Genomic DNA, 57,105 nt, shown 5'->3' with positions numbered 1-57,105 from the left:
GCTGCGCTCGACGCATTCCACGAGTGGTTAGCCGAGCACGGCCACATGGAACGCGGGCAACTCATTTCGGAAGCGCTCGATGTCCTCACCGGGGATGCCCGCGAGGATGTCGTCGATTTCGAGGCGGTACTCGCAGTCGAGTTTGAGGAGTTCTTCCCGCTCGACCGCGCGTATCTCGACGCGCTCGCAGGAGACTGTGACCTCGTCTGTATCGCCGAAGAGAACGCGAGTGTACGCCGCACATGGGTCGAGACAGGTCCCGTTACGGACTACGTCTCCTTCAGCGAGTCCCGACACGGAGCGTCAGAGACGCCGTCGACGCGACCGGCTGCCACAGCATCGTACTTCGCCGACGAAACTGACCCGGCAGACCCGGAAACAGGGTCGGTGTCCGTCCTCGCTACGGACTCCAGTGACGAGCAACTCGCCGAGGTTGCCAACGAGATCGAAGCCCTCGTCGGGCAGTCGGGTTGGAACTACGACGATATCGCGGTCGCCACGAAGCAAAGCGGGAGTGCGGTTACGGACACTATCGAAGCGTTCGAACAAACCGGGATCCCGGCGGAATCGACGACTGTCACTGGATTCGGGGACGACCCTGCGATTCGGGAACTTCTCGCTGCCGTCCGGTATCTTGCTGCCGACGACGAAGGTGAAGTGCCCGACCACGGCCCGGAGATCGATACGGAGCGCTTGGATCGCGTCCGCGAGATGGACAGCCTCGAAGATGGGCTTCGCTGGTGGGCGACTGACTCGGGATTGAAAGAGCGGATTGCGGAACGCGCGACCCCGCTGAACGCGCGGGCGCAGTTCGGGAACATCAAGCGGGCGTTTCGGATGGCCGAGTTCCTCGAAGACACGGCGTTCGTGGATGCGACGTGGGAGTCCGTCGAGGAGATGCTCGAACGCGCCCACGAGTACGCACCGCAACAAAACCAGACAAGCGCGACTGACCTCGACGGCGGCGTCCGCGTCGATCACTTGCAGGCGATCAAGAACGAGTCGTTCCGCGCGGTGTTTCTCGTGAATCTCGTCGACAGTGAGTACCCGGGTGACCCGTTCCTGACGCGGTTGTTCCCGACCGAGCGGGTCGCGGCGATGCCGGACTACCCTAGTGTCACGGAGATCGACGAACCGGACGTGGATGCGACGTTCCCGACGACATCGACGGCGTCAAGCCGGCCGTTCGCGCGGTACCACACGGAACACGCGCGGCGACGCTTAGCGATTGGGGCTGGCGCTGCGGACGAGCACCTGTACTGTTGTCTGTACGAGTTCGAAGACACTGCGTTGGAAGAGCGTGCGCAGGCGTCGCGGTTCCTCACAGAGGCGTATGACCGCCTGCCGTGGGTCACCGACGCTGACGACCCACACATCACGAGCGAGCAAGCGGCGGAGGACTTCCTGTTGTCGCGGGTTGACGACGCGCTCGCCCAGGTGCGGCGCGCAAACAGTCAGGACGTGACGGTGTCGCTCGACGAGGTAGAAGCGGAGCTCGGCGAGATCCAGGACCTGCTCGAAAAGAGCGGAGCGCGTGGCGAGGACCTCCGGAAAGCGTTGCGTGCGCGCGTCGAGTTCGCTAACGGGGAGGTGCGGCGATGAGCCAGGAGTCGCTCTCACCGTCGGCGTTAGCCACGTACGCGACGTGTCCACGACTGTACGACTACAGAGAAGTTCAAGACGTGAACGCACCGGACCGAACCGAACTCTACCTCAACCAGGGGACGATTTACCACGAGACAATCGAGGACGTGTGTGAGGCGACCGACCGCGACGACGACCCGGCAGATATTCACGACCGGGCGATGCGGATTTTCGATGCGAAGTGGGAGGAGCACAGCACCGCGGATGATTACGAATCTGCTGCGCACCAGGAGTACCAGCGTGCTGAGAACCGGGCTGCTATCGAGTCGTTCTTCGCGCCCGATGGCGGTGTCGGCATCGACCACGCCCGTCGCTCAATCGCCACCGAGTGCTGGGTAGAGTGCGAAGTAGATGGGCGAGGACTCCACGGGAAAGCAGACAACGTCATCCGGACGGACGACGGCCTGCACATCTTCGACTACAAGCGGAAAACACGCGGGATGCTCTCCGACGGGACAGCTGAGTATCTCGGCGAGCATCTCGACGGGGAGGCCCACGAGCCGAAGCGTGTGCGGAATGCGTTCCAGACGGCAGCGTACATCGAGGGCGTGAAGAACGAACCGTTCTACGAGGACGGGATGGAGGTCCGGTTCAGTTTCTACGGTCTCCTCAACAGCACGTCGTTCGAGAGTACCCCTACCGGGTACGATGTGTCTGCCCGCGGGTGGGGTCGGGAAACGACTGAGATTTACGACGACCACTATGACACGATCTGGGCGCTCATACGGGATGCACACGACGGCATCACGGGCGAGACCTTCGAGCCGGAGCCGTTCGAGCTCATCAACGAGGAGGCGTGCCCGGACTGTGACTATCGAGAGATGTGTGCGGACCGCTTGTCGACGGAGGTGCGCCGATGAGCGACGACGGTGACGAGCATCCGTCGTGGTTCCCAGTTCCGGAAGAGGACGTGTCACCGGAGCCCCAGCAACGGGAGATCATCAACTCCGATGCGTACCCGATGCGTGTGCTCGCCGGGGCGGGGACGGGGAAGACGTTCACGATGGTTCGGAAGATCGAGCACCTCATCGACGAGGAGGACGTGTCCCCCGACCGGATTCTCGCGTTGACGTTCACAAACAACGCTGCGGACTCGATGCGTGAGAAACTCAACGCGAAACTCGGCGCGGCCGGATACGACATCGACGCGTACACGTACCACTCCATCTGTAACGAGATCCTCACCGACTACGCGTACGAAGCTGGGATCGATCCGGATTTCGAGGTCGCCACGGACGCCGAGAAGTACGCCATCGTGCTGGACGTCCTGGAGGACATCGAATACCGGTCTGTGAAACCCAACGTGTACGGGAGCGACGGGTACGCGTCAGGGGCTGCGTCGAAGCTGCTCAATTTCATCGGGTCGATGAAACGTAGCGGCATCACGCCCGACGACATCGACGCGTTCCTCGGCCCTGCTGACCGCGTCTACGAACTCGCCGACCTTTCGGAGCGCGTCGAAGCTATTGCCAGCGACCACCTCGGCGGCCGGTCCGTGTCAAGCGTGCTGGACTCACTTCCAGACGCGCGTGCTGACCTTGTCGCTGAACGCGACGCGCTTGGAACAGACGGCATCGAAGCCAGCGCACGCGACTTCCTCGACCGCATCATCGAGCTTTGCGACGAACTGGAAGCAGCGTTCGAAGCCCACGAGGCGGGCGATCAAGCGTTGCCGGACAACGCGTACAAGCTCCCGAAGTACCTACTAGGGGGGTACGCGAACGGTGCGCCGAAGGGGATTCCGGACGATCTCGACCTCGAACTCACGGACCATCTCGACTCGTTCCTCTCGGACTGTCTCACGGCCCGTGACCTGACGGCGGGCTATTCGGCGTACGAGCGTGAACTCGACGAGCGGAACCTCATCGACTTCGACGGCCTCGTCGTGGAGACGGCCGCACTGATGGACTCGCCGGTTGGCGAGGAAATCGCTGACCGGTGGGACTACGTGTTCTGTGACGAGTTCCAGGACACCGACCGGCTGCAGTTCGACCTCGTCACGTCGCTGGTCACCGACGACAACCTGTTCGTCGTTGGTGACGACGATCAGGCGATCTACGAGTGGCGTGGCGCGAACGTCGCCAACATCACTGATGAACTCGACCGCGCGTTCGCCGCGCTCGAAGATGAACCGTTAGAAGAGAACTTCCGGTCCCGACAGCCGATCCTCAACCTGGCGAACGAAGCAATTCAGAAGCTCGACCACCGCGAACGACACAAGACACTGCAACGCGTCGACGAACCCGAGTACGATGGCGACACCGTCGCCACCGTCGAGCTCCCGGACGATGACGATGCGGACGGCGCGATCCAGCTTCGCACCGTCGTCCAGAATCTTCTGAGCGGCGCAGCAGACACCCTCGACGAGGCGTACGACCCCGGCGACATTGCCCTGCTTGTCCGGAAGAACGACCACGCGACGCCGGTCATCGAGGAGTTCGAGGATGCCGGCATCCCGTACCAGGTTGCTGGTGATCTGGCTACGGAATCAGTCGGCGTCGGCACCGTGACTGCCTACCTGAAGGCGCTCGCGCGGCCCGAAGACGAGGTGAGCTGGAATCGCGTCCTCCTGATGCGGTACCGGCTCTGCGATGCGGATCTCCGTACGCTCAACGCGGGCGACGACTCGCTCGTGGACACGCTCCGCGAGACGCCGCTCGACGAGTTCGAGGAACCCGACCGCGTCGCAGAAGCCCGCGAACACGTCACAGAGCTCCTCGCCATCCGTGACTCGGCGTCGCTCAGTCACCTGTACCGCGAACTCACGGACATCACGAACATCGAGTGGTACCTCAGCGAACAGGAGCGCCGGGATCTCGCCCAGCTGGAGGACGTCATCGAACAGTACGGGGACAGTGCTGTTCAACCACCGCTCACGCCGGAGTTCATCGACTCGCTCGAACACTACGACTCCCTGTTCGACGAGAGCGGCTCGACACCGACGAGTCAGCCGGACATCGCCGACGACGCGGTCAACGTGATGACCATCCACAAGAGCAAAGGCCTGGACTTCCCGGTCGTCCTCATCCCGCAAGTCACGGCCGACGAGTGGGCCCCGAGCTCACGGACCTACGACGCACTCGAAACGGGGCTCTCGGATGGCGCGGAGGCGGCGTTCGCCGAGGACTTCGTCGAGCGTGACGGGCGTGAAACCCGGCGCGTGTTCCACGTCGGAATCACGCGCGCCGAAGACGTCCTTGTCCTCCAGGGCGGTACCGAGGATGACGACGATGCTGCGGACGTGCACCCGGTTTCGGAGGCCGTCGAGGAGATTCTCCCCGCCCGAATCCCGTGGCAGCCAGCGCGCGGGCAGCTCCCGCTCTGGACCGACGTTCAGGAGTGCCTCCCGGATGATGCGGCAGATTGGACAGACACGCTGGCAAGCGAGACTGTCGGGCGCATTGGAGGGACCGTCACTCACGGCGGCGACGAGCTCGCAGTCGAAGCTGCGCGCGACCGCGTGCTAGACCTCGCAACAGCCACCCTCAACGGAGATCTTTCACCGAGAGCCGAGCGAGAGACCCTCCAAGTGACGTCGCTGAACGGCCCGTCGACACCGTCGCCGTCGCTCTCGCACAGCTACACGTCGCTGGCAGCCTACGAGGAATGCCCGCGGAGCCACTACCTGGACTACGTGGTCAACGCATTCCCCGACTATCAGGACGCGACGAATGAAGCCCGGGATGGTGTTTCGCAACGTGAGATCGGGTTGCTGTTCCACGACACGGCAGAGCAAGCCGCGAACCAAACTGTGGACCGGCGTGCGGAGTGGTACGAAATCTGTGAGCGCCTCGCCAGTCAACGCCGAGCCGAGGACGCACTCCCGGCGGCGAAACAGTGTATCGACCGGTACTTCGAGTTAGACCTCGCCAGCTACGAGCTCATCGATGCGGAGCGAGAGTTCGAACTCGACATCGATGGGCACGAACTCGTCGGATACATCGACGCCGTCTACCGGACGCCAGACGATGAGTTGCTCGTCATCGACTACAAGGCCACCGAACGTCACCGCGACCTAGCGGACGACAAGCAACTCCCGATCTACCTGTTGGCATGTCGTGACCTGTACGATGAACCTGTCGCACGTGCAGGATACGCCTATGTCGGTGAGATCGGGCCGACGGTCGAATCCCGAACATTCAGCGACGCTGACCTGGCGGCGGTCAGGGACGACGTGACGGCGTCGATAACCCGTATTGTCGAGTTCGCCTTCGGTCGGTACACTGCTGGTGACCACTGTCAGTGGTGTCAACACAACCAACTGGCCTGCGCGCCGGATTCGTTCACGGTCGGTCCCGGATTCGAAGAGTGACAGTCAAAACCGCGCGATTGGACTGACGGACGGTCTTCCGGTCTCTCCAGCCCTGATTCGCTTGCATATGTCGCCAGGCTTGGTTCGGGACGCTGTTCGCAGTCCGAGCAACTGTCGGGTGGACCTGGGTGACCGAGTGTTTAGGTCATTATCGCAGTAATCATTACTCAAAGTATGATCGTCTACGACCGGGAGGCGGAACTCGATACCTTCACCGACGCAGTGGAGTTCCCAGGCTCGGACTTCATCTTCGTGTATGGGCGACGTTGAGTCGGGAAGACCTCGTCGAGAGCCTACGAACGAAGGCCGAGCACGTCCCCTGGGGGACCGGCTGACCGGGACGAACGGTTCGCCCGTTCTCGAAAAATAGATACGCCAACGGACTCGAAGACCACCTCGACGACTCCTGGTCCCTGTTCAGCGTACCGGACATCGACGATCCCCTCACGGCGGATTGAGTACTCCGGCCTCCGGTCCAGAGAGCGTCTGGTTGAGTCGTTTTGATGCGTGTCGCCTTCCAGATTCCGCACCTCCTCGGTGCTGTACTGGCATTCCAAAGGTTTCATCGAGGAAGGTAGGGATTCCCGGTGATGCGCGCGGTGTGTTGAGCGCTCCACCGTCTTTTCGCGGGTAAAGTAGTTCCCATATTGTCACTATCGGCGATATGGTCGTGCTGTCAGTCGGACAGCCATGCCGTGAATCCGGATTCGTGCTTCTAACGCCCTGTGGCGTTAGAAATATCGAGTTCTCAGGGCGAGGGTTTTTATTTAACCATGTAATTTCCAGGTCTACGATGCAACGCGTCATCGACCGGAAACTGTACGACACGGACCGAGCCGAACAGATCGCCCAGTATGCTCCAAACGCGGATCGAGGTGACCTCTACTACCTCATCGAAACGCTATACCGGACCGCAGGCGGGGAGTACTTCCTCCACTGTGAGGGCGGTGCGGCAACCAAATACGCCAAGTCGTGTAGCGGGGGCGGTACGACAGGCGGTGCGGAAATCGACTCTCTCGATGAGGAAGCGGCGCTGGACTGGTGCGAAGAACGCGGCATTGACGGCGAGATCGTCGTCGAGGAATTCGGACACCTGATCGAAACGTAGCGTCGGTCAGCGGCTGCCTCGGAAACCACTCCTCTCTGAGTGGCTGGCGTACTGCGGATCGTGCCCGCAGCGAGGTATGTGAGAGACCCAGAAGAAACTAACCGGCTTCACCGCCGGGGAACCAGTAGCGACGCTCGTCCGTATCCGCCAACCCCTGTCCCGTCCCCGATAACGAGCGGCGGGACAGCCCACTCACCGGTCGCTCCAGTAGGGTTGGACGCACGGCGGCGTGAACAGGTAGACACCGTCATCCAGCGGTTGACGAGCGACGGACACGAGATTCCAGCACCGTTTTCGAAGCGAGAGCTGTACCAGACTGCTGCAGACGTTGGAATCGAGGTGTGGAAACCCGCAGTAAAGAACCGAGTCACCGAGCGTGTACTCGACCGACTCAGCTACGAGTGGGACTCAGCCTCTCGAACCTTCGCACCGGTCGTCACGGATGAACTCATCGAGGACGTTCAACGGGCAGCAGTCACCATCAGTCCAGCATTCGACACGAAACTGTCCGAGTCGCTCCACAAACAACTCCAGGGGTGGTGCGAACTGCACGGGATCGGGTCGATAGAAACAGGGGCAGTACAGAGAACTGTTGCGCGACACGCCGTCCTGAGTGTTCTTCTAAAAGCGACGGTGTACGAGTGGTACCGGTGTCGCGGCGTTGTTCCACCACTCTCCGATTCGGTACAACAGGCGTTTCACAACGCACGGAAGCAGACAATGGACAGAGCGTTCGATCAGTTCGTTCTTGACCACGTCGCGGAACTGGCTGATGAGGACCTCCTGGAAGCTACGTTGGCTCACCGGGATCGATTGCTCTTCACACCCCAGCCAACGGAAGAGATTGGGAAGCTCTACGCGGAGCTGACACCGAGTGAGTATCGACAGTCACTCGGGCAGTTTCGGACACCGCCGGAAATTGCAGTGACGATGAAGTCCTGGGCAAACCGCGATGTCGACCACCTTCTCGACCCTGGAATGGGAGCCGGCGTACTATCCAGCACGTTTCACCCGCGCTGGAGTCTGAACACTGACCCCACGCACGTCGACGGGATCGAACGTAGCCCCCTCGCACGGCTCATGGGCGCGACAGCACTCACGTTGGGTGGACAGCTGAATACGCCGCGAACACACGACTTCCTCACTCTTGATCCAGACGAACTGCAACACGACATCGGCGGGATCGTGTGTAACCCCCCATACACGAGCGGGGACGCGCTCCCGAAAGAGTACAAAGAACAGATCAACGCCGACATAGAGCAATCGACAGGAATCGACGTCAGTGCGCGGTCACCACTCTACACGTACTTCATGTACCACAGTCGGTCGTTCCTATCTTCGGGCGACCGTGCAGCGTTCCTCACGCCGGATAGTTCCCTCACGACGGCCTACGGCGACTCACTCAAACAGTTCCTACTTGACGAGTTTTCCATCACCGCGCTCGTTCAGTTCGACCCAAAAGGCGAGTCGGTCTTCGAGGACGCCCAAGTCACCGCACTCGTTTCCTTCTTAGAAGCAAGTTCTGGTGGTAACGAGGGGGTGACGCGCTTTATTCGCGTGGACGAGTCCATCGATTCGAGTACGCTTCGTAACGCAGTGCAGAATGGGGAGCAGGGTGAGACTGAGTGGGGATTCATCAATCACGTGCCGCAAGCGGATCTCGTACCCGGGCAAAACTGGGCAGCACTATTCGATCCCTGCGACGTAGATACAAGCGAGCTGACTGAGCTCGGCGAGTTCGTCACGATCCACCGCGGGAAGTCCACCGGCGATGTGACCTTTTTCTGCCTGACCCAGGACGAAGTCGACGAGTCCGGAATCTCTGAGAAACACTTGTCTCAACTCATTCGCCAACCAAAGCTCGTCCAGGGGTACGATTTCCGTGGAGAGGATTGGGAGAAATTACAGGCTGCTGGTGAGGAGGTGTGGCTACTAGACCCAGACAAACTACCAGGAGTCCAGAAGTCACGGGAGGACTTCGAGAAGCAAGTGCTATTCAACGCTGACTCGCTCCCAAGGAACAGCAACGGCGAGGTGCCGAACGTCGTTTCGTATCTACAGGATAGCGTCTACCGGACCAATCCGCTCGGAGCGAACGTAATCGAGAACCGCCCGTACTGGTATCGCCCCCGTCGACAAGCCTCGCCTCGGTTCTTGGTGCAAGACGCCGGTCGAGACGGCTTCACGTTCATCCTCAACGAGACAACGGCGAGAAACATCAACAACTTCCGTGGATTCTACGACGTGTCCCTTGATGAAACTGAGCTGAAAGCGTTGCTCGCATACCTGAATAGCAACATCGGACAGCAGGTGATCCAAGCACAGACACAACCGCAGCAAGGCGGCTACGAGAAACTCAGTATTAACGCGCTCAACGAACTCCCCGTTATCGATCCGACATCGCTCAAAGAACCTATCGTGGCGACTCTAGCCGACCTATTCGACGAGTTGTGCGAAACTGCCAGAGAAAATGGCGATTGTGAATCGGTGTTAGAGCGTCTCAACAGTCTGCTCCAGCAAGTGATCTGATGCCTAGTCTGTTTTTCAGCCGAAGATTCGCTCTTTGAGCTACGTGACTCCGTACTGTGACTTCAACGACTCATACTCGGTAGGATTCGGAAGCACTGTGTCGCCACCACTCCGCTTCTCGACTCCGTCCTTGAGAAACGCATAGAGGTCCGAGACTGTGGATTCCAAACCGTACCATGTTGCGGTATTGCGTAGCTCTTCCTCGTCGATTTGTACGTGCTCGATGAGGAGGAGCGCGTAGCTCACTCGCCTCGACCCAGTGTCGTTCACGAGACTGTGACAGACAACTTGGGCAGGAGTGAGGGGCTCGTCCGGTGCGTACCAAAACGCCGGTTCACCTGCCAAGAAGAACTGCAGGTCGAATGCGGCGAACCGCGCAAGTCCAGTCATCTCCCACTCGTCAGCGGCTTCGAGAGCCGCGGTATCGTCTTTGGTGTGGACGTGGACGAGTGCCCGCTCGGGATCGAACCACTCGACTGTGGCACTTGGCGCGAGACGCCGGACACGGGTGCGGTGCTCGTGCAGGATAACAGCTTCTGCGAAGTCGTGTAACGGTTGTAGGCCGGGGACGAACGCATATTCCGGCCCGGATGGGGCGAGCATCGCGCGATGTTTCAACGGGTCCAACGCGTGGTGGACCGCCTGTCGAGTGATGTCAAGTCGATCTGCGATTGTCGTTGCGCGTCGAGGTCCATCCAGAAACCAGCAAATGCGTACTGTTGCCGGTGAGAGCAAATCGGCCCACTCGACGTGCCCCAGTTTAGAGACCAGGCCTCGGTACGCTTCGATCACGGGGTGGCCAGTAACGCGTAGAAGCCGCTGATTGTGGTGCTCCCTGGACTCGCCAATGAGCCCTTTGGTGCGTAACTCGTTGGCCGTTCGGTAGATCTGCGAAGTGCTGAGTCCAGTTTCGTCTGCGAGCTCGTGCACGGTCGCTTCACGCCCATCGTGAAGGGCGTCGATGAGTTCGAGTCCCGCGTTTGTAAGCACTGCTGTAAAATAGAATAGTGAATCAGTAATAAGTGTTATCGGAAATGAGTTTACGATATCCTGTTCCAATCAGTCACTGGTCGAACAGGCGGTGATGGTTTTCGAGCCACTCGATCTCGTGGTACGTCACGTCATCCTGGATGTCGTATTCTAACGGGAGCGGGTTCGAGGGGCGATTCGTGTAGGTGAGGTTAATTTCGATACAGGGTCCATGATCTGAGACGCAATCAAATCCTTCGTCACTGGGAGTTACGACGCTGAACCACCGGATTTGGAACCCGAAGTGGTCGCAAACATCTCTGACGACTGCCGCATCACAATATGGCGTATGAACCCACAACTCGCCGCCAGCGTACGCCTGATCCTTGACGCACCAAACTTCATCGAGTGACCGAAGGAATTCCGCTGCGCGGTTGTAGTGCGCCTCAGTCAGGCGTTCCCACCAGTAGTATCGCTCGACCTGATCGACGAGCAACTGGAGGCAGTCGCTACACACATCGTACTCAGAGTCACCAAGCGAGACATCGTGGAGTTCGGCATAGTGCGTGGTGTTGCACGCATCGCACGCCAGGATGGAGCTTGTCTCCCGACACGAAGAACAGTCGGTAGGGTCAATCGGTTGAGGAGGCGCGTCGCTACACTCTGTCTGTTCAGACTTGCCTGCGTCAGTATTCTCGGTCATTGGTCTCTAACCGAGAACCATCAGTCACGTCTGTGACTGGGTTCCCGGCTAGAGCCGGACCGACGGTAGACCAACCATCTGCAGTATTAGACAGCAGTTTGCTGTAAATAGTTTCTGTGCGCTCCAGCAGTGACCTCTAACAATATACTTGGCGCAGGACTTCATGACCTCCTTGTCTGTGGTTACCACACCCTGACTAACTTTAATACAGTTGCCACGATATCCCGTAATTGACGTCCGAAACAAATCTCGAAAACGGAGAATTTCGCTACATGGTCGATACTCGCTTCAAACCGCGGCGTGCTCGTTCTCGCTTAGCCGCGGGTCGCGTGTTCGGCGAGTATCTACAAGACCAGGGTGCGAAGAGTTCGGCCGAGAATCGCTGGGTTTGCGTCGCTATCGAACGCGAAAGTGCGACGCAGTCCGGCGATCTCCGGACACTCTCACCCGCATAACCCGGCTCCCACGCGGACTACCCGTCAGGGGCTGGGGAACACGGGATTGCCGCCTGCTTTCGCCTAGGACTCGCTCCGCTCACCGCGGCACGCGAGTACGGCGACTGAAGCTCGCGGCAGTTTGGTCTGCGTTCGTTCCTGACAGTGGAACGAACGAGCGATTCAGTACGCGCTGAGCGTACGAGGAGTCGCTAGCACACATCTCCGCAGCGTTAGCTGCGGCTACGTCGAGCCCCGGAGTCTCCGTTGGCGAGGGACGCCGGACTTTGAATCCGGAGGTCGCCGGTTCGATTCCGGCCGGGGCGACATGCCGACGTGGTGTAATCCGGCGAGCATACGGTCCTGTCACGGCCGTGATCCGGGTTCAAATCCCGGCGTCGGCGTGGATGCGTGGCGTGGCCACGTGGGGATACCCATCGAGGTAGGCAGCCCGTTGGTGCGATCAGCTGGATCGTTCCCACGATGCTGGGCCCAGCAGGGTCTGCAACCTACATGAGCCGGTGTGGTATTCCCGGGAGCACCCGAAGTACGCCCCCGCGATGAGACGCACAATCACGACTACCCGTTCGTGGTTGCGCAGTTGGAAAGTCGTACAGATAGATAATCAACTGCCGAACGCTCGGCAGTATCCGTGAGCCGATGGTCCAGCGGGCGACGATCTGTGCCTTGGGCGCACAGGACCGAGGTTCGAATCCTCGTCGGCTCAGTGTGCCGTGTCTGGGGAATGGTGACCCCACTGGCCTGCTACGCCAGCCCCGGCGACGGGTTCCCGGTTCAACTCCGGGACACGGCGTGATGTCAAAGAATATTTGCCCTGACTGCAACGAGGAAGCGTTCCGCCACGTCCCGCTCGGTGAAACAACGTCCATCGACACGATTGGAAGTGTGAGAATCTGCGTCACCGGCGACGGCGCTTACTTCCACGGAACGAGGTGACCGCCTTTCGCCCCTACCGTGACTGGGTGTTGGTGACCTCGCTTACTCCAAAAGCGAGGGTCAGAAGCTGAGCAATACGCATCTTCCGACATCCCGTGAGTAGCGCGAAGGGGGCTCGTTGGGGCTTGCTCCGACGGCGTGTGGTGAGACAAGCAGATTGGTGACTGCGCTCGGTTTGAAACCGAGAGCTGCGAGGCTTCGGAGTTCGACTCTCCGTCTCACCGTTGGCGGGATTTCCCTAGCCCGGCCAAGGGACCGCGTTGGAAGCGCGGCGTCCGCGAGGGCACGAGTGTTCAAATCACTCTCCCGCCGCTGCGTGCCGAAGTGATTCGCAGAGTCATTAGCGATTCTCGAATTGTGCCGCCATGCCAGAGTGGTCAAACGGACACGGTCGAGGACCGTGTGGTTAGTCCTTCCCAGGTTCGAATCCTGGTGGCGGCATGCCGGTCACTGTACCGGTACACGATTCCCTGTATTCCCTGTCGCCGTACCCAAGTGGTCAACGGGAAGCGGCTCAGAACCGCTGGCGTAGGTCCTTCCGAGGTTCGAATCCTCGCGGCGACATTTCTCCCTGTGGTCTAGCGGCTACGATGCCTCCCTGTAGAGGAGGAGACGCACGTTCGAGTCGTGCCGGGGAGACTGCGGGACGGTGGAAGAGCCTGGCATTCACGCTCTCGCCGAGTTTTTACCGGAGATCCGGTGCGACGGTGAGGGCTCCTTCATCTCACTTGTAACGAGAACACGCAGGTTCGAATCCTGCCCGTCCCACTGGCCGATGACCCTTTCCAGGAGAGGCCAACCCGCTCCAGTGGAGTAGCGGCCAAACTCACGGCCCTCTCACGGCCGAGCCCCCGGTTCGAATCCGGGCTGGAGCATGTGGGCCCGGAGCCTATGAGGACAGGCGAGCGGCTTTTAACCGCAGGATAGCGGGTTCGAATCCCGTCGGGCCCTCTCGATGCCTGGGATACCCCCCTGGTGGGGGTGCCGGGCTGTTACCCCGGTCGCGGGAGGTTCGAGTCCTTCCTCAGGCGCTCGGAACCAATTGCAGTGAGGCTCCCGGAGTCTCCGTTGGCGAGGGACGCCAGTCTTTCAAACTGGAGGTCGGGGGTTCGATTCCCCTCGGGAGCACTCGGGAACTGGCAGTGGACAGTGACGCTCTGTGTCGTACCAGCGAGGTAGCGACGCAGACCGGTGACGCGTCCTCTGTCGGTTCCCATAGCGTGCGGTCGACGAGACGGTGCGTTCCTTCAGCCCGCAAGGCCCACACCGGGAGTCATAGCCCGTCGCGCCGTCAGTTTCCCGACCGCACGTGGCGACCGTCGAGTCGGGGCGTTGCTTCGCCAGGAACTCGCAGGTTCAAATCCTGTCGGTGGCCTCGTCCATCGAGAACATCCCGGACAAAGAGAGCACGTGGGTGCTCTCGACACCGGATCCGCCTCGACAGTTTCCCGGTCGCCATCACTCATCCCGTGGCCGTCGAGTTGGAGCCATCCTTCGCCTCTGGAGCCGGAAGTCCGGGTTCGAATCCCGGCGGTGGAATCCGTTCGTCCACCGTAGTGTAACCAGGTAGCACGCTGTTCCGGCTCCAGCAGTTTTCCGGCCACTCTCATGTTCCCGTAGCTCAGCCTGGACAGAGCACCGGCCTTCGAAGCCGGGTGTCGCACGTTCGAATCGTGCCGGGGACGTTCGCTGCTTGCACCGCAGGTGAGCAGCACTGGTATCGGAGTCGCCTGTTGCGGCTCCGAGTGATAGCATGGAATTCAACAAGCCAAAGCAAACGGTCGCGGAGGCGACGCGAACCACCAACTACGAAGGTGGGGAAGCGTTCGACCCTGCCGACCCTCGACTCGCACTGTACAAGCGCACGATCAACCAACTGCTGGAGGGCTCGTTCTACGAAACCGATGACGAGCAACTCGCTGCTGTCGTCCGGCGGTTCGACGCCGCGGCAGACGAGGATCCGGAGTTCGTCCTGAAGCTCGCCGCGTACGCGCGCCAGGAACTCTACCTGCGGGACATTCCACAGGTCCTGCTCGTACTGGCAGCCAACGACGACCGGTTCAAGGATGACTCACCCGAGTCACTCATCCGCGAGTGGGCACCGGCGATCATCCAGCGGATGGATGAAACGGCGACCGCCCTCGCTATCCACGACCAGTTGTTCGGCGGGACTGCCCCGTGGCCGCTTCGACGCGGCATCGAAGACGCGCTCGTTTCGATGGCGGACGCCTACACGCTGGGCAAATACGAGCTGTCGCGGCGTGAGGTAACGCTGCACGACGTGTTCAATCGCGTCCACCCGAAGCCGGTCGACGCCGACCAGGAGGTGCTATTCGAGGAGTTCATGCGCGGCGACCTCGACGACTATCCCGACGTCGAACCGTTGCCATCGCCCAACACCTGGGAAACCGTCATCTCCGAGCGCGGCAACACTCAGGACGCTTGGGAGACGCTCCTCGAAGACGACGAATACACGCTGCCGATCTTCGCGTCGATCCGGAACCTCCGGAACATGCTCGAAGCCGGCGTCGACGAGGACACCGTCGTAGGGCACCTTGACTTGGAAGCAGTCCGGTACGCGCCGCTGTACCCGTTCCGGTACTACCAGGCGTACACCGCGCTCCAGAATGCTGACGTCCAAGCACCAGCGGTCGAGCAGTGGCTGGAGGACGCAATCGACGTCGCTGTCGAGACGGTGCCTGACGGACTCGGAGACACGTTCGTCGCCGTGGACCTCTCAGGGTCGATGGACATGGCGCTATCCACGAACAGCACGCTCAGGCTGAAGGAAATCGGTGCGTTGTTCGGTGCGATCCTGGCCGACCAAGGTGCCGAGGTTGGCGGGTTCGGTGACGACTTCCAGACCGTTCCGATGCACGTGAACACGCCAGTACTGCAGCGTCAAGGTGCGGTACTGGCCATCGACGAGGACGTCGGGAACTCGACGAACGGCTGGAAGGCACTGGAGTACCTCCGCGACCGAGGCGAGCCGGTCGAGCGTATCGTCGTCTTCACCGACATGCAGATTTGGGACAGCACGCCATTCACAGCACGCGATACCCAGACGGTCAAGGCGGCGTTCGACGCGTATCGGGACGAGGTCTCCTCGGACACCGCATTGTATCTCGTCGATCTCGCGTCCTACGGCGACCTCGTGACGCCGGAGGGATACGAGAACGTCTACAACGTTTCCGGCTGGTCGGAGAACGTCCTCTCGTTCATCGAACACGCCGAAAATCCGAAGCAGGTCATCGATGAAATCGAGGCCTTCGAACCTGCATAGTGTTGCCCTCTCATCTTTCCCCGTCAAGTGCGAGTAGTGTAGTTCGGTATCACGCGGTCGTGCCACGACCGAGACGGGCGTTCGAATCGTCCCTCGCGCACTCGGAGCGCAGCTCGTGAATCAGACAGCCCGAGCGACGCTCTTCAACAGAGGTGACATCATGGCAATCTCCAGTGACAACGACCCAGAGCCGATGACGACTGCTGTCGTCACGATCCGCATCCCGTGTGGCGCAGACGGCGACCTCGTCACCGACGCTGAAGAGCGCATCTCACGTCCCGAGGACATCGATGCCGTCACGGTTGACGACCTGCACGGTATCGCTCCGAAGCTTTCGGCAACGACCATCACCGTCGGCATCACCATTCGTTGGACCACGACAATGACCGATGCGCAGGTGAGGAGACGGCTCGCCGAGGTCCCTGGCCTTGAGTCAATTGAGCGGATCGGATGAGGTGTCAAGAACACGCCTCTCCCGACGATTTATGCGGTTGGCTCTCTGTATGAGCAACATGGAATACGCGGGTGACCGCGTGGATAAGAAGGAACTCCGTCGGGAGCATCCTAGCGGATGGCTCTACCTTACGCAGCACGACGCGATCCCGATCCTCGTAGATGCGTTACTCGATCTTCCGCCGAACTGTGAGTTCAACAAAACTGAACTCGCAGGACACGCCGGCGTCACACGCCAGACCGTTGGTAACTACACCGACCTTCTGCTTGAAGTCGAGCTTATTGAGGAGGTCCCGAATACGTCTCCACGTCGATACCGGGTCGCAGACAGCAATGTCGTCCGAGAACTCTTCGAGTTGAACGGCGCGCTCAACAGCGTCGGTGATGAGTAGCAGTTGGAACGACGTCGAAGACAAATATGAGCGACTCAAACGCGCCTGAGCACCTCGACGCGAAGCACGAACGCAACCGCGAGCAGCGCATCGAGAGCATCAAGCGGTGGGTCGACTACATCAAATCAGAGCCGCCCGAGAATTGGGGGCCACAACAAAACGCTGTCGTCAACGACCAACTCAATGCGGCCCAGAGCGTACAGACCCCGGCGTCTCATCAGCAACACGTAAAGGACGTGGCGGCCGAGATCCTCGAAGCGAGCAGCGAGTCCGACGCTAAATCGAAGTAGCCGAGTCACTCGCAGCATTGCCCGAATAGGGATATGTTGTCGCGTCTACTGAACGAATTCCGTTAGACAATACTCCGACCAGCCTACACCACCAGGCGAGTACTCACACACGCACCTGCGTATCTACGTGAGTACGTACATAGGCACGTACCCTAGGCGGAGGTAGATTTTAGGAGGGGAGTCACTTTGTCGACGGCATGTTTCGACGGTCGTTCCTCGGGACTCTCTCAGCAGTACCGTCACTTCCGCTGATCCCCGACCAAGTCCGTCAGGATAAGCGCCAACCCGTTCCGTCCGAAGGCAATCTCATGTTCTGGTTCCATTTCTACGGAGCGATCAAACGCGACCGACCAATGAGCACGGAGTGGGCGCGCGAAAAGACCGTGGAGGAGCTGAATCTTCAGAACCTCACCGAGGAGGAAGCCATCCGCCTCTTAGAATTGGCGAACGAAGGGGTGTACGACACTGACGACGTGCCTGAACGATGGCGTACCCTTTTCGAGAAGATGGAACAGGAACTGTGAGGTACGAGGAACTGCGCGGATGCAGACGGGATCTATATCTGAAGTGCTGAGTTGAGTGGAGGGGGCCGAAGTTGGACGCCAAAGTCTCTCGCGCGCGCCGCCAATTACACTCTCTACCCAAGTATTATGTCCTCGCGGTGTCATTCAAATGCAAGCGAATCGCATGACACTGGCGACCCCCGTTCCGAAACGTGATGAAATCAGATCGGCCGAAGAGGGGTTCTTTTATAAACGCCGTACTGCCGTCTGCCAAATGTTGCCCGTCACGCAGAATGATGGGCGCTGCAGGATTTGAACCCGCGGCAGCTTGGTCCGAAGCCAAGTACTCTGTCCAGGCTGAGCTAAGCGCCCGTAACTACTGATAAGAGGACAGCCCCTTTTAACTCCCGCGATTCGAGAGCAGATGCGGGCGTCACTGTGGGGGTGGAATCTCGACGGCGATGACCGTCACCCGGACGACGACGGTGTCGGCCGAACAGCCGTACTCGCCGTCCCCGAGGTCGTCCCAGCCGTTGTCGACGAGGTAGCGTCCCCAGGCGTCGCCGAACGTGCTGTCCGAGAACGAGACGTTGACGCTCTCGGCAGCCGACCCGCTGCTCTGTGCGCTGTACAGCACCTCGGAGCTTCGCTCCCGGGCCTTGACGAGTACGTTACCGTCGCCGCTCTGTGCGGTCGCGTTCTTGGGCGTCAGGACGACCAGTGAGACGACCGCACGGTCGCCCTGGCAGAGGAACGACGGCTCGTTGAACATCGCCGACGCGTCGCCGTCCCGGCGGAACGCGGCTCCGTTCTCGTACCCGATGGTGGTGCCGTCGACGGTGTACTGTATCGAGCCCGTGGTGTTGGTCCCGCTCCAGAGTGTACTCCCACCGGAATCGTTCACCCAGACCTCGAACTCGCTCTCCCGGCTCAGCTGGATGGTGCCGCCGTTGAGCCGGAACTCGCCGTTGCGGGCGACCGCCCGGCCCTCCTGAACGTCGTCGAACACCGTCGAGAAGGCGTCGAACGCACGGGCGGCGTTCGTCTTCTGTTCGGACTCCTGGAAGTCGCTCAGGCTGCTGAAGCCGACACTGTACACCAGCCCGACCGAGGTGATGATGATGGAGAAGACGAGGACGAACGCGAGCACGTCGCTCACCGAGCGGTCGTCGAGGACGTTCATGCACGCACCTCCGCGACCCGCGGGACCGCCGGCGGTGCCAGTGCGGGCGGCCGCTGGCCACTGAGACTGATCGCCGAGCCGTCGTAGACGATGAAGAGGTCACCGCCGCTGACGACGCTCTCGCTGATGGGTGTCGTCGCCCGGAACGGGACGATGATCTGGACGTCGGCCTGTGGCGACTCCAGCACGAGACAGGCCACGTCACCGTTGCTCTGGTACGTCCCACACTCGGCCGCCGAGGTCCCGTACAGCGACACCGCGTAGCCCGACCCCGACACCTGGGACGGGTGGTTGGTCTGCAGTACGATCTGGCCGCTCGCACCGTCCGCCTCGTGGTCGACGTTCGCGATGTCCTCGGCCATCCGGTTCCCGAGCGTCCGCAGCTCGGTCTGTGCGGCACCGGTCTTGCGTTCCTCGAGCAGGCCGCTCGCGCCGAGGAGCAGGCCCGCGACGAGGACGGTCGTGATGCCGATGGTCAGGACGTGCGTCAGTGCGATGGAGACACCACGGTCGTCGGTCGGTTGTCGTATCATCGTGTGCTGTTGTAGACGGGGACGGTGACTGTTCGCGTGTACGATGCTGCGGGAGAGCCGTACTCGACGATGGCGGTCGCCTCCCAGAGGATGTAGCTGTAGTACGGTGCGTCGCCTGCCGAGTTGTCGAAACGGGTTCCGACGGACTCGAAGGCGGTCGTGCTCAGGTGGGCCTCGTACTGGCCGGAGACGTTCCCCCCGTTTCGGAACTGCACCTCGTAGCCGTCGGTGCCAGAGACGGGATGTATCCCACTGAGAAACTCGAAGCAGTTCGTTCCCTCGATGGAACCGGTGACCAGATCCACTTCGGCGGTCGTGCCGACAGACACGTCACAGACCTCCATGCCGTTCTCCTCGTACCACTCGAACGAGGTGGTTCTGGGGTCGGTCGTACTGCTGTTCTCGGCAAGATACACTGTGACGTTTCCACTCCCATCACGGGTGAACCAGACGTTCCGCCACTGCCAGTCACCACTCTCGGTGCTACCGAGCACCGAGAGGTGGAACGCGCCCGTCTGGTCGGTGTCGAGAGAGTCACGTTCGAGCGTCAGTTCGAAGCGTCCGATATCAGCATACGTCGCAGGTGTATCCGTCGGGGTCAACGTCCAGTTAGCCGACGTACCGGGTGGCGTTCCGCCCCGCGCCCGGAAGTCGGCGTCAGTCGACTGGAACACCCGTACACCGTACTCCGAGTTCGACCCGTCGAGCGAGGCGTTCACGGCGGACGGCTGGGACCGAGCGTACAGCGACTGCCAGACGGCACTGAGGTTGCTGGTGTTGTCGTTCATCGTCGCCGCGATGTCGGTCTCGTTCGTGAAGTTCCCCTCGTTGACCCGGTACGCCAGCCCGGCGACGCTCTGTCCCCCAGCGTGACGGACCTGTTCGGCCTGGTTCACCGACGAGACGGTGCCGGTCGAGTCGACGTTCTCGGCGTACAGGCTCGTGTTGAACACGACGACGATGCCGAGGACGATGAACGCGATGGCGAGCGCCCCCACGAGGACGATCTGTGCACGCGAGGGGTCCTCGTCCAGCCCTACCATATCACCACCCGGATGACGACCACGTTGTAGATGGGACTGTCCTCGAACTCGTCGGCTTCCGGGATCGGGTAGTCCCAGTTCTCGTGCGCTTCGCTGAGATTCGAATCGCAGGGGTGACAGTTCGGTCCGAGGATGTGCTGATCGTCGTAGAGCGTCACCGTGTACGTCGCGGTCACCGCCGGCGCGTTGGGCGAGCCGCGGCTGACCATCGTCACCTCCTCCGTGGTACTGTTGTTCCGGTAGGAGACGATGATGCTGTACTCCTGCTCCTGTTCGCCGAAGGTCTCGTTCAGCATGTCGCCGAACTGCGTCCCGTCGGCGTCACACGCGGTGACGTTCGGTGGCGGGTCCACGCCGTAGCCCTGGTCCGCGGAGCGAGCGCCGGCGAAGTATTCCTCGCCCGATTCGTTCCAGTACCGGACCTGGCAGGAGAGGTCGCCGTTGTCCGCGCTGATGACCATGATGTCGTTGGCGGACGTACGGAGCTGCTCCTGGATGTCGAGGCTCACGGAGCCCGACGTCGTCGGGAGGATGACGACCGACTGGAACGCGAAGAGGATGGCCGTCAGTAGCAGTATCGACCCGATGAACCCCTCGAGCGTGTACGCCTGTGACCTGTCGTCGTTCATCGTATCACCACACCCTCACCACCAGCACGCACTGGACGTCGCACCGGCTGCCGGAGACGAGTATGACCCTCGTCGTCGACGCTGCCGGCGTCTGTGAGCGATACTCGTCCCCAGCCACTGTCCGGTTCCCGTTCACCTGCAGTACGGTCCTGCCGCCACCCTCCTGAACGTTCATCACGGTGACGTTGATGTCCGCCGACGCTCGCAGGCCGAAGTACTCCTGCAGGTCCTCCTCGGTCGGGTTCGACTGGATGAACGCATCGAGCTCGGTCGCGTTCAGCGTCCGCGGCTCGCCGTCCACCGTGAAGTCGCTGATCATCGTCCCCGCCACGCGGTCGGACTTGGCCGTGATGTCGTCCCCGACCGGCGAGCCGAACGGGCTCAGGAGCGTCGGCAGGAAGCCGAAGGTGAATCCGACCGTCAGCAGGAAGACGCTGATGCCGACCGCGAAATCCTGCGTGGTCTGTCCCCGGTCCGAGCCGCGCTGGAGCGTGTTTCCCGTCGTCTTCATCGTTCTCATGCCACCGCCGCCCACACGACGAGTGCGATCGTCATCAGCACGAGGACGAACTTCAGCCCGCTCAGGATGTCGGCATCGCGGATGTAGCCCGCGATGAGCCCGGACAGCAGGGCCTGCATCGTCACTGCGTGGAAGAACAGCAGCGAGAGCCGGCCGGTGTTGACCGCGCCACCGAGGCTGGGCCCACCGGAGGTTCCACCGCCACTGCCGCTGGCGTCGTTCAGCCCGGTCAGCACGTCGAGGAACTGCGTCTTCAGGATGGCCATGACCGCGAGCAGGGTGAGGTACGTCATCAGGATGATGACGACCTGCATCCGGGTGCGTGACTTGCGCTCGCGCTCGATGTCGTCCTGGTTCTCCGACGCCTGTGCGGCCGTCGTCAGCACGTCCGTGATCTGGCTGGAGGCCTCCTGTGCCTTCGAGATGAGCTTCACCGTCCGCGCCATCCGCGGGATGTGGTACTTGTTGTTGAACTCGACGAGGGCGTGCTTGAGGCTCATCCCGTAGTTGACCTTCGCGTGCATCGTCTCGAACTCCGTCGCCATCTTCCCGCTCGTCGTCTCGGAGACGGTCCGGAGCGATTCGAGCAGGGTCTGTCCGGTGTCGTTCGCACTCGACAGCTTCCGCAGGTTGTCGGAGATGCTGTTCGTGATGACGCTCCGCGACCGGACGTTCCACTCGCGGAACACCGCCAGCGGCAGGACGACGATGTAGGTCGGCATGTAGATGTACATGAACGTCCCCCAGACCGGCTGGTCGATCATCCCGTCCCAGGATGTCGGGACCGCACCCGAGACCATCGCGACGACCGTGATGACGAGTACCAGCGGAATCGTCAGCGCCAGCGTGTACAGCGGGTTGTCCCGGAAGAAGATGTGCGGGGCCTTGAGCACCTGCATCGTCTCGTAGGTCCCCTCCTTGTTCTTGATGCGGTCGAACATCGCGAACTCTCCCGTGTACTCCTCGACGAGGCCGAGGTTCAGCAGACCAGCACCCTGCTGGACCGAGAGCCGGTCGTCGGCGTCGGCCGGGTCGAGGTAGCCATCGCCGGGCTCGTCCTGCTTGACCGTCGAGACGAGCACGAGGAAGCCCGCGCCCGTCATCGGGATGAGTCCGTACACCGTCGCGTACAGCATCATCGGGTCCGCCTCGCCCAGCATCCGCATGATGACCAGGATGATGATGAGCAGGAGCGGGAACAGCGAGAGCGTCATGTACATCTCGCCGAACAGCTCCAGCGTCTCCAGGGTCATCTCCTGTTGCTGCTTGGCGGTCCGCATGTGCTTGTCCTTCTTGTCCTTCAGGAAGTTCTCCATGTCACCGCCGGAGTTGACGATGGAGAGCATGTCGGTGAGGAACTGCGCCACCTCGTCGCTCGGCGTCTCCATCGCCTGATTGCGGATCGCCGTCCGGTAGTCCGTATCGAAGTACTCGGTCTCCTGCACGATGGACTGGAACTCCTTGGCCACCTCGCCGTAGGTGTCCTCGGCCTTCGCCATCGCCTCGAGGATCTCGAGCTGGTTCAGGCCGCCGACGGAGAGCGCGTACATGAACGACACCGCGTCCGTCAGCAGCATGTTTATCTCGCGTTTCCGCGCCGACGCCCGCGAGTACGGCACCGCGACGAGGGCACCGAACCCCATCGCGAACCCGATGGAGCCGAGGAACAGCCCCGTCACGATGACGAGCGCCGGTACCTTGATGGCGTTGATGATGTCGACGAGTGTCGCGTTCGGAATGCTCGCCCCGAGGATGTTGTCCGTCGGCACGATACCCGTCATGAACAGCAGGTACCCGATGGCGGTCCCGAGCGTCCACAGCGCCGCCCCCGAGAGCACCCCGATACCGAGCGACCGGGAGAGGTACATCTCGACGGTGTCGGCCATCCGGGCCTGCGCGAGCTTCGTCTCGACGTCCGCCACGAAGTCGGAGTTCTCGTCGAACAGCCGCTCGTACAGCGGGTAGAACATGTCCCCGAGCGAGTCCGTGGAGGCGTCGAACCCGCTGCTCTCACCGGTGTCGGTGCGGGTCTGGAGGCTCATTCCGCATCACCGTCGTCGCCTTCCTCCTCCCCGTCGTCGCCGAAGACGCTGTCCTCGCCGTCCGTGCCACCGGTCGCATCGTCCGCGGCACCGAAGATGCTGTCGTCGTCCTCGCTGTCGTCGAACATCCCATCGGCGTCCTCCTCGCTCTCCTCGAGGGCGGAGCCGAACATCCCACCGTCGTCCTCTGCCTCGTCCTCGTCGCTGCCACTGAAGATACCGCCGCTCTCGTCCCCGAAGATGGAGTCTACCTCCTCGTCGTCCTCCTCGAAGAACTGCTCGTCCTCGCCGCCGAAGAACGCCTCCTCGTCGTCGATGGGGGCGTCTTCGGGTTCGCTCGCCGGATCGGCGGCCGCCTCCCCGGAGTCGTCGGCGACAGCTGCCGTGTCGGCGTCGCCAACCTCCTCCGCGGCTGGGTCCGTCGCGTCCTCGACCGACGCGTCGGGCGCGTCGGCCTCGGATGCCGCCGGCTCGGCCGCCGCGTCGTCCTGTACGCCAGCGTCGAACATCGACTCGCCTCCCGAATCGTCGGCGTCCGAGAAAATAGGCCCGTCGTCGCCGTCGTCGAACGTCGACCCGTCGTCCGTACCGCCGGCCGTCGGCTCCTCCTGGCCCTCGTCGAGCGCCGGGAACTCCGCGCTCACGTCGCTCGCACCCTCCTCGAGTTCGAGCGTCTCGCCGTCGGCATCGTCGGTGGTCGACGCGTCGGCGACCGGCACCTCGCCGTCCACCCCGTCGTCGGTCGCGTCCTCGTCCGCGGCACTCGTTCCCGCCTCGAGCTCCGGCGTGCCCGCCGGTGCCGGTTCGGTGCCGCCGCCCGCTTCAGCGTCGGCTCCCGCCTCGGCGGTGTCGTCCGAACTCGCACCGAAGCCGGCGTCCTCACCGAAGTCGAAGCCGTCGCCCTCGTCGTTCAGCCAGGACGGGCCGTCCTCGACCTCCTCGTCCGTGCCGGAGAACGAGAAGTCCTCGCCGTCGTCGTCCCCGAGGTCGAACGGGTCGTCGTCGCTGCCGACGGAGTCGCCGAAGTCGAAGTCGCCGTCGCCCGGTTCGGCCTCGATCTCGTCGGCCTCCTCTTCCATCCCGGAGCCGGAGATGGCGGACTCGATGCCGAGGCCGCTGAGCTCCTTGTCGCGGTACTCCTCGAACAGCGACTCCTCGGCGCGCTCGAGGATGTCCTGGGCGAGGTTGTACGTCTCGTCGTCGGGGTCCGGTCGGGGGACGAGCTCCTCGTCCTCCGGGTCGACGTCGATGTAGACGGACTCCATCTCGCGCAGGTCGTCGAGGCTCTCCTCCAGCTGCCCGTTCGCGATGAGCGCGAGGATGGTCTCGGGGTCGTTGACGAACGCCTGCACCGTCGCGGCGACCTCGACGTACTTGCTGAGCCCGTTCTTGATGAGGTAGGCGAGGATCACCCGGCGCTGGAACAGCTCGTTCTCCAGGCGCTCGCGGTTCCAGCCGCGGTCGAACTCGATCTCCTCGAGCGTGTTCGACTCGCCCATCTTCAGGAACTCGTCCGTCTCGGCCTGCCACTGGTAGACGTCCTGGACGTTGATCTCGTCGTTCTCGGCGTCGTAGTGGTTGATCTCGGTGATGTTGCGGTTCCGACGGACCTTGTTGCCGCTGACACGCGTCTGGGTCTGGATGGACACCAGGTCCAGCGCGGTGAACATCGTCTTCGAGACGTTGATGGGGTCCGTGGTGAACCGCTTCAGGACCTCGCCCACGGAGTCAGCGTGGAACGTGGTGTACGTGGTGTGGCCGGTCGACATGACCTGGAACAGCGTCCGACCCTCCTCGCCACGGATCTCACCCATGACGATGTAGTCGGGGCGCTGACGGAGTGCGGCCTCCAGCAGGTCGAACTCGTCGACGTCACCCTGGCTGTCCTCGCTGAACGACGGACGGGTGACGCTGGCGATCCAGTTCCGCTGGGGCAGCTCGACCTCGCGCGTGTCCTCGATGGAGACGATCTTCGAGTTCGAGGGGATGAACAGCGAGATGGCGTTCAGGCTCGTCGTCTTCCCGGACGCGGTACCGCCGGCGAAGATGAGGGACTTGTGGTTCTCGATGCAGAGCCAGAGGAACGCCATCTCGTCGAGCGAGAACGTGTTCCAGTTGATGAGGTCGATGGGGGTGAACGGGACGTCGTTGAACTGACGGATGGTGTAGTTCGTCCCGTGGTCGGACACCTCGCGTCCGAGCGTGAGCTGGGCACGCGAACCGTCCGGCAACGTCGCGTCGACCTGCGGTCGCCGCTTCGAGATGCCCTTGCCCGAGCGCTGGGCCAGCTTGACGACGAAGTCGTCCAGCTCGTGGTGGCCGTGGAAGATGTTGGAGATGATCTGCTCGTAGCCGCTGTGGTAGACGAACACGGGCGAGTTGTGCCCGTTACAGGAGATGTCCTCCACGTTGATGTCGTGTTTGATGGGGTCGATGCGCTCGTAGCCGATGAAGTTCCGTTTCAGCAGGTAGAGCAGCTTCTCGACCTGGTACTCGTTGAGCGTGTCGGCGTTCTCCGCGACCACGGCGGGCTCCGGACGTGCCCTGATACCGTCGAGTTCCTCGGCTGTCGGTTCGTCTCCGTCGACGGTGTCGACGCTCTCGCTCTCGTCAGCGGTGTCGAACATCTCGCGGATCTGCTGGACGATACCGCCCGCACCGCCGGACGAGCCACGCCCGCGTGTCTTCCCCGAGAACAGATCGTACCGCTTCAGCAGCCGCTTCGTCTCGCGGTCGATGACCGCCCGCCGGGCGTCCTCGTCGCCTTCGACGGTGACCTCGTCGTCGGAGTACTTGATGGCGGTCCGGAGCTTGCCGGACATGAACTCCTGGAGGTCGTCCTCGATCTCGTTCATGTGCGGCTCGATGGCGTAGTACTTCTTCTCGTTCTCCTTCTCGGAGTGGAAGATGATGACGAACGCGTACGGCTTGTTCACCCAGTAGCGCTCCTCCTCGCGGAAGTGGAGTTTCTTCTCGTCCGGAACCGCCTTCTCGAGGTCGTACCGGTTGACGACCGTCGTGTTGCCAGCCTCGGTCGAGAAGAACTCGTCCTCGTCCTCGTGCGTGACGTTCACGGTGCGCTCCTCGACGAGGTCGTCGAGCTCCTGTGCGAAGTCGTCGGCCTGACTCAGGACGCCCTCGGTGTCCTCGACGTCGAAGCCGAGGTACTCCTCCTCGTCGAACGCTACCTTCTCGCCGGCCGAGTCGGTCGGGATGGAGCCGTCCTCCTCGTAGTGGTACTCCCACTTGAAGTGCTCCCACGTCCACTCGTCCTTGACGACTGGAGTGGTCTCGGGGTCGCAGTACGCGGCGAACTCCTGCCAGAGCCACTTGCCGTTCGCGCCCGCGTGGTCGGTTATCTTCTCGGCGAGTTCGTCCGGGTGGTAGCCCAGGTACACCTCGGGGTCGAACTCGACCTCGTCCCACGCAGACCCGTGCGGTGCCGTCGCCACTTCGCCCTCGCTGTTGCCCAGTCCGAGTCGCTCCGAGTCCTCCGTCGTCTGTCGGTTGACGCCAGCGTACAGCGTCGAGACTTCGTCCTCGTACCCGAATTCCTGCATGAAGTCCCGCCACGTGTACTCGCCCACTCTGGTGTCCGAGCCCTCGACCGGACCTTCAGGGGGGCCGTCACCCGACGTGGAGGCCGATTCATCAGTCCCCTCGAACTGATCCGCCTCGGAACCGTCGGCGTCGTTAACAGCCATTGACTACCCCTTTTCCTACGCGAGCAAAAAACCTTCCACCGGTTATCAGATTTGAAATCCAGGCCGCCATCTAGTCAGAATCGTTAGTTATTCTCGGATTACCCCGCCGCCTGATTGCGGTTATCGGTCAGCCTCGGTAGCTACGTATCTACTTATTTTCCAAGTAACCTGAATAATATCAAACCCCACTGGTGCGCATACGCGGCCGAATGGACAGAATTAAGTGTCGGTTTTGGCGGGCCCCTCGCTCATCAAACCGTTATACGCGGCCGTGTCGGACGACCACATCGTGTTCCCACGCGCACTCGCGGGTCGCGTGCAACCGCGAACGAAGCTGCCTACTCCTCGACACGATCCGACACCCCGTGCTGTCGCACGTGGAACCCACACCCCCGGCAGACCCGCCTCTCGTGGACGAGGTGGGCTCCCGCTCGCGACCAGAGCGAGCGAAAGGTCGACACGCCCGGCGACTGAGCGAAACGGAGCCAGCGGGCGTGGCGGGATTCGAACCCGCGATCTGAAGGTTAGGAACCGTCCGCCCTATCCACTAGGCCACACGCCCTCGATATCTCGTCAGCGAAAAAAGCCGGTCAGTTCGAGTCGGACTCGGTCTCCGTCTCGGTTTCGGACTCCGTATCGATCGGGTCCGGTTCGACCGTCGCGTCCGAGGCGCTGGAGCCGGTGCTGCTGGAGCCGGAGCTGCTGGAGCCAGCGTCTACCGACGCGCCATCGCGAATCTCTTCGAGTTCCTGTTCGACCTCTTCTCGCCCCTTCTGGAATTCACCCATCGCCTCACCGGTGGAGCGTGCGATCTTCGGAATCTTGTTGGCTCCGAAGAGGAGCACGACCACGAGGAAGATGAGCACGACTTCGGGAGCGCCCAGTCCGCCGACGAACAGCGGTGTGGTTGCAAGTGCCATCTCTACGCGATGCTTGCCCGGTGGTAATTATAACCTTTTTGCTCGACCCATATGTGAAACTGAGGTGAAGTTGGTAACCGAACGGCGCTTTTCGGTCCACTCCCGAGTGCCGTCGATAGTTGACTGAGGCGGCGACGCACCCGATTTCGCGGTACCGATGGCGAACGGCGGCGTCGAACAGGTCACCCTCTCCGAACGGGCAGCTCCCGTCGTCCCGCGTTCTTCGCCGGAGCGTTCACGAGCGTCTGCACGGACGAACTGTGTACGTTCCGCGACCGGCTCTCGAACCGCGAAGATGTCGGCGCGACCGTCCTTCGGCGTATCGGTCGACCTGCCGTTCGCGAGGCCACCACGGCTGCCGCGTCCGGTCCAGTCGAGGCCGGCGACGACTGAGCGCACCCTGCTCCTTTTGTACTCGGGGAGACGAGTGAGACGGTATGAGTGACACCGAAGACGGCCAGTCTGCGGGCCGTATCTACCGCCCCGGCGAGCCCCACGCCTTCCCCGATGACCGACTGAACGACGTGCTCGACTTCGTCGAGAACGACCCCGAGATCACGACCTACCTCGAGGCCCAGAACGTCAACGCCGTCGACCGGAAGGGGTACAACGACCACGGCTCGAAGCACATCTCCATCGTCCGCCACCGGGCGCTCTGTCTCTACGACCTGCTCAAGCAGGCGGGCATCGAGTTCAACGGCGCGAGCCAGCAGGGCCTCGAGGAAGCCGACGAACCGGTCATCATCGCACTCGCGGCGACGCTGCACGACATCGGCCACGTCGTCCACCGCGACTCGCACTCCTACTACTCCATCCCGCTGGCGGCCGACGAGCTGGACCGCATCCTCCCCGAGTTCTACACGAAACCCGACGCCGTACGCGTGAAGGGCGAGGTGCTGCACGCCATCCTCTGCCACCACACCGAGGAACAGCCCCTGACCCGCGAGGCGGGCGTCGTCCGCATCGCCGACGCGCTCGACATGGAGCGCGGTCGCTCGCGTATCCCGTACAAGAAGGGCGGACGCGGCATCGACACCCTCTCCAGTCAGGCCATCCGGAACGTCTCGCTGCAGACCGGCGACGACTACCCCGTGCTCGTCGAGATCGAGATGACGAGCGCGGCCGGCGTCTACCAGGTCGACAACCTACTGAAGGCGAAGCTCCGCGACTCGATGCTCGAGGAACAGGTCCGCATCGTCGCCGTCCAGGCCGACGAGACCGACGAGCTCGTCGAGCGCATCGAACTCTGAAGGGGCAATCGCTGCCGCGAGGAACGGGTTTTTGCGCGGAATCGTTCCGGTTCGAGACAGTGAGCGCGGCGACGACCGGCGGGTCCATCGGCCTGCGCAGGAACCGGGCGTTCCTCGGGCTCGCCGGTTGTCGACGCGTGACCGATCGCCGTCGCCGACCCCGCGACCCGACAGCGAGCGCGGCGTTCATGTGTCCCCCTCCGCTAGACCCGGTATGGCACGTGACGACGACCGCGAGTGGCCCGACCCGCCGGGTGTCGGCGAGGACCGGAGCCGGAACTGGGGACGGCTGCGGTTCAGACTCGCCAGCTCGGCGGTCGTGGCGGCCGTGCTCGTCGTCGTCTTCTGGGGATACATCACCGGCTTCCTGCTCGAAGCCATCTGGCCGCCACAGGAGCCACTGACCCGCTGGGCGACGCTCGTCCTGCTGCAGGTCGGTGGCTTCCTCATCCTCCCGCTGCTGGTGGGTGGGCTCGTCGGTGATGTGCTCTACGACAGGCTGCACTGAAGAACCGAAACAGAGCCAAAGGAAAAGCCGAAACCCGGACGCTGCCGCCTCAACCGAGGATGTAGCGGAGCGACGGGTACTTCTCGACGAGGGGTTCGCCACCGAGCTCGTACCGCTCGATGTAGGTGTCCAGGCCGAGGATGCGGCCCGCACCGAACGCCGCGATGGCCAGGAACACGAGCATGTAGGCGAAGTCGCCGTTGATGACGCCGTGTTCGACGCTCCAGTTCCCGAAGTAGAACATGAGCATCATGAGCGCGCCGAAGAACGCCGCGAGGCGGGTCAGCGCACCGACGAGGAGCCCGAGGCCGATGAGGACCTCACCCCACGGGACGGCGACGTTCACGAAGTCCATGAACATGGGGGAGGCCGCCATGGCCGCGAACATGCCCTCGAGCGGGTTGCCGTTCGCCGCCGCGACGTTCTCAATGTACCCGTTCGCCGTCCACCCGCCGGCTGCGACCTTGTCCCAGCCGGCGTAGAGGAACGCGTACCCCATCATCAGCCGGAGTGCGAGCACGAACCACGCGCTCAGGCTGTGTGCCTTGCCCTTGACGGTGATGCCACCGAGTTTGCTCTCGAACGTGTTCGCGCCGGCCGATAGTTGGTTGGTTGCCATTGTTCTTTCCTCCTACACTCATACAGATGTTCGGACAGGACGTATATACAGGCTGTAGTTCCCGATTCACGAGAACGTGACACCGCGGCGACTCCGGGGCGAGATCGTGCGCATGCGGTAGCACGACCCTATCCGGAATGGAACGGCTTTTGGTCGCGGACGAGAGACCACTGAGGTTGCCATGAACGCCACGCAGGTCGTCCTCGCCACGCTCACCGGCTTCACGGTCGGTGCGCTGTTCAAGTTCGTCGAGATCCCCATCCCCGCCCCGCCGAACCTCGCGGGCATCATGGGTATCGTCGGTATCTTCCTCGGCTTCCAGGTGATGTCGGAGCTCGGGGTGACCATCGACGACCTGTTCACCGCGCTCGGGCTGTGAGGGCGGCCAGGGACTCCCCGTGGTCGAACGTCGTCGTGTGTCTGGAAGTAGTTATTTTACGCCAGCCGTCGTACGGTGAGCCATGTCACGCGGTCGACCCCCCTCTGCGGCCCGCAGCAGGCCGGAGTCCATGCCGCGCGCCAGGCTCGTCGGGCTCGTCGTCCTCGCCCTCCTCATCCTCCTGGTGATGTTGTACATGCCGACGCCGGAGGCCGCCGGCATCCTCCCGTAGCCGGCGAACTGGTGGGGTGCAGTCGACAGCAAAAACCCGCCGGCCGAACTGCGGCCCTCAGTAGGACCGTTCCTTCGGCTCGTACGTCTTGTTCTCGCCCTCGAGGATGGTCGGGCGGTAGAAGATGGTCGGGTCGCCGTCGTTCCAGCCGACGAGCGTGTGCTTCAGCCACTCGTCGTCCTTGCGCTCCTGGTGCTCCGCGCGCCAGTGCGCGCCACGGAACTCCGTGCGCACGAGCGCGCCGAGCGTGATGGTCTCGGCGACGTCGATGAGGTTGCGCGTCTCGATGGTCTGCTGGAGGTCCGTGTTGAACGTCCGCGACGGGTCGTCGACGTAGACGTCCTGGTAGGCCTCGCGAATCTCGCGGATGTCACGGAGTGCCTGCTTCAGGCCCTCCTCCTCGCGGAAGACGTTGACGTTCTGCGTCATCGTCTTCTGGAGGTCCGCGCGGATCTGGGAGTGCTGGACGCCCTCGTCGCGCTCCATCAGCGTGGAGACGCGCTCGCGCTGGGCCTCGACCTCCCGCTCGACGACCGCGTCGGCGTCGGCCGCGACCGCACCGCCGTCGGCCGCGACTCCGCCCGAGGGGCCGGTGTCCATGCCGACCTCGCCGGGCTGGTACGGCAGTTCGGTCTCGTCGTACTCGATGTCGCCGCGCTCGCCCGTCTCGATCTGGGCCTCGCCGAGGTCGCCGCCGGCGGCGTGCTTGCCGGCCCGGGCGCCGAAGACGATGAGTTCGGGCAGGGCGTTGCCGCCGAGGCGGTTCGCGCCGTGGACCGAGACGCAGGCCGTCTCGCCGGCCGCGTAGAGCCCGTCGATGCAGGTGTGGCCGTTCTCGTCGGTCTCGATGCCGCCCATCTCGTAGTGCTGGCCGGGCTTGACCGGCATCGGCTCCTTCAGCCCGTCGACGCCCTCGAAGTCCTCCGCGAGGTGGAGGATGTTCTCCAGGCGGTCGACGATGCGCTCCTCGCCGAGGTGGCGCATGTCGAGCATGACGTACTCGTCCTCGAAGCCGCGTCCCGCGTTGACCTCGGTGAGCTCCGCGCGCGAGACCACGTCACGGGAGGCGAGCTCGCCGTCGTTGTTCGCGTAGCCGTGCTCGAACATGAACCGCTCGCCGTCGGCGTTGTAGAGGATGCCACCCTCGCCGCGGACGCCCTCGGAGATGAGCACGCCCGTGCTCGGCAGCGTCGTCGGGTGGAACTGGACGAACTCCATGTCCTCCATCGGGACGCCGGCACGGTAGGCCATCGCGTAGCCGTCGCCGGTGCAGGCGACCGCGTTGGTCGTGTGGTCGAACGCCTGTCCCGGACCGCCGGTCGCGAGGATGACCCCGTCGTTGGCCTTGAAGCCGGCAATCTCGCCGGACTGGACGTCGTAGGCGACGATGCCGTGACAGGAGCGCTCCTCGGGCGTCTCCTCGTCGGTGACGGCGAGGTCCATCACGTACCACTCGTCGTACACCTGGATGCCCCGCTTGACGACCTGCTCGTACATCGTATGCAGCAGGTGGTGTCCGGTCTCGGCACCGGCGTAGGTGGTGCGCGGGAACGAGAGCCCGCCGAACGGGCGCTGGGAGACGCGACCGTCCTCCTCGCGGGAGAACGGCATGCCCCAGTGCTCAATCTGGAAGACCTCCTCGGGGGCGTCCTGCGCCAGCGTCTCGATGGCGGGGGCGTCGCCGAGGTAGTCCGACCCCTTCATCGTGTCGTAGGCGTGGAGTTCCCAGTCGTCGCCCTCGCGCAGTGCCGCGTTGATGCCACCCTCTGCCGCGCCTGTATGGCTACGGACGGGGTGGAGTTTCGTGACGATAGCCACGTCCGCTCCTTCTTCCTGGGCCGCGATGGCGGCGCGGAGTCCCGCGCCACCGCCACCGACCACGATGACGTCGTGTTCGTACATTGTTGATTACCAGAACTTGAGGTTGTTCTTGACCGCCTCGCGCTTGAGCTCCTGGATGTGCTCGGTGAGGGGGATGTCCTTCGGGCAGACCTCCGTACAGGAGAACTGGGTCTGACAGCGCCAGACGCCGTGTTCCTGTTCGAGGATGCGGAGTCGGTGCTCCTTCAGCTCCTCCTCGTCCTCGCGCTCGTCCATGTAGAACCGGTACGCCTTGTTGATGGCCGCCGGTCCGAGGTACTCGTTGTCGCCCGCAGCGATGTTGCACGAGGACATGCAGGCACCACACCAGATGCAGCGCGTGGACATCTTGATCTTCTCCCGGTTCTCCCGGCTCTGTCGCTGCTCTTCCTTGGGTACGTCCTCCGACTGGAAGTACGGCTCGACCGCGTGCATCTGGTCGTAGAAGTGCTCCATGTCCACGACGAGGTCCTTCACCACGTCCTGATGCGGGAGCGGCTCGATGCGGACCGGTTCGGCCATCTCCGAGAGCTGGGTCTTGCAGCAGAGGCGCTGTCTGCCGTTGACGAACATCGCGTCGGAGCCACAGACCGCCTGCCGGCAGGAGTGTCTGAACGTCAGCGACGCGTCGTAGTGGTCACGCGCGTACATCAGCGCGTCGAGGACGGTCATCCCCTTCGTGTACGGGACGTAGAAGTCGTCGAAGCGGGGCTCCTGTTTGTCCTCGACCTCGGGGTCGTACCGGAACACCTTGAGGTGGACCGACTCCTCGGCCGCCCGCAGCTCCTGTTCGGCCTTCTTCTGTGCGTCGCGGTACTCACGCTTGGCCGCCTTCTCCGTCATCCGGCGCTCCTGGTGGGACTCGCCGGCCGGTTCCGTCTCGGTTTCGGTCTCGGTCTCGGTCTCTGGAACTTGCGTACTCATGCTAAGAACCCGTTCATGTACAGCGCGACTCTCGTCCCCTGTGCGACGAGCAGCAGACCGGCGAGCCCGAGGATGGCCTTGACGGCCGTCTTGGGCGTGCCGGAGATACCCTGGTTGACCAGCGCGTTGTAGACGCCGTTGACCCCGTGGAACGTCGCCGTCACGAGGAACAGCCACATCGTCGCGAAGTAGCCGACGTCCTGCATCCGCGTCTCCGTGCCCATGAGCGTGATCTCGAACGCGTGGTGGTAGAAGTGGAGCAGGAAGAAGTGGAACGCCAGGACGACGACGAGGAACGCCGCCGTCACGCGCTGGAGGAGCCACATGCGTCCGCCGCGCTCGAAGGAGGTGGGTGCGCCCGCAGACATCTCAGGCACCCCCGATTCCCGCCATGAACGTCGGCACGCTCGCGACGATGATCGCGCCGGTCAGCACGAGCGACGCGTAGAACGTCTTGTCCTGTGACTCCAGCCCGATTCCCAGGTCCACCAGCAGCAGGCGGATGCCGTTCAGGATGTGGAAGACGGCGACCGCGAGCAGCCCGACCTCGAGCAGTCGGACGACGAACGTGCTCTCGAGCAGTGTCAGCGTGTTCGTGTACACGTCGACCTGCTGGCCCGCGCTGTTCGTCACCGTCTCGCCCTGCTGTGCCGAAATCGCCGTACTCAACACGGCGATGTGGGTGAACAGGTACCCGATGAGAACCCATCCAGTGAACTTGTGGAATATCCACGCCCACATGCCGGCCGAGAACTCCTTCCAGCGACTGAAGTCCTCGACGAGGCCACGATTGTAAGACTGACTCATACTCTCTGTCCGAGGGTTGGACCGTGGGGGTATAGAAGTTACTTCTTTCGCGGCCCCTGCCGGAATCGCGGTCGACCGAACGTCTTCGGTCGCGGGACCGATGGGTCGTGTTCAGGACCGGCCGGCCGGTGGCGACTGTTCGCGCTCGACGGCGCGCAGTGTCTTCGTGTCGAGTTCGACGAGGTGACAGAGGGGGTTCCCCGGGTAGACGACCGGGTTCTCCAGCACGCCGACGAGGACGCCGGTGAACGGTGCCTCGACGACCGTGTTGTCGGTCTTGAACGGACTGGTGATGGTACAGATGCGGTCGCCCTCGTGGACGAGCGAGCCGCACTCGTAGTGCATGTCGACCATCCCACCGACGTCCGCCCGGAGCCACGTCTTCTCGTCGTTCTCCTGGATGACGGTGCGCCAGCCCGGCCAGCGGACCGCCTCCGTGTCGAGCATCCCGTACTCCGCGAGGACGCTCATCACGCCGTCGAGCGCGTTGTCGATGAACTCGCGCTGGAAGCGGTGTGCCTCGCCCATCTCGACGGTAATCGTCGGTGTCCCGGCCTCCGAGGCCTCCCGGCGAAGCGAGCCGCTGGGACCCTCGCTCGAGATGATGACGTTCGAGGCGAACGCGCGTGCGACCCGGTTCGCGCCACTGTGGTCGGTGTCGGCGCGCACGTGGAGCATGTTCGTTCGGCCGCGCGTCGAGGTGTGCAGGTCGATGCCGAAGTCACAGGGCTCGACGAAGTTCGTGAAGATCCGGTGCGCCATCCGCTTCGCGCTCGTCGACTCCTCGTGCCCGGGGAACGACCGGTTCAGGTCGCGGTCGTAGATGGGGAGGTAGCGCTGCTGGGCGAGGAAGCCGGGAACGTTGAGCACGGGCATGCAGACGAGACAGCCGTGGAGGTCGTCCAGCGGCCACTCGTGGGCGACCTCGCGGACCACCTCGATGCCGTTGAGCTCGTCGCCGTGGGCCGCCGCGGAGAGGAACCCGGTCGGTCCGGGGTGCTCGCCGTTGAGGATCGTGACCGGGATGCGGACCGGGTCGCCGAGATACGTCTCGCTGATGCCGTACCTGATGTTCGCGGTCTCCCCGGGGTCGACGCGCCCACCGTTGTACGTGAAGGGCTCGTTGTCCCCCGAGGGAACCGTGTCCGATGCCATACCTCACCTGCATCGCCCACGGCATAAGAGTGTGTGCGTCGCCGCCGCCAGGACGGACGAATCCCCGAGTGTAGGCCCTCTACGCGGAAAACTATGGACGGGCGCACCACTGCGGCGTGAAAGTGGACGAACGACCACACGACCGGCAGGTTTGCGGAGTATTATGTCAGTTCCGTCCCAAGGAGTACGTATGCAGATCCGGGATGCAACCGCCGACGACTTCGAGGCGCTGCGGGCGGTCGCAGCGGCGTCGCTCCACGACTCCTACCACCACATGCTCGACCCGAAGACCATCGACGTGGCGCTGGAGGAGTGGTACGCCGCGGACCTGCTCGCCGAGCAGCTCGAGGACGACGACGCCGTCCTCCTCGTCGCCGAGGACGACACCGGTATCGTCGCCTTCTCCCAGAGCGAGATCGTGGGGAAGACCCCGTCCGACGGCCGGATACTCTGGCTCCACGTCCACCCGGACCATCGGGGCCACGGCTACGGCTCGCGGCTGCTGACCGAGACGAAGGCGGCGCTCGTCGAACACGGCGCACAGCGGATCTCCGGTGCGGTGCTGGACGGGAACCGGCGCGGCAACGAGTTCTACGAGGCCCACGCCTTCGGGCGCGCCGGCGACCGGACCGTCACCGTCGCCGACGAGACGCTGACGGAGAACATCTTCGTCGCGACCGAGGAGGAGCACGTCGAGTGGGAGGCGCTCGACGAGGTCACCGTCGACGACGCGACCGCGTACGTGAACTACGCCGAGGTCCACCGCGGCACGGAGGGACAGTTCTACGAGGCGTACGTCGACCCCGAGCGTGAGCGACGCTACGGCCTGTTCTGTGGCGCGTGCAACTCCTTCGACACGGCGATGGGGCCGATGGAGGAGGTCGTCTGCAACAGCTGCGGGAACCGCCGGAAGGCGACCCGCTGGGACGCTGCCTACCTCTGAGTCCGTACTTCCCGTGTGTAACCGCCACAGGGCCGCTCCGAACTGGCAATGTTTTTGATGCGGGGTCGAGTTATTCCGCTATGGGTACATCTTCTCCCGTGACGGTGGGGGTCCTCAGTCTCCACAGCAGCAAGGAATCGAAGGCGATCTGCAACGCGGTCGAGGAACTGGGGCACGACCCCGAGTGGCTCCGCACGGAGAACACCTCGGTACGTGTCGGCCCCGACGGTGCCACCCTCAAACCCGACGTCGACATCGTCGCGAACCGGATGCTGCTCTCGAACACCGAACAGCCCTGTGAGGAGCTCGGGCTGGCGAACACGCTCGCCACGCTGCGTCCGATGCTGAACGAGCCGTCGGCGACGCTCCGGGCGACCCACAAGATCGCGTCCGCTGCGGCGCTCGCGGACAACGGTATCCAGGTCCCCGAGGCGCTGCTGGCGCTCGACACCGACGAGCTGAACGCCCACCGCGACGAGTTCGGCGAGGAGGCCGTCTACAAGACCGCCATCGGGACCCACGGCGGCGGCACCTGGAAGGTCGGCCAGGGCGACCCGGTCAATGCGAAGGTCGGCAACCGGTACGCGTTCCTCCAGAAGCTCATCGAACGCGACGGCGAGCGTCACCGCGACATCCGCGTCTACGTCGTCGGCGAAAAGGTCGTCGGCGCGATGTACCGCTACGCGCCGGACAACGACTGGCGGACGAACGTCGCCCTCGGCGGCGACGTGGAGAACGCGACGGACAACCTGCCCACGGAGGTCAAGAAGATCGCGAAGCGGGCCACCTCGGTCGTCGGGCTCGACTACGCGGGCGTGGACATCGTCGAGGGCGACGACGGCTGGTTCGTCCTCGAGGTCAACCCCACGGCCGGCTTCAAGGGTCTGTACAAGGCGACCGAGCGGTCGCCTGCACCGCACATCGCGAAGCTCGCCATCGAGGAGGCAGGCGGTGAGGTCGACGACGAGCGCGTTCGCGAGCTGTCCGCGACGCTCGACGACTCGATGCCGGCGTGTGCGCCCATCAAGTCGAAGACGACGAGCGACGGGCCGCTCGTCGTCGGCTACACCGAGGAGGTCGTCGTCTCCGGGACCTCCGGCTCGAAGACGGTCGTCGCGAAGTCCGACACCGGCGCGACGCGGACGAGCATCGACACCAGGCTGGCGGCCGACGTCGGTGCCGGCCCAATCAAGTCGGTGATGCGCGTGAAGTCCGGCAGCCTGAAGCAGGGCAAGTCCCGGCCGGTCGTCGACCTCGTGGTCGGCGTCGGTGGCCGGCAGCACACCGTCACCGCGAGCGTCGAGGACCGCTCGCACATGGACTACCCCATCCTCCTCGGCCGCGACATCCTCGGGAACTACCAGGTGGACGTGTCGAAGCGCGTCGACGCCGGGAGCGACAGCGAGGACCGCGAGGAAGAGGAGGAGACGCTGGAGTAGCTACCGGTCGAGTTCCTCACCGACGGGCGGCAGGCTGAGTTCTTCGCCGTAGGTCTGTGCGATACCGGTCACGGTGACCGCGAGCGCGAGCGCCGCCGCGACACCGAGGCCCGGACCGACGGTGATCGGTCCGATGCCGCTCGCGAGGACACCGGTGACGCCGAGGCCGCCGATGCCGATGCCGAGGTAGTACCGCCCCCATCGGTGCGAGTCGCCCTCGTCGTCGCCGTCGTCGGTCCCGACGTCCAGATACACCGCCAGTCCGTCGCAGTCGTCGCCGAGACGGAGCGCGCCCTGCGAGGAGTCGTACTCGACGAGTCCCAGGTCGTCGAGCTTCGGTAGGTGGGTCTGGTGGAGCGCGATGTACACACGTTTCCGCTCGTCGGAGGTCACCTGCTCGGTCGGTTTGCCGGTCTCGTGCGCGGCGATGTGACGGGCGACCTCCCCCTTCGTGGTCTTCCCGTCCTCCTGTCGAAGTAGATACCGCAACGTCTCCCGGCGTCGGTCGTTCGAGAGCGCCTCGAACAGCTCCCCCTTCGACGGTCCTCCCCCCTCCGGTGGTCGATTCGTGTCGGTCGTGGTGGTCTCTGTCGTGGTTGCCATGGTTCCCCATTCCCTGACAGGCAGGAATGACACTTGCCGAAGTAGTGGCCACCACACTTAATACTGCGGCTTCACGGAAGGGCTCACCGATTCAACCGATATCGGCTTCGTAAAGCACCCTGGGCAGACATAACCAATGGAGCTGCAGGAATGGTCAGAATCATTCGATGGGGCAGCGACACGCGGGCTCACGTCGGCCTCCAGGTGGGTTCAGACGACCGCCCCGACGAGCCAGAGTACGCCCATTCCGACCGCGATGGTCGCGAGCACGTTCTCGGTGCGCCAGGCGACGCCCGCCGCGACGACCGCCGCGACGACCTTCGCGGGTTCGGCGACGAGCGACAGGCTGGTGTCGAGCGCGACGACCGCCGGCACCACGAGCGCGGCGAGCACCGCCGCCGGGACCAGTTCGAGGGTCCGCTCGACGCGGGTCGGGACGTCGTCGACCCGGCCGAACAGCAGGATGAACGAGAGCCGGAGCGCGAGCGTGAGGACACCCACGGCGAGCACGATACCCCACAGCGTCGTCGCGTCGTAGCTCATCGCTCGCCCTCCGTGTCCTCGTCCGGTTCGTCGCCCGGCCAGTCCGTGAACGTGTCGACGAGCACCCCGACCGTCAGGCCGGTCAGTGCGGCGGCCACGAGCCCGAGGTCGAGCGGGAGCGCGGCCGCCGGGATGGCGACCCCGCCGGCGACCACACCGACGAGCCCGCTGAGCCGGTCCTTCAGCGACGGGACGAGCAGCGCGAGGAACGTCAACGGTACCGCGAACTCGAGCGAGAGTCCGGGTGGGACGCTGCCGCCGATGACGACCCCGACGGCCGTCGAGACGACCCAGACCCCCCACAGGGCGAACGCCGCGCCGAGGTAGTACCAGCGCCGCCGCCCGATACCGGGCTCGTCGTCGCGGAACTCCGTGACGGCGACGGCGTAGGACTGGTCGGTCAGCGCGTACGCCGAGAGCCACTTCCACGGCGGCGAGAAGTCCCGGAAGTACGGCGCGATGGACGCGCTGTACATCAGGTAGCGGAGGTTGACGACGGCCGCGGTCGCCACGACGACGGCGACGGGAGCGCGGTCACCGACGAGTTCGATGAGCGCGAGCTGGGACGCACCGGCGAACACGACGACCGACATCGCGACCGTCTGCACCGCGTCGAACCCGACGTCGATCGCGCTGATACCGGTGATGAGCCCGAACGGGACGACGCCCAGCATGAACGGGCCGATTGCGCGCGCTCCCGCTGCCGCATCGCTCCGGGCGCTCACTCGCGAGTCACCTCGTCGCCACGACGGACGCCTGTCATCGTCGGGGCCACGCAATCGAGGGGTATAGGTGGTTCGCTCGCGGGTACCTTCGCCGTCTCTGGCTCCGGTGTCCCCGGTTCACGAGCAGCCGCCGGGCGGACTACAGCCCACGACCGTCGAGGACCGCGACGAGGACGGCACTGCCGGTGTGGCTCGTGTCGTCGAACGCCTCGACGCGGACCAGTACCCGCTCGTCGACGAGTGTGGTCGGGTCCTCGACGCCCGACACGGTGAGCCGGGAATCGCCGATGCGCAGGAGCGCGTCGCCGTCCTGCACGCCGCTGACGAACGCGGTCACCTCCTGTCCGGCGCTGAACGACGGGGTGCGCGTCCGGAAGCCGATGCCGGCGAGGACGGATGACAGGACGCTCATACGCGCTCCACCTCGGCGGACTGGCGGTCGTGGACGTACTCGCGACCGTAGCCGGTCCACGCGGCGAAGACGAACACCGCCACGAGGAACCAGCCGTGGAAGACGTACGGCCAGACGGTGACCGGGTTGACGACCATCGCCTCGGTGAACCACGGGACGCTGTCGGTCAGGCTGGTCATCGCCCCGTAGCCCGCGAGCAGGCCGCCGCCCCACGGGAAGATGTAGCCGAGGGCGGACGTGTTGGCGTCCAGGATGTTGGCGCGCCGGTAGCCGTTCAGGTTGAAGCGGCCACCCAGCCGTGCGATGTACGGTGCGATGGCGATCTCGGCGGCGGTGTTGATCGTGATCATGCCGTTGACCAGCGCCGTCCCCAGCACCATCGTCAGCTCCGCGCGGCGGACCGTCGTCGCGACGGAGCCGATGAGGAAGTCGAGGATGGCCTCGAAGCCGCCGCCGCGGATCATGATCTCGGCGGCCGCGACGATGAGCAGCGTCAGGACGATGAGCGGGAAGAACCCGACCGCACCGTCGTAGAGCGCGCCGCCGACGGCGACGGACTCGTCCGGGCCGGCGATGCGGACGACGGGGAGCCACGCGAACTCGGCGGCGAGGCTCGTCTCGGCGGGTGCGACGAACACGAGGATGTCGGCCAGCGAGGAGAGCCCGAGGGCCAGGTTCGCCACGACGGCGGTCAGCAGCCCCCAGGAGACGGCCTCGACGATGTGGCGACCCTGTATCGCCGTCACGATGACGACGCCCATCGAGACCAGGTGGACGAGACCCGCCGCGTTCGCCTGTTCGGCGAGGCTCGTCCCCGCGCCGGTGACGTCGATACCGGACATGGACAGCCCGGCTATGACGTACGCCGCGAACGCGAACACCGCGGCGATCAGCGCGTACTTCAGCCGGGAGGCGACGACACCGCCGATGTCGGCGTCCTGGGTGACCGCGCTCACGATGGTCGTGTCCGAGACCGGCGCGAGGTTGTCGCCGAACACCGCGCCGGAGAGGATGGCGGCGAACAGCAGCGTCGGGTTCGCGCCGAGCAGGAGACCCGCGGGGAACACGACGGTCGTGAACGTGATGGCGGTCCCGTAGCCGGTCCCGATGCCGGTCGCGAGCAGCGCGGCGAGCACGAACGTCAGCGCCGGGAACAGGTCGCCCGCGACGCCGGTGACGTCGGCCGCCCAGACGAGGCCGTTCACGAACTGGCCCGCGCGAAGCACGTTCGCGAACATGCCGGCCCAGAGCCACGCGACGACCGCGGTCGCGGCCACGCGCTGGGTCATCCCGTCGAAGATCGTATCGGCGTAGTCCTTCCACGAGCCCTTCACCAGGAACAGCCCGGCGATGAGCCCGACGAGCATCCCGACGACCAGTCCCTGCGTGTCGCCCACGCCGAGCACGCCGCTCTGGAAGATGGCCCAGGCGACGAAGACGGCGAGCGGAACGGCGCTCGCGGCACGCCCACCGTAGAACGTCAGGTCGGGTGGGTCCGATTCCTCGATTGTATCGACCGATTCCGTCTCTTCCATCTGGTAGGCGGTAAACGGCCCACCCGATAAAACGACACGAAATCGTCCGATAGTTTCCGGCTCGCTGTCGTGTGGTCGTGTGATACCGTCTCGGCTCGCCGGAGATGCGCGGGAGAGCACTCAGTGTGACGCGAGGTGGGTGAAACGAGGGGGACTGGTCCACCGTTCTGTGCTTCGGTGGACCTGCGGACGGACTAATTTCACCGCTCCTCAGGGAGGACGACCCCGAGTCGGAAACCCCCGTGTACAAGCCTCCAGTCCGTGTCGCTCGCTGGTGGTCTGTCAGTCCACGGTACGCCAGAGGTACAGCGACGCGTACGAGCGGTACGGCCGCCACCGCTCGGCGGTCTCGACCATCTCGCCGCGCGTCAATTCGTCGCCGTAGAGCGCGTACATCCCGTTCCGGATGCCGAGGTCCTCGACCGGGAACACGTCGGGCCGTGCGAGACTGAACATGAGCTGCATCTTGGCGGTCCAGACGCCGATTCCCTTGATGTCGGTGAGTTCGTCCACGACCGCCTCGTTGCTCATCCCGTCGAAGGACGCCGTCGTGTAGCCGTGTTCCTCGAACGCTCCGGCGACGTTCCGGACGTACCCTACCTTCTGCCCGGAGAGCCCGGCGTCGCGCAGCGTCGACTCGTCGGCGGCGAGGATGGCCGCCGGCGTTATCTCGACCGCGTCGTACAGGCGCTCCCTGATGGCGGTCGCCGCCGACGTGGAGACCTGCTGGCTGACGATGGACCGGACCAGCCGTTCGAACATGTCCTCGGCCGGCTCAAGTTCGAGTGGCCCGTGCTCCTCGACGACGGAACCCATCTCCGGGTCGGTTCGGAGGTGGTCGTACGCGTCCTGGCTCATCTGCGTACCGGGGTCCACGACCCGGACAGCCATAAACGGCACACTCCACTCCCGAAACGACTAAGTGCCCGGCGGGAGAATGTGTAAGTAAGAAGTAAGTTAAACTATTTTGGCAACTCTTATGGAGTAGCGGCAGCTATCCCTCTATCCCGGCAAGAAGCCCGAGAGGCCGGGAATACGCCACGTCAGCGAACAGCGCGCCGAGTGACAACTACGGGAAACAGACGAAGACAGACAAAACGATGACAGAGACACACCAGCGGACAATCGACTGGGACGAGTTCTGGCGCACCGCCGACGCGGACGACCACGAGAGCGCGACCCCGAGCGCACACCACGTCAGGGAGGCGCTCGCCGATCTCATCGCCGAGACGGGTGGTATCGACTCCGTCGCGGACGTCGGCTGCGGCCCGGGCGTCGTCACGTTCGACCTCGCGGACCGTTCCCCCGACGCCGAGATCGTCGGCTACGACGCCGCCGGATCTATCCTCGACGAGAACCGCGAACGTGCCACGGAGGAGGGGCTCGACAACGTCCGCTTCGAGCGCACGGTCCTCCCCGAGTTCGACCCCGGTCGCCAGTTCGACCTCGTCCTGTGCTACGGGACCCTCGCGTACGTCACCGAGTCCGCGCAGGCCCTCCAGAACATGTACGACGCGGTCGCACCCGGCGGCCACCTCGTGCTCGGCTACGTGAACGAGTTCGGCGCGGCCCAGTTCCGCGCCCAGCACGCCGACCTCGAGGCCAGCGACGACCCGCGACGCGACCCCGAGGAGTACGCCGAACGCTTCGGCCTCGTGATGGACGAGGAGAGCACGCTCTCGTTCGACGCCATCCGGAACGCCGTCGGCACCTGGCCCCGCAGCATCTGGGAGGTCGCCGAGAAGCCCGAGAGACGGTGGGCGTGGGGCCACGTCCCGCTCGTCTACGTGCCGAAGCCGAAGTGATCACCGTGTCGTAACGGAGAAGCAACCCCGCTGACGCGACCCTCCACAGACGGCCCACGAACGCACCGCCACAGAGATCAGGTCGAACGTCCGCGCGAGCGAAGCGAGCGCGGTTCACCGGGCGCGAACGCAGTGAGCGCCCGGCCTTTTTCATCCATGTTTTTGCCGCGAGGGTTCGAGCGCAGCGAGAACCCGAGCGGGAAAAAGATGGTCAGTAGCCCTTCCCGAGCAGCTCGCGGGCGATGATGTTCTTCTGGATCTCGGTGGTGCCCTCGTAGATCTGGGTGATCTTGGCGTCGCGGTAGAACCGTTCGACGGGGAAGTCGTTGACGTAGCCGGCACCGCCGTGGATCTGGACGGCCTCGTTTGCGACGTCGACGGCGACGCGGGAGGCGTACTCCTTGGCCATGGAGGCGAGCTTGGTGATGTCCTCGCCTTGGTCGACGTTCCAGGCGGCCTTGTACGTCAGCATGCGGGCGGCCTCGGTGCGGGTGTGCATGTCGGCGAGCTTGTGCTGGATGGCCTGGAAGTCCGAGATGGGCCGGTCGAACTGCTCGCGCTCCTGGGCGTAGGAGAGTGCGGCCTCGTTCGCGCCCTTCGCGATGCCGACGCCCTGTGCGGCGACGGCGGTGCGGGTCTCGTCGAAGAACTGCATCTGCTGGAGGAAGCCCATGCCGCGGGTGCCGATGAGGTTCTCCTCGGGGACGCGCACGTCGTTGAGGATGAGTTCGGCGGTGTCGGAGGAGCGGATGCCGAGTTTGCCGGTGATCTTCTCGGCCTCGAAGCCGTCGCGGTCTGCCTCGACGACGATCTGGCTGAAGCCGTTGTAGCGACCCTCGGCGTCGGGGTCGGTCTGGCAGAGGACGACGTAGTAGTCGCCGATGGAGCCGTTCGTGATCCACATCTTGTTGCCGTTGATGACCCACTCGTCGCCGTCCTTCTCGGCCTGCGTGCTCACGGAGGAGACGTCGGAGCCGGTGTCGGGCTCGGAGATGGCCGCGCCCATGATGGCCTCACCCTCGGGGATGGGCGAGAGGAAGCGCTCCTTCTGGTCCTCGGTCCCGAACTCCATGATGGCGTCCGCACCGAAGGAGGCGGACGTCAGGCAGAGGCCGATACCGGGGTCCACGGCGAACAGTTCCTCCGTGATGAGCGCGGACTCGAGGTTGCCGTAGTCGGCTCCGCCGTAGTCGAACGGGATGTGGGCACCGAGCAGGCCGGCGTCGGCGGCCTTCTCCATGACCTCCCACGGGTACTTCTCCTCGACGTCGTACTCCTGTGCGACCGGCTTCACTTCGTTCTCGGCGAAGCGGGCGACCTCCTCCTTGATCTGTTTCTGCTCGTCTGACAGCGCGAAATCCATAGTAAACCATTAACGCATTGTTCGTTAAAAAGGTATGTACCCGGTTCTAAACTGGAAAGGAGTTTCTATGTTCGCTAAGGGAAACCTTGAAACGGGTTCCAATTGAGTTGTTGCGCATGGAGCTGGAAGAAATCAACACCGTCGCAGTTCTCGGTGCGGGCAACATGGGACACGGTATCGCCGAAGTCGCAGCACTCGCGGGCTACGACGTGAACATGCGGGACATCAAGGAGGAGTTCGTCCAGGGCGGCTACGACAAGATCGAGTGGTCGCTCGGCAAGCTCGCCGACAGCGAGCAGATCGCCGAGGACGAGGCCGACGCCGCCCTCGACCGCGTCACGCCCCTCGTGGACCTCGAGGAGACCGTCGCCGACGCCGACGTCGTCATCGAGGCCGTCCCCGAGCAGATGGACATCAAGGAGGACACGTGGAACGACGTCGCGGAGTACGCCCCCGACCACACCGTCTTCACGACGAACACGTCCTCGCTCTCCATCACGGACCTCTCCGAGTTCACGGACCGGCCGGAGCGCTTCTGCGGGATGCACTTCTTCAACCCGCCGATCCGGATGGACCTCGTCGAGGTCATCTCCGGCGAGCACACCGACACGGGGACCCTCGACGTCGTCGAGGACCTCGCGGAGGACTTCGGCAAGACCCCCGTCCGCGTCCGCAAGGACGTCCCCGGCTTCATCGTCAACCGCATCCTCGTCCCGCTGATGAACGAGGCCGCGTGGCTCGTCCACGACGACGTGGCCACCATCGAGGAGGTGGACGCGACGACGAAGTTCGACATCGGCCTGCCGATGGGCAGCTTCGAACTCGCCGACTACGTCGGCATCGACGTGGGCTATCACGTGCTCGACTACATGAACGAGGTCGCGGGCGAACGCTACGAGCCGTGCCCGCTCCTCGAGGAGAAGGTCGAGAACGAGCAGTTCGGACAGAAGTCCGGGAAGGGCTTCTACGACTACGAGGACGGCGAGGGTGCCGACGTCTCGATGGACGACGACCTGTTCAGCGAGACGGTCAAGGAGCGCCTGCTCGCCGCGCTCGCGAACGAGGTCGCCTACCTCGTCGGCGACGACGTCGCCTCGCCCGAGGAGATCGACACCGCCGTCAAGCTCGGCGGGCGCTGGCCGAAGGGGCCGGCGAAGTTCGCCGACGAGTACGGCGTCGCCAAGCTCGCCGACGCGCTGGACGAGGCCCACGAGGCGTCCGGGCACCCGCGCTACGAGGCGTTCGACTACCTCGCGACCGTCGCCGAGGAGGGCGGCTTCTACGACGGGGACGACGGCGACGCCGGCGGTGCGCCCGAGTTCGACACCCTCGAGATCAGCTACCCCGGCGAGAAGGTCGGCCAGATCGAGCTCTCGCGCCCCCAGCAGATGAACTCCATCAGCCTCGAACTCATCGAGGAGCTCGACGCCGCCATCGACCTCATGGACGAGGACGACGACGTGCGCGCGGTCCTGCTCACCGGTGCTGGCTCGAAGGCGTTCTCCGCGGGCGCTGACTTCATGAGCATCGCCGGCGGCGGCGCGGACCCGTTCAACGCCGTCGAGCTCTCGAAGTACGGCCAGGAGACGTTCGGCCGTCTGGAGGAGGTCGAGATGCCCGTCGTCGCGGCCATCGACGGCTACTGTCTCGGTGGCGGCATGGAGCTCGCGACCTGCGCCGACGTGCGCGTCGCGAGTACGCGCTCCGAGTTCGGCCAGCCCGAGTTCAACCTCGGTCTCATCCCCGGCTGGGGCGGCACCCAACGGCTCCAGCGCATCGTCGGCATGGGCCGTGCGAAGGAGATCATCTTCACCGCCGAGCGGTTCCCGGCCGAGGAGATGGCCGACTACGGCTTCGTGAACGAGGTGTACGACCCCGACGAGTTCGAGGCGTCGGCCGTCGAGTACGCCGAGAAGCTCGCCGGCGGCCCGCCGCTCGCACAGCGGTTCACCAAGCGCGCGATGCTCAAGGGGTGGGACGACGCCGAGGCCGGCCTCGAGGTCGAGTCGCTCGGCTTCGGCCACGTCGTCGGCAGCGAGGACGTCCACGAGGGAATCAACGCGTTCTTCGGCGACGACGACCCCGAGTTCGAGGGCAAGTAACGGCCCCGACCGCGGCGGCCCCTTCCGGCTGAGACAGCGTTTTTCCGTTCCGATTCCAAGCCGTCGACGTGTACACGGGCAAGACCGAACAGCCGTGCTGTCTCTGTGACGACCCGGACACGGCGGTCCGCGTCGACCTGCCGCCGCGGGCGGTCCCGGAGATGAAGCACGCCGACGCCATCGCCTGGCAGGACATCGTCGGCGAGGTGTCCATCCACTTCTGTGCGAACGACTGGGAGCTCGTCCGCGACCTCGTGCTCGACATCGGGAAGAGCCCCTTGCCGCGCTGCAACGTCGCCCGCGCCTCCTTCGACCTCCGCGAGGACTTCGAGGCGCTGCTCTCCGACGTGCGCGACGAGCCCGACCACGGCCCGGTCGAGCGACGGATGCTCGAGGAGAGCGAGGCGGCGCTGGCTGCCGACGATGCCGAGGACCCGGCCCGCGTGCAGGCGAGGATCGTGCAGTGGACCCTGGCGGAGGGCTGACGGCCGCCGACCGCTCCACGGGGCGGGACACGGTCCGTGGGAGGCCGGGACGGGCGGTCTGGAGGGGCAAACCTCAAATCCCTCGGCCCGCGAGTAAGGTCTGTGACACTCCTCGACATCATCGACCGGGTTCGGTCGAGCGAGAAGACGCTGACGCTGTTCAACCTGCCGCCAGCGTCGTCGCTGGACACCGAGCTCGCGTCGTTCTTCGAGGACATGAACGTCCGCGTCGACGTCGACGAGACGGTCGCCGAGGCACCGACGTTCGCCACGTTGACGGACTCCGACGAGTTCTACACCGCCGTCGACGGGGCGGAACTGCGGGCGCTGCTGGAGGGCCCGACACCGGGACCCGACGGACTCGGTATCGACGACACCGACCACGCGGGACTGCTCTCCCCGCTGAAGGAGACGACGTTCACCTCCTACGACAGCGGGCGGATGATGGCCGTGACCCGCGAGATAGAGGACCGCGCGTTCCGGCACGCGGCCGGCGAGCTCCACGTCGGGTTCCAGGAGCTCTCGCGCTTCGCCGACCAGACCGACGTGTACCGTCGACTCGCGACGACCGACCTCGAGATACACATCTACGGCGCGCCCGACGTGACCGTCGACGTCGACGGACTGCAGGTCCACGCCAACGACGACGAGGAGCTTCGACGGACCTGGTTCGTCGCGTTCGACGGCGGCGATACGCCCGCGGAGAAGTGTGCCCTCCTCGCCCGCGAGGGAGAGGTAGAGGGGTTCTACGGCTGCTGGACGTACGATCCGGACATCGTCGAACGTGTCGTCGAGTACCTCTCGGGACGGTACGACCGCGTCGCCCCGTAGCCCCGCTGGCCACGTTCGTCTCGGGAAACTGTGACAGGCCCACCCCAACAGCGGTTGTTATCCTCGCACACATGTATCAGAAAGAAGAATTGTGGGCGCGGCATTTAAGAACCATAGTCACCATTGACCGAATGTGGCAGAAAACGACGGTCAAGGGGCTGACGAAACGTCCGGTGGCCTCGAGGTGCTCGTCGTCGACGACGAGTCACGACTGGCAGATCTCTTCGCCGCGTGGCTCCAGTCGGACTACAACGTCGAGGCGGCCTACGACGGCGAGTCGGCGCTGGAGCTGATGGAGGACTCCGTCGAGATCGTACTGCTCGACAGGCGGATGCCCGGTCTCTCTGGCGACGAGGTGCTGGACAGGATCCGCGAGGACGGCTACGACTGTCGCGTCGTGATGGTCACCGCCGTCGACCCCGACTTCGACATCATCGAGATGGGCTTCGACGACTACCTCGTCAAGCCGGTCTCGAAGGACGAACTCCTCGAGGTCGTCGAGAGCGTCACCGGCCGTTCCGAGTACGAGACGGACATCCAGGAGTACTACGCGCTCGTCTCGAAGAAGTCCCTCCTCGAGTCGGAGAAGTCCGAACGCGAACTGGAGGAGAACGACGAGTACGCCGAGCTCTGCGAGCGCGTGGACGTACTCCGGGAGCGCGTCGACCAGACGGTCTCCGGGATGAAGGACCACGACGACTTCGTCGGCGCGTTCCAGGACCTCCCCGGCGGCAGCTGATCAGGGCGACTCAACGTCCGAGAACTCGAACCTGGCCCCACCGGACTCGCTCTCGACGACCCGCGTCGTCCAGCCGTGTGCACTCGCAACTTCTCTGACGACCCACAGCCCGATGCCGAGTCCCTCGTCCGACGTCGAGAAGTCCGAGTCGAACGCGTTCTCCCGCACCTCCTTCGGCATCCCCTCGCCGTCGTCGGCGACGTAGAACCCGACCATCGTCGGCGTCTCCGCCTCGACGTGTTCGACACCGGTGCCTGCTTCCTCCGGGAACTGGAACCCGCCGGTGTCGACGGTGTGCTCGGGCTCCTCGTACAGCAGGCCGACCTCCACGGTCACGTCGTCGCCGCCGTGCTCGATGGCGTTGCGGAACAGGTTCTCGAACGCGCGAAGGAGTCGCGAGCGGTCCGCCTCGACCCGGCCGGAGCCAGCGACGGTGAGCGTCGCCGCGGGCGTCTCGACGTTCGCCCAGGCCTCGCGGACCAGGGATTCGAGCTCCATCGACTCGGTCTCGGTCACCGTCTGGCCCTGTCTGGCGATGGCGAGCACGTCGGCGACGATGTCCTCCATCCGTTCGAGGCCGTCGGCGACGTGCTCGAGCGAGCCCCGGACCTCCTCGTCGGCGCTCTCCATCGCCAGCTCGAGGTAGCCCTGCGAGACGCCGAGCGGGTTGCGGAGGTCGTGGCTGACGATGCTGGCGAACGCGTCGAGGCGCTCGTTCTGGCGCTGGAGCTCGCGTTCGCGCTGCTTCCGCTCGGTGATGTCGCGCATGACGCCGACGGTGCCGCGGAACTCCTCGTCGTCGTCGTAGGGGAGCAGGGCGAACTGGACCTCGCAGGGGTAGCTCCGGCCGTCCTTCGTGTGGACCGTCACCTCCTCCGTCTCGCCCTCCATCCGGTCCTCGGCGAGCAGCTCACGGATGTGCTCCGCGCCACGCTCGACGTCCGCCCCGTCGAGGACGATGGAGATGTGCTCGCCGAGCAGGCCCTCACGGCTGTAGCCGGTCATCGACCGCATGGCGTTGTTGACCGTCATGAAGTGGCCGTCCGCGTCGAGGGCGTACATGCCGTCGCCGACGGTCTCGACGAGCCGCTCGTACCGTCTGAGCACGCGTTCCTGCTGGTCGATGCGGCCGCGGATGGCGATGGTGTCGAGGACGTGCGAGACGCTGCCGGCGATCTCCCAGAGCGCGCTGACCTCCATCTCCGAGAAGCCGCCGGGGTCGTCCGAGTAGACGCCGAGGACGCCGTACAGTTCGTCGTCGGAGTACAGCGGCGCGACGACGACGGCATTGCAGTCGCGCTCGGTCGCCGCCGAACGCCACGGGACGGCGGCGCTGTGTGCGTCGATGTCGTTGACGACCTGTGGCTCGCGGGTCCGCAGGGCACGCTCGATGACGGTCTGCTGGCCGCCGCCGCGGCCGACGGGGAACGTGACGCTCACCGGCCAGTCCTCCGTCGCACTCGCGGACACCCACGGGACGACCTGTCCCTCGCGCCTGTCGTACTCGCCGATCCACGCGAACGTGTAGCGGCCGCCGAGGGTGAGCTGCTCGCAGACGGCCTGCTCGATGTCCATCGGCGACGAGGCGTCGACGAGGGCGCGTTTCACGTCGCGGACGAGGTCCTCGGGGCGGTTCCCGCCGGGCGGCGCGGCGTCGGTCGGGTTGCGGACGACGGAGTTGGCGACCCAGGCGGCGAACGCGTCGTCCGAGCCGGCGTCGCCGACGCCGTCGAGGAAGTCGACGACCTCCATCACGGCCGCGCCGCTGCCGCGTTCGGCCTCGTACTCGGTGAGCACGAGCAGGGGGATGTCGGGGTGGCGCTCGCGGGTCGCCTGGAGTACCGCGGGGGCGGCGTCGATGGTCGCCATGTCGCTGACGATGCAGTCGAGGTCGCCGTCGGCGAGGTGTTCGATGACGCCGGTGAAGCCCGCGGCGGTGAGCACCTCGACGTTCGGATAGGACCACTGCAGGGGAGCGGCGAGACTGGCGCGCAACTGCGCGTCGTTGCTGATGATGAGAACCCGTTTCGTGGCCGTCATTGTGTGGAGTCCTGTCCGCGACCGGGCGAGTCTCGCCAGCGGCGACCGGTCGCGGTTCGGTCAACGTCCTGTTTCGGTGTCGCGATAAAGACGCTTGTGGTTGTCTATCCCGGTCGCTCCGGCCGTCGATCCGTCGGTCAGGCCTGCCGGTAGATGAGGTTGCGCTGGATGGCGTTCGCGCCCTCGTAGATGACGGGGATGCGCACGTCGCGGTACACCCTGGCGATGCGACGCTCGTCGAGCACGGAGCGACCGCCGTGGAGCTGCATCCCCAGCTCGGCGTTCTGGGTGGCGGTCTCGGTCGCCTTCGTCTTCGCCATCGCGGCCCAGTAGCCGGGATTTTCGCCGCTTTCGACCTTCTCGCAGGCCCGCCAGACGAGCGACCGGGCGGACTCGAACTCGAGGAGCATGTCGGCGAGGTCGTGCTGGACGGACTGGAAGTCACCGATGGAGCGCCCGAACTGCTCGCGGTCGTGCACGAACTCCCAGGCCTCCTCGATGGCGGCGGCCGCCAGCCCGAGGCCGTGGCCCGCGACGACGATGCGGCCGTGGTTGAAGAAGTCCGCGAGCATCATGAAGCCGTTCCCCTCGTGGCCGACGAGGTTCTCCGCCGGGATGCGCGCACCGTCGAAGGTGATGTGTGCCTGCTTCGACGCACGGAAGCCCATCTTCTCGGGGATGTGCTCGGCCTCGTAGCCGTCGATGTCGGTGGGGACGATGAAGATCGAGTGGTTGCCGTAGCGGTTGTCCTCGTCGTCGCCGGTCCGGGCGTAGACGGTGATCCAGTCGCCCTCGACGCCGTTGCCGATCCAGTACTTCTCGCCGTCGAGGACGTACTCGTCGCCCTCCTTCGTCGCCGTCATCTCCATCCCGGCGAGGTCGCTGCCGGTGTCGGGCTCCGAGACCGCCAGCCCCGATATCTGGTCGCCCTCCGCCACGGGACGGAGGTACTCCTCCTTCTGGTCCTCGTCGCCGTACTCGTAGAGTATCTCGCAGCCGAAGCTGGCGAGCTGGAGGGTGAGTGCGATGCCCGCGTCGGCCCTGTAGAACTCCTCGGCCATCGCGAGTATCTCCGAGAGCGCGAGCCCTCGACCACCGTACTCCTCGGGGATGTCCTGGGCGACCAGCCCGGCCTCCTGGCCGGCCTCGAGTATCTCCCAGGGGTACTCGCCGCGCTGGAAGCACTCCCTGGCGTTCGGCTCGATGTGCTCGGCGGCGAACTCCCGGGCCTCGGCCTTCACGTCGCGGGCCTCCTCGGGAACGAGGCTCTCCTCTAGCAGTTCCATGCTCGGGCTTCGGACCGGATACCCAAATAGGGTGTGCCGACAGCTGGCGTCACCCGGGGTCCGGCCACGGGCTGTCGGGTCGTCCGTGACGGTCCGGAGCCTCAGCCCGCCTCTATCTCGACCCGATAGCCGCGGCCACGGAAGGCGAACGCGACGCCACCGGAAACCGTCGGCAGCGTCAGGTTCGCCGCCCCGATGGCGAACCGTTCCCGCCGGACGTCGGGCGTCCGGAGTTCGACACGGTGCAGGTCGGAGTCGACGAGGTAGCCGAGCGTGTCCCGGAGCACCTCGAACTGGAGCACCTGCGGGAGGACGAGCGACCGGTCCGGCGGTGCCGCGGTCCGCTCGACCGACACCACGGCGTCCGACGGACCGGAGTCACCCGACGCGAGCACGTCGAGTGTGTCACCGCTCCGGGTCGTCGACTCGACCAGTGCCGACGGCGCGAGCTCGGGCGCGTTCCCGACGAGGTCGACCAGCGCGGCGAAGACGTCGAGGGACCGTCGTACGTTCCCGCGCCAGACCTGGACGCGGGGGAAGACGACGGCGTAGCGCCCCGGTACCAGGCCGCCGATGCTCGCGGGGTCGCCGTAGGCGAGTCGGGGTCGGCTGTCGATGTCGAACGCCGTCCGGACGCGCTCGCCGGGTCTGACGACGGCGTCCCCGTCCTCGACCCTCGTCGCGAGCGGTGCGACGAGCCGCCAGTCGGCCTCCCCGTGACGGTGGACGAGCGCCCAGCTCCCGTCGTGGACGAGCGAGCCGGGACCGTAGTTGTGCAGCGTCGCCCGGACTCGCCCGTTCGCGAGCCCGACCTGCTCGGCGCTCGGTTCGAGGTAGCGACTCGTGTCGGCGTCGGCCTCGTGGAACCAGTGGACGTCCCCGTCGTTCGCCACCATCGCGGGCGTCGGCGGCTCCCCGAACTGCGAGCTCCCCGGCTCGGTCCCTCGGCGGGGGAACACCGAGAGCCCGAGCGTCCAGCCGCCGTCGCCGGCGATCTCGTACTGGCCGGCCGGGAGACAGATGTCCGCGCCGCGCATCACGACGACGCCGTAGAGCCCGCCGACGCTCTCCCCCGGTGGGATGGTCACCGACCGGGTGGTGTCCTCGGCCTCGGCGACGGACTGCGAACGGGTCTTCCAGCAGTCGTTCCAGAGACGGACGCCCTCGGTCGGTTCGGGTCGTGAGACGGGGACGACGTACAGCGGGGGGTTGCCGCCGCGGAGCCGGTACGTGGAGACCGGCGGCGTCGCCCCGAACTCGACGGTGCGGTCGGCCTCGGTGACGTTCCGGAGGCCCACCCAGAGCAATGCCGGCTGCGATCCGGTCGCCGCCCCGACGAAGCCGGCGTCCAGCGCGAGCCCGTCGGGGACGTCCCTGGCACGGAGCGAGACGAGCCGGTGGTCGGGGCCGACCTCGGTGCCGGTCGTCGGCGTCGGTGCGACGCTCGGCTCGCCGAACGGTGATTCCGTCGCCGTGGGGGTCGGTGTCTCGACGTCCAGCGGCGGTCGCGTCGTCCGCCCGCTGTCCGCGAGGCCGTTACAGCCGGCGATGGAGGCGGTGGCGAGGGTGGAGAGCAGGGCACGGCGGCGCATCGTTCCTGTCTACGGAGTACAGGATGAAAGGCGTTGAGTTCGTGCGCCTGTGCAGGAACTTATTTGCCTCCCCCCACCGAACGTGTCAACATCCAATGAGTAGTGACGGTGGTGCCGACGCGACGGACTGTCCGTCGTGTGGCACGCGGGCGGACGCCGGCGACCGGTTCTGCTCGGCCTGTGGCACGGCGCTCACCGCCGACGACGGGTCGACCGGAACGGCGGCCGACGGGTCGACCGCTCGGCCCGGCAGCGGCGACGGCCCCGCAGACGACGGGAGTCCCCGGCCATCCGACGCCGAGCGCCCGCTCGAGCAGGGTGACGACGACGGGCGGACGAACGCCACGGACGCCGACGAGTCGGGTCTGGAACCCTGGCAGAAGCGCTGTCCGGAGTGTGGTTCCGTGCTCGTCGCGCAGGCGGTCCGGTGCACCGATTGTGGCGCACACCAGCCGGACGTCGCCGGCGGCGGTGACGACGCGAGCGAGCAGGAGGAACCGTCGCGCACACACGGTGCAGCCGACACTGGCCCGGACGGGCCGGAGTCGCCCCCGCGGGGACACGACCCCGGCGAGAGCCACTATGACGAGCGGCCGCGACGCGACCGACGGCACGAGTCGCGCGACCGCCGCCAGCGTCGGGGCCGCCCACGGGAGCGCCGCGACCGAACGACCGAGGCCGGTGACGGCGAAGTCCAGTACGAACGGGAGCGACGGGGTGAACCGGTCGGCCCCGGGCGCGAGCCGCCACGGGAGGCCGCCGGACGCTATCCCGAGCAGCCCCGACGAGGACCGTCCCGGCGTGAGCCACCTCGTCGGTCGGCGGCGGACGGGAACCGGAGCGAGCGGCTGGCCGAGCGGCAGGCCGCCCGGCGGGCCGACACGGACACGCCGTACGCACCGGCCGTCCCGAGCAGCCGCTGGTGGCTCGGCGTGCTCGTCCCCGCAGTGCTGACGTTCCTCGGTGCCGCAATCGGGATCGCGACGGACCCGACCGCCATCGCCGCCGGGACGGTGCCGTGGATCGGCGACGGTGGCGGCCTGCTCGAACTCGGGGTGGTGCTGACGCCGACGCTCGCTCCCTTCGCCCTCTACTTCGACCGGCGGTACGTCACCCACGAGGCCGGTCGCACCCCCTCTGCCGCGTACTACCTCGTCGCGGTACCGTACCTGAACCTCGTCGTCACCGGGCTCTACCTCTGGTGGCGACAGCAGTGGCTCTCGGCGGCCTGAGCCGCCCGGTCGTCAGCCGTCCCGGTCCGCCGTCGCCTGGAAGTCCACGGCGGTCGCACCCGTCGGGGTCGCCATCAACGGGTTCACCTCCAGCTCGGAGAGGCTCGGGTGGTCGGCCGCCAGTCGAGAGACACCGACCAGTGCGTCCACCAACGCGTCCCGGTCGACCGACTCCTGTCCGCGAGCGCCGTCGAGTACCGACGCGCCGTCGATGCGTCGGAGCAGTCGCTCGGCGTCGGCGGGTGACAGCGGTGCCAGTCCGTGGGCCACGTCGTCGAGATGTTCCACGAGGATGCCACCGAGGCCGAACGTCACGACGGGACCGAACCGTTCGTGCCGGGTGACGCCGACGAGGCACTCGACTCCCTCCTCGACCAGTTCCTGCACCAGCACGCCCCGGAGCGTCGCGTCGGGGGCGTGTTCGGACACCCTGGCGAGCAGGTCGGCGGTGGCACCCTCGACCGCGTCGGCCGCGACGCCGACCTCGACGCCACCGACCTCGGTCTTGTGCGCCAGGTCGGGGCTGACGACCTTCAGCACGAACGGCCCGGTCAGCTCCGCCACCGCCGTCGCCGCCTCGGCGGGCGTCCTCGCGAGCTCGCCGTCGGGGGTCCGGACCCCGTACTCGCGGAGGACGTCCATGGCCTCGACGCCGAGGAGGTCGTCGTCGAACGACACCGCCGCGTCGGCCGATTCGCCGCTCCCGCGTGCCGTCGGATCCGGCGACGCACGTCGTGCCCGGTGTCGCGACGCGTAGTCGGTCAGGCTGGCGAGCGCCCGGGCGGCACGGTCGGCGTCGGGGAAGTTCGGCACCCCGGCCGCCGCGAGGGACTCCGTGACGCCGTCCGGGCGCGGCCCGCCGGAGAGGCTCGTGACGACGGGCGTGCCGTACCGCCGTCCGGCGTCGCCGACCGCCCGGACGAGGGCCGCCTGGTCGACGAGCGGGTGCGGCGTGGAGGCCACGACCGCCGCGTCGACGGCCCGGTCGGCGAGCACGATATCGAGCGCGTCGACGAACCGGTCGACCGTCGCGTCACCGAGCACGTCGACGGGGTTGGCGGCACTGGCCGCGTCCGGCAGTACCGCGTCGAGGCGCTCCCGCGTCTCGTCAGAGAGGTCCGCGAGGGAGAGCCCGGCCTCGTCGACCGCGTCCGTCGCCAGCACACCCGGGCCGCCGGCGTTCGTCACCACCGCGACGGCGTCGCCACGGGGCAGGGGCTGCGTCGCGAACGACCGGACGAGGTCGTAGGCCGCCTGCTGTGAGTCGGCCCGGACCACGCCGGCGGCGTCGAACGCGGCCTGGAACCCGGCGTCGTCGCCGACCAACGCGCCGGTGTGGGAGGCGGCCGCCGCCGCGCCGTGTCCCGTCCGCCCCGACTTCAGCACGACGATGGGCGTCGTCCGCGACACCGCCCTGGCGGCCTCGACGAAGCGCCGCCCCGACGGGAGGTCCTCGAGGTACATGAGCACGACGTCGGTCTCCGGGTCACTCCCCCAGTACCGGAGCAGGGCGGGGACGTCGAGGCCGGCCCCATTTCCGACCGA

The 57,105-nt window shown here is 65.0% G+C and carries 48 protein-coding genes, 15 tRNA genes and 1 pseudogene (2 of these 64 running past the window's edge); 35 read left to right on the top strand and 29 right to left on the bottom strand.

The window, feature by feature from the left end; all coding sequences use genetic code 11:
• The 5 genes from NO345_RS11430 to NO345_RS19835 form a co-directional block, all read left to right on the top strand.
• Positions 1–1,602: the 3' portion of a PD-(D/E)XK nuclease family protein gene (locus NO345_RS11430; RefSeq protein WP_256299283.1), read on the top strand. 459 nt of this gene lie to the left of the window's left edge; only the last 1,602 of its 2,061 coding nucleotides appear in the window; its start codon lies off the left edge, out of view; the stop codon is at positions 1,600–1,602.
• Positions 1,599–2,504 (top strand): RecB family exonuclease, encoded by a 906-nt coding sequence (locus NO345_RS11425; protein WP_256299282.1) that lies wholly within the window; start codon positions 1,599–1,601, stop codon positions 2,502–2,504. The genes NO345_RS11430 and NO345_RS11425 overlap by 4 nt, the downstream gene beginning before the upstream one ends.
• Positions 2,501–5,956, top strand: coding sequence for an ATP-dependent helicase (locus NO345_RS11420; RefSeq protein WP_256299281.1), 3,456 nt, complete (start codon positions 2,501–2,503; stop codon positions 5,954–5,956). Before NO345_RS11425 ends, NO345_RS11420 begins: the two co-directional genes overlap by 4 nt.
• Positions 5,957–6,749: 793 nt before the next feature.
• Entirely contained in the window at positions 6,750–7,064 is a 315-nt protein-coding gene (locus NO345_RS11415; RefSeq protein WP_256299280.1) for a hypothetical protein, read from the top strand.
• A 60-nt stretch (positions 7,065–7,124) separates the two neighbouring features.
• A complete protein-coding gene (locus tag NO345_RS19835; RefSeq protein WP_256299279.1) occupies positions 7,125–9,593 on the top strand; it encodes an Eco57I restriction-modification methylase domain-containing protein in 2,469 nt (822 codons plus the stop codon).
• Positions 9,594–9,632: 39 nt separating this feature from the next.
• Here the strand turns inward: NO345_RS19835 and NO345_RS11405 are convergent, their stop codons facing one another.
• Both NO345_RS11405 and NO345_RS11400 read right to left on the bottom strand, forming a co-directional pair.
• Entirely contained in the window at positions 9,633–10,583 is a 951-nt protein-coding gene (locus tag NO345_RS11405; RefSeq protein WP_248898095.1) for a winged helix-turn-helix domain-containing protein, read from the bottom strand.
• Positions 10,584–10,656: 73 nt separating this feature from the next.
• Positions 10,657–11,265, bottom strand: coding sequence for a hypothetical protein (locus NO345_RS11400; RefSeq protein WP_248897099.1), 609 nt, complete (start codon positions 11,263–11,265; stop codon positions 10,657–10,659).
• A 685-nt stretch (positions 11,266–11,950) separates the two neighbouring features.
• Between NO345_RS11400 and NO345_RS11395 the strand changes: the two genes are divergently transcribed.
• The 18 genes from NO345_RS11395 (at position 11,951) to NO345_RS11310 (ending at position 17,598) form a co-directional block, all read left to right on the top strand.
• Positions 11,951–12,026, top strand: a tRNA-Gln gene (locus NO345_RS11395).
• 3 nt (positions 12,027–12,029) lie between these two features.
• A tRNA-Asp gene (locus tag NO345_RS11390) sits at positions 12,030–12,103 on the top strand.
• Positions 12,104–12,353: 250 nt separating this feature from the next.
• Positions 12,354–12,426, top strand: a tRNA-Pro gene (locus tag NO345_RS11385).
• Between the two features lie 456 nt (positions 12,427–12,882).
• Positions 12,883–12,968: transfer RNA gene (locus tag NO345_RS11380), tRNA-Ser, on the top strand.
• 47 nt (positions 12,969–13,015) lie between these two features.
• Positions 13,016–13,097, top strand: a tRNA-Leu gene (locus NO345_RS11375).
• 40 nt (positions 13,098–13,137) lie between these two features.
• Positions 13,138–13,220, top strand: a tRNA-Leu gene (locus NO345_RS11370).
• A gap of 3 nt (positions 13,221–13,223) precedes the next feature.
• A tRNA-Tyr gene (locus tag NO345_RS11365) sits at positions 13,224–13,295 on the top strand.
• A gap of 4 nt (positions 13,296–13,299) precedes the next feature.
• Positions 13,300–13,424: transfer RNA gene (locus NO345_RS11360), tRNA-Thr, on the top strand.
• A 34-nt stretch (positions 13,425–13,458) separates the two neighbouring features.
• Positions 13,459–13,531 (top strand) — tRNA-Glu (locus tag NO345_RS11355).
• A gap of 3 nt (positions 13,532–13,534) precedes the next feature.
• A tRNA-Lys gene (locus tag NO345_RS11350) sits at positions 13,535–13,607 on the top strand.
• Between the two features lie 101 nt (positions 13,608–13,708).
• Positions 13,709–13,784, top strand: a tRNA-Glu gene (locus NO345_RS11345).
• Between the two features lie 482 nt (positions 13,785–14,266).
• Positions 14,267–14,341 (top strand) — tRNA-Arg (locus tag NO345_RS11340).
• 68 nt (positions 14,342–14,409) lie between these two features.
• Positions 14,410–15,939: a TROVE domain-containing protein gene (locus NO345_RS11335; RefSeq protein WP_248897098.1), complete on the top strand. Its 1,530-nt coding sequence runs from the start codon at positions 14,410–14,412 to the stop codon at positions 15,937–15,939.
• Between the two features lie 27 nt (positions 15,940–15,966).
• A tRNA-Gly gene (locus NO345_RS11330) sits at positions 15,967–16,039 on the top strand.
• Positions 16,040–16,099: 60 nt separating this feature from the next.
• Positions 16,100–16,393 carry a hypothetical protein gene (locus NO345_RS11325; protein ID WP_247123360.1) on the top strand — a complete coding sequence of 98 codons (294 nt, stop codon included), beginning with the start codon at positions 16,100–16,102 and terminating at the stop codon, positions 16,391–16,393.
• A gap of 49 nt (positions 16,394–16,442) precedes the next feature.
• Positions 16,443–16,784, top strand: coding sequence for a hypothetical protein (locus NO345_RS11320; RefSeq protein WP_248897097.1), 342 nt, complete (start codon positions 16,443–16,445; stop codon positions 16,782–16,784).
• A 26-nt stretch (positions 16,785–16,810) separates the two neighbouring features.
• Positions 16,811–17,074 (top strand): DUF8150 family protein, encoded by a 264-nt coding sequence (locus NO345_RS11315; protein ID WP_248897096.1) that lies wholly within the window; start codon positions 16,811–16,813, stop codon positions 17,072–17,074.
• A 353-nt stretch (positions 17,075–17,427) separates the two neighbouring features.
• Positions 17,428–17,598: a hypothetical protein gene (locus tag NO345_RS11310; protein WP_247123357.1), complete on the top strand. Its 171-nt coding sequence runs from the start codon at positions 17,428–17,430 to the stop codon at positions 17,596–17,598.
• Positions 17,599–17,874: 276 nt separating this feature from the next.
• Here the strand turns inward: NO345_RS11310 and NO345_RS11305 are convergent.
• The 10 genes from NO345_RS11305 to tatA form a co-directional block, all read right to left on the bottom strand.
• Positions 17,875–17,949 (bottom strand) — tRNA-Arg (locus tag NO345_RS11305).
• 61 nt (positions 17,950–18,010) lie between these two features.
• Positions 18,011–18,760, bottom strand: a complete 750-nt coding sequence (locus NO345_RS11300; protein WP_256299270.1) for a DUF7289 family protein — start codon at positions 18,758–18,760, stop codon at positions 18,011–18,013.
• Positions 18,757–19,293, bottom strand: coding sequence for a DUF7266 family protein (locus tag NO345_RS11295; protein ID WP_256299268.1), 537 nt, complete (start codon positions 19,291–19,293; stop codon positions 18,757–18,759). Before NO345_RS11295 ends, NO345_RS11300 begins: the two co-directional genes overlap by 4 nt.
• A complete protein-coding gene (locus tag NO345_RS11290; RefSeq protein WP_256299266.1) occupies positions 19,290–20,336 on the bottom strand; it encodes a DUF7261 family protein in 1,047 nt (348 codons plus the stop codon). Before NO345_RS11290 ends, NO345_RS11295 begins: the two co-directional genes overlap by 4 nt.
• Positions 20,330–20,965, bottom strand: a complete 636-nt coding sequence (locus tag NO345_RS11285; RefSeq protein ID WP_256299264.1) for a DUF7288 family protein — start codon at positions 20,963–20,965, stop codon at positions 20,330–20,332. Before NO345_RS11285 ends, NO345_RS11290 begins: the two co-directional genes overlap by 7 nt.
• A gap of 4 nt (positions 20,966–20,969) precedes the next feature.
• Positions 20,970–21,476 carry a DUF7287 family protein gene (locus tag NO345_RS11280; RefSeq protein WP_256299262.1) on the bottom strand — a complete coding sequence of 169 codons (507 nt, stop codon included), beginning with the start codon at positions 21,474–21,476 and terminating at the stop codon, positions 20,970–20,972.
• A 5-nt stretch (positions 21,477–21,481) separates the two neighbouring features.
• Complete coding sequence (locus tag NO345_RS11275; RefSeq protein WP_256299260.1) at positions 21,482–23,527, bottom strand: type II secretion system F family protein; 2,046 nt, start codon at positions 23,525–23,527, stop codon at positions 21,482–21,484.
• Entirely contained in the window at positions 23,524–27,231 is a 3,708-nt protein-coding gene (locus tag NO345_RS19830) for an ATPase, T2SS/T4P/T4SS family (protein ID WP_368407868.1), read from the bottom strand. The genes NO345_RS11275 and NO345_RS19830 overlap by 4 nt, the downstream gene beginning before the upstream one ends.
• Positions 27,232–27,720: 489 nt before the next feature.
• Positions 27,721–27,793 (bottom strand) — tRNA-Arg (locus NO345_RS11265).
• Between the two features lie 28 nt (positions 27,794–27,821).
• Positions 27,822–28,151: a twin-arginine translocase TatA/TatE family subunit gene (tatA, locus tag NO345_RS11260; protein ID WP_256299258.1), complete on the bottom strand. Its 330-nt coding sequence runs from the start codon at positions 28,149–28,151 to the stop codon at positions 27,822–27,824.
• A gap of 157 nt (positions 28,152–28,308) precedes the next feature.
• Between tatA and NO345_RS19825 the strand changes: the two are divergent.
• From NO345_RS19825 to NO345_RS11250, 3 genes and pseudogenes are all read left to right on the top strand, one after another.
• A pseudogene (locus NO345_RS19825) lies at positions 28,309–28,491 on the top strand (redoxin domain-containing protein); the annotation flags it as partial.
• A gap of 97 nt (positions 28,492–28,588) precedes the next feature.
• Entirely contained in the window at positions 28,589–29,401 is an 813-nt protein-coding gene (locus NO345_RS11255; protein WP_256299256.1) for an HD domain-containing protein, read from the top strand.
• A 214-nt stretch (positions 29,402–29,615) separates the two neighbouring features.
• Positions 29,616–29,909, top strand: coding sequence for a hypothetical protein (locus NO345_RS11250; RefSeq protein ID WP_256299254.1), 294 nt, complete (start codon positions 29,616–29,618; stop codon positions 29,907–29,909).
• A gap of 49 nt (positions 29,910–29,958) precedes the next feature.
• On the opposite strand, the gene NO345_RS11245 is transcribed toward NO345_RS11250, so the two are convergent.
• Positions 29,959–30,528 (bottom strand): DoxX family protein, encoded by a 570-nt coding sequence (locus NO345_RS11245; RefSeq protein ID WP_256299252.1) that lies wholly within the window; start codon positions 30,526–30,528, stop codon positions 29,959–29,961.
• Positions 30,529–30,709: 181 nt separating this feature from the next.
• On the opposite strand from NO345_RS11245, the gene NO345_RS11240 reads away from it, so the two are divergent.
• Positions 30,710–30,907 carry a XapX domain-containing protein gene (locus NO345_RS11240; protein WP_256299250.1) on the top strand — a complete coding sequence of 66 codons (198 nt, stop codon included), beginning with the start codon at positions 30,710–30,712 and terminating at the stop codon, positions 30,905–30,907.
• Between the two features lie 289 nt (positions 30,908–31,196).
• Here NO345_RS11240 and NO345_RS11235 read toward each other — a convergent pair whose 3' ends face one another.
• The 5 genes from NO345_RS11235 to NO345_RS11215 all read right to left on the bottom strand — a co-directional run bounded on the left by NO345_RS11235 (position 31,197) and on the right by NO345_RS11215 (position 35,885).
• A complete protein-coding gene (locus NO345_RS11235; protein WP_256299248.1) occupies positions 31,197–33,041 on the bottom strand; it encodes an FAD-binding protein in 1,845 nt (614 codons plus the stop codon).
• Positions 33,042–33,047: 6 nt separating this feature from the next.
• Entirely contained in the window at positions 33,048–33,923 is an 876-nt protein-coding gene (locus NO345_RS11230) for a succinate dehydrogenase/fumarate reductase iron-sulfur subunit (protein ID WP_256299247.1), read from the bottom strand.
• A complete protein-coding gene (locus NO345_RS11225) occupies positions 33,920–34,291 on the bottom strand; it encodes a succinate dehydrogenase/fumarate reductase transmembrane subunit (protein WP_256299246.1) in 372 nt (123 codons plus the stop codon). Before NO345_RS11225 ends, NO345_RS11230 begins: the two co-directional genes overlap by 4 nt.
• 1 nt (position 34,292) lies before the next feature.
• Positions 34,293–34,730, bottom strand: coding sequence for a succinate dehydrogenase, cytochrome b556 subunit (gene sdhC / locus NO345_RS11220; protein ID WP_256299244.1), 438 nt, complete (start codon positions 34,728–34,730; stop codon positions 34,293–34,295).
• A gap of 111 nt (positions 34,731–34,841) precedes the next feature.
• Complete coding sequence (locus NO345_RS11215) at positions 34,842–35,885, bottom strand: succinylglutamate desuccinylase/aspartoacylase family protein (protein WP_256299242.1); 1,044 nt, start codon at positions 35,883–35,885, stop codon at positions 34,842–34,844.
• A gap of 190 nt (positions 35,886–36,075) precedes the next feature.
• Here NO345_RS11215 and NO345_RS11210 point away from each other — a divergent pair, with 190 nt between their 5' ends.
• Together NO345_RS11210 and NO345_RS11205 are read left to right on the top strand one after the other, a co-directional pair.
• A complete protein-coding gene (locus NO345_RS11210) occupies positions 36,076–36,828 on the top strand; it encodes a GNAT family N-acetyltransferase (RefSeq protein WP_256299240.1) in 753 nt (250 codons plus the stop codon).
• 80 nt (positions 36,829–36,908) lie between these two features.
• Positions 36,909–38,267, top strand: a complete 1,359-nt coding sequence (locus tag NO345_RS11205) for a RimK family alpha-L-glutamate ligase (RefSeq protein ID WP_256299238.1) — start codon at positions 36,909–36,911, stop codon at positions 38,265–38,267.
• On the opposite strand, the gene NO345_RS11200 is transcribed toward NO345_RS11205, so the two are convergent.
• The 6 genes from NO345_RS11200 to NO345_RS11175 form a co-directional block, all read right to left on the bottom strand.
• Positions 38,268–38,870, bottom strand: a complete 603-nt coding sequence (locus NO345_RS11200) for a DUF7344 domain-containing protein (RefSeq protein ID WP_256299236.1) — start codon at positions 38,868–38,870, stop codon at positions 38,268–38,270.
• Positions 38,871–39,080: 210 nt separating this feature from the next.
• Entirely contained in the window at positions 39,081–39,413 is a 333-nt protein-coding gene (locus tag NO345_RS11195; protein WP_256299234.1) for an AzlD domain-containing protein, read from the bottom strand.
• Complete coding sequence (locus NO345_RS11190; protein ID WP_303646847.1) at positions 39,410–40,087, bottom strand: AzlC family ABC transporter permease; 678 nt, start codon at positions 40,085–40,087, stop codon at positions 39,410–39,412. Before NO345_RS11190 ends, NO345_RS11195 begins: the two co-directional genes overlap by 4 nt.
• A 190-nt stretch (positions 40,088–40,277) precedes the next feature.
• Positions 40,278–40,550, bottom strand: a complete 273-nt coding sequence (locus tag NO345_RS11185; RefSeq protein WP_256299230.1) for a DUF7513 family protein — start codon at positions 40,548–40,550, stop codon at positions 40,278–40,280.
• Complete coding sequence (locus NO345_RS11180) at positions 40,547–42,085, bottom strand: Na+/H+ antiporter NhaC family protein (protein WP_256299228.1); 1,539 nt, start codon at positions 42,083–42,085, stop codon at positions 40,547–40,549. Before NO345_RS11180 ends, NO345_RS11185 begins: the two co-directional genes overlap by 4 nt.
• A 282-nt stretch (positions 42,086–42,367) precedes the next feature.
• The gene (locus tag NO345_RS11175) at positions 42,368–42,943 is read right to left on the bottom strand and encodes a DNA-3-methyladenine glycosylase family protein (RefSeq protein ID WP_256299593.1); all 576 of its coding nucleotides are present in this window, start codon (positions 42,941–42,943) and stop codon (positions 42,368–42,370) included.
• Between the two features lie 242 nt (positions 42,944–43,185).
• Here NO345_RS11175 and NO345_RS11170 point away from each other — a divergent pair, with 242 nt between their 5' ends.
• A complete protein-coding gene (locus NO345_RS11170) occupies positions 43,186–43,890 on the top strand; it encodes a class I SAM-dependent methyltransferase (protein WP_256299227.1) in 705 nt (234 codons plus the stop codon).
• A 211-nt stretch (positions 43,891–44,101) separates the two neighbouring features.
• On the opposite strand, the gene NO345_RS11165 is transcribed toward NO345_RS11170, so the two are convergent.
• Positions 44,102–45,253 carry an acyl-CoA dehydrogenase family protein gene (locus tag NO345_RS11165; protein ID WP_256299226.1) on the bottom strand — a complete coding sequence of 384 codons (1,152 nt, stop codon included), beginning with the start codon at positions 45,251–45,253 and terminating at the stop codon, positions 44,102–44,104.
• Positions 45,254–45,369: 116 nt separating this feature from the next.
• Between NO345_RS11165 and NO345_RS11160 the strand changes: the two genes are divergently transcribed.
• The 4 genes from NO345_RS11160 (at position 45,370) to NO345_RS11145 (ending at position 49,410) form a co-directional block, all read left to right on the top strand.
• Positions 45,370–47,355 carry a 3-hydroxyacyl-CoA dehydrogenase/enoyl-CoA hydratase family protein gene (locus NO345_RS11160; protein ID WP_256299225.1) on the top strand — a complete coding sequence of 662 codons (1,986 nt, stop codon included), beginning with the start codon at positions 45,370–45,372 and terminating at the stop codon, positions 47,353–47,355.
• Positions 47,356–47,423: 68 nt separating this feature from the next.
• Positions 47,424–47,840 (top strand): DUF7960 family protein, encoded by a 417-nt coding sequence (locus NO345_RS11155; protein ID WP_256299224.1) that lies wholly within the window; start codon positions 47,424–47,426, stop codon positions 47,838–47,840.
• Between the two features lie 102 nt (positions 47,841–47,942).
• Positions 47,943–48,671, top strand: coding sequence for a DICT sensory domain-containing protein (locus tag NO345_RS11150; RefSeq protein ID WP_256299223.1), 729 nt, complete (start codon positions 47,943–47,945; stop codon positions 48,669–48,671).
• A gap of 133 nt (positions 48,672–48,804) precedes the next feature.
• Positions 48,805–49,410 carry a HalX domain-containing protein gene (locus NO345_RS11145; RefSeq protein WP_256299221.1) on the top strand — a complete coding sequence of 202 codons (606 nt, stop codon included), beginning with the start codon at positions 48,805–48,807 and terminating at the stop codon, positions 49,408–49,410.
• On the opposite strand, the gene NO345_RS11140 is transcribed toward NO345_RS11145, so the two are convergent.
• The 3 genes from NO345_RS11140 to NO345_RS11130 all read right to left on the bottom strand — a co-directional run bounded on the left by NO345_RS11140 (position 49,411) and on the right by NO345_RS11130 (position 54,328).
• Positions 49,411–51,450 carry a hybrid sensor histidine kinase/response regulator gene (locus NO345_RS11140; protein WP_256299219.1) on the bottom strand — a complete coding sequence of 680 codons (2,040 nt, stop codon included), beginning with the start codon at positions 51,448–51,450 and terminating at the stop codon, positions 49,411–49,413. It abuts the gene before it with no gap.
• Positions 51,451–51,587: 137 nt separating this feature from the next.
• On the bottom strand, positions 51,588–52,736 hold the full coding sequence (locus tag NO345_RS11135) for an acyl-CoA dehydrogenase family protein (RefSeq protein ID WP_256299217.1): 1,149 nt from the start codon (positions 52,734–52,736) through the stop codon (positions 51,588–51,590).
• Positions 52,737–52,837: 101 nt separating this feature from the next.
• A complete protein-coding gene (locus tag NO345_RS11130; RefSeq protein ID WP_256299215.1) occupies positions 52,838–54,328 on the bottom strand; it encodes a hypothetical protein in 1,491 nt (496 codons plus the stop codon).
• A gap of 95 nt (positions 54,329–54,423) precedes the next feature.
• Between NO345_RS11130 and NO345_RS11125 the strand changes: the two genes are divergently transcribed.
• Positions 54,424–55,560 carry a zinc-ribbon domain-containing protein gene (locus tag NO345_RS11125; protein ID WP_256299213.1) on the top strand — a complete coding sequence of 379 codons (1,137 nt, stop codon included), beginning with the start codon at positions 54,424–54,426 and terminating at the stop codon, positions 55,558–55,560.
• 12 nt (positions 55,561–55,572) lie between these two features.
• Here NO345_RS11125 and NO345_RS11120 read toward each other — a convergent pair whose 3' ends face one another.
• Positions 55,573–57,105: the 3' portion of an acetate--CoA ligase family protein gene (locus NO345_RS11120; protein WP_256299211.1), read on the bottom strand. 1,143 nt of this gene lie beyond the right edge of the window; only the last 1,533 of its 2,676 coding nucleotides appear in the window; its start codon lies beyond the right edge, outside the window; it ends in the stop codon at positions 55,573–55,575.

Source organism: Haloarchaeobius salinus (assembly GCF_024464185.1).
Classification (GTDB): Archaea; Halobacteriota; Halobacteria; order Halobacteriales; family Natrialbaceae; genus Haloarchaeobius; species Haloarchaeobius salinus.
This window is presented reverse-complemented; position numbering and strand designations above follow the sequence as displayed.

Coding starts and splice junctions, on each gene's coding strand:
- NO345_RS11425 (WP_256299282.1), top strand. CDS start 1,599: ATGAGCCAGGAGTCGCTCTCACCGTCGGCGTTAGCCACGTACGCGACG.
- NO345_RS11420 (WP_256299281.1), top strand. CDS start 2,501: ATGAGCGACGACGGTGACGAGCATCCGTCGTGGTTCCCAGTTCCGGAA.
- NO345_RS11415 (WP_256299280.1), top strand. CDS start 6,750: ATGCAACGCGTCATCGACCGGAAACTGTACGACACGGACCGAGCCGAA.
- NO345_RS11400 (WP_248897099.1), bottom strand. CDS start 11,265: ATGACCGAGAATACTGACGCAGGCAAGTCTGAACAGACAGAGTGTAGC.
- NO345_RS11335 (WP_248897098.1), top strand. CDS start 14,410: ATGGAATTCAACAAGCCAAAGCAAACGGTCGCGGAGGCGACGCGAACC.
- NO345_RS11325 (WP_247123360.1), top strand. CDS start 16,100: ATGGCAATCTCCAGTGACAACGACCCAGAGCCGATGACGACTGCTGTC.
- NO345_RS11320 (WP_248897097.1), top strand. CDS start 16,443: ATGAGCAACATGGAATACGCGGGTGACCGCGTGGATAAGAAGGAACTC.
- NO345_RS11315 (WP_248897096.1), top strand. CDS start 16,811: ATGAGCGACTCAAACGCGCCTGAGCACCTCGACGCGAAGCACGAACGC.
- NO345_RS11310 (WP_247123357.1), top strand. CDS start 17,428: ATGAGCACGGAGTGGGCGCGCGAAAAGACCGTGGAGGAGCTGAATCTT.
- NO345_RS11300 (WP_256299270.1), bottom strand. CDS start 18,760: ATGAACGTCCTCGACGACCGCTCGGTGAGCGACGTGCTCGCGTTCGTC.
- NO345_RS11295 (WP_256299268.1), bottom strand. CDS start 19,293: ATGATACGACAACCGACCGACGACCGTGGTGTCTCCATCGCACTGACG.
- NO345_RS11290 (WP_256299266.1), bottom strand. CDS start 20,336: ATGGTAGGGCTGGACGAGGACCCCTCGCGTGCACAGATCGTCCTCGTG.
- NO345_RS11285 (WP_256299264.1), bottom strand. CDS start 20,965: ATGAACGACGACAGGTCACAGGCGTACACGCTCGAGGGGTTCATCGGG.
- NO345_RS11280 (WP_256299262.1), bottom strand. CDS start 21,476: ATGAAGACGACGGGAAACACGCTCCAGCGCGGCTCGGACCGGGGACAG.
- NO345_RS11275 (WP_256299260.1), bottom strand. CDS start 23,527: ATGAGCCTCCAGACCCGCACCGACACCGGTGAGAGCAGCGGGTTCGAC.
- NO345_RS19830 (WP_368407868.1), bottom strand. CDS start 27,231: ATGGCTGTTAACGACGCCGACGGTTCCGAGGCGGATCAGTTCGAGGGG.
- tatA (WP_256299258.1), bottom strand. CDS start 28,151: ATGGCACTTGCAACCACACCGCTGTTCGTCGGCGGACTGGGCGCTCCC.
- NO345_RS11255 (WP_256299256.1), top strand. CDS start 28,589: ATGAGTGACACCGAAGACGGCCAGTCTGCGGGCCGTATCTACCGCCCC.
- NO345_RS11250 (WP_256299254.1), top strand. CDS start 29,616: ATGGCACGTGACGACGACCGCGAGTGGCCCGACCCGCCGGGTGTCGGC.
- NO345_RS11245 (WP_256299252.1), bottom strand. CDS start 30,528: ATGGCAACCAACCAACTATCGGCCGGCGCGAACACGTTCGAGAGCAAA.
- NO345_RS11240 (WP_256299250.1), top strand. CDS start 30,710: ATGAACGCCACGCAGGTCGTCCTCGCCACGCTCACCGGCTTCACGGTC.
- NO345_RS11235 (WP_256299248.1), bottom strand. CDS start 33,041: ATGTACGAACACGACGTCATCGTGGTCGGTGGCGGTGGCGCGGGACTC.
- NO345_RS11230 (WP_256299247.1), bottom strand. CDS start 33,923: ATGAGTACGCAAGTTCCAGAGACCGAGACCGAGACCGAAACCGAGACG.
- NO345_RS11225 (WP_256299246.1), bottom strand. CDS start 34,291: ATGTCTGCGGGCGCACCCACCTCCTTCGAGCGCGGCGGACGCATGTGG.
- sdhC (WP_256299244.1), bottom strand. CDS start 34,730: ATGAGTCAGTCTTACAATCGTGGCCTCGTCGAGGACTTCAGTCGCTGG.
- NO345_RS11215 (WP_256299242.1), bottom strand. CDS start 35,885: ATGGCATCGGACACGGTTCCCTCGGGGGACAACGAGCCCTTCACGTAC.
- NO345_RS11210 (WP_256299240.1), top strand. CDS start 36,076: ATGCAGATCCGGGATGCAACCGCCGACGACTTCGAGGCGCTGCGGGCG.
- NO345_RS11205 (WP_256299238.1), top strand. CDS start 36,909: ATGGGTACATCTTCTCCCGTGACGGTGGGGGTCCTCAGTCTCCACAGC.
- NO345_RS11200 (WP_256299236.1), bottom strand. CDS start 38,870: ATGGCAACCACGACAGAGACCACCACGACCGACACGAATCGACCACCG.
- NO345_RS11195 (WP_256299234.1), bottom strand. CDS start 39,413: ATGAGCTACGACGCGACGACGCTGTGGGGTATCGTGCTCGCCGTGGGT.
- NO345_RS11190 (WP_303646847.1), bottom strand. CDS start 40,087: ATGCTGGGCGTCGTCCCGTTCGGGCTCATCACCGGTATCAGCGCGATC.
- NO345_RS11185 (WP_256299230.1), bottom strand. CDS start 40,550: ATGAGCGTCCTGTCATCCGTCCTCGCCGGCATCGGCTTCCGGACGCGC.
- NO345_RS11180 (WP_256299228.1), bottom strand. CDS start 42,085: ATGGAAGAGACGGAATCGGTCGATACAATCGAGGAATCGGACCCACCC.
- NO345_RS11175 (WP_256299593.1), bottom strand. CDS start 42,943: ATGAGCCAGGACGCGTACGACCACCTCCGAACCGACCCGGAGATGGGT.
- NO345_RS11170 (WP_256299227.1), top strand. CDS start 43,186: ATGACAGAGACACACCAGCGGACAATCGACTGGGACGAGTTCTGGCGC.
- NO345_RS11165 (WP_256299226.1), bottom strand. CDS start 45,253: ATGGATTTCGCGCTGTCAGACGAGCAGAAACAGATCAAGGAGGAGGTC.
- NO345_RS11160 (WP_256299225.1), top strand. CDS start 45,370: ATGGAGCTGGAAGAAATCAACACCGTCGCAGTTCTCGGTGCGGGCAAC.
- NO345_RS11140 (WP_256299219.1), bottom strand. CDS start 51,450: ATGACGGCCACGAAACGGGTTCTCATCATCAGCAACGACGCGCAGTTG.
- NO345_RS11135 (WP_256299217.1), bottom strand. CDS start 52,736: ATGGAACTGCTAGAGGAGAGCCTCGTTCCCGAGGAGGCCCGCGACGTG.
- NO345_RS11130 (WP_256299215.1), bottom strand. CDS start 54,328: ATGCGCCGCCGTGCCCTGCTCTCCACCCTCGCCACCGCCTCCATCGCC.
- NO345_RS11125 (WP_256299213.1), top strand. CDS start 54,424: ATGAGTAGTGACGGTGGTGCCGACGCGACGGACTGTCCGTCGTGTGGC.